Below are 55,285 nucleotides of genomic sequence, written 5' to 3'. Positions count from 1 at the left end.
TTGAACTTTTGTCGCCTTTTCCCCTTGTCCTGTCATGGATCTTTCTGGAGGCAAAACCAAAGCTGCTGACGCGTCCGGCTGCGGACGCTTTGTAACGGTGCTGCTATTGCGTGAAGACTGTGATTTCTAGCGGTTTTCCGCTGACGGTTGACTGAGAATCGAAGCGCGGCCTACAGGATGGCCATGCGGCTGTTGACCAGGTCGGTGACCAGCATGTGCCCGGGCGCGTGGGTGATGCAGAAATCGGGGCGCACGGCGGCCACCACCGATTGCGGCGTCACGCCGCAGGCCCAGAACACCGGCATCTCGCCGGCGCGGATCTCCACCGCGTCACCATAGTCCGGCCGATCGATATCGGCAATCCCGATCAATGCCGGGTCGCCGATGTGCACCGGCGCGCCGTGCACCGAGGGAAAACGCGATGTCACCTGGATGGCGCGGATGGCATCGGCGGCCTTCAGGGGCCGCATCGACACCACCAGCGGGCCGCCGAAGACACCGGCGGCGTGGGTCGGGATATTGGTGCGGTACATCGGCACGTTGCAGCCCTGCTCGATGTGGCGCACCGGCAGGCCGTTGTCCAGCATCGCTTCCTCGAACGAGAACGAGCAGCCGATCAGGAACGACACCAGGTCGTCGCGCCACAGGTCGCGCACGTCGGTGGGCTCGGCCACGAGCTCGCCGTTGTGCCAGACGCGGTAGCGCGGAATGTCGCTGCGGATGTCGATGTCCTGGCCCAGGTCGGGCAAGGACGGATCGCCCGGCTCGGACATGGCCAGCAACGGGCACGGCTTGGGATTGCGTTGGCAGAAATGCAGGAAATCCGCCGCCAGCGCGCGCGGCAGGATCGCCAGGTTGGCCTGCACGTGCCCCGGCGCCAGGTTGGCCGTGGGGCCGGTCAGTTTGCCGCTGCGGGCGTCGAGCCTTGCGCGACGCGCCAGTTCCACGCTGTTGCGGGCCGCCGAATCCAATGCCATGTCCATTCCCCTGAAGCCAGTGTTGGTATGGAGACATTGCACAGGAACTCGGGGCCCGCGTCTAATCACATGTTGCGATAGACCCCGATCAGAATTCCTTATCAGGGTTTTGCCGGATGGCGCAGCGCTTCTTCTCGCGCAATGTGCTGGGCGGCCTCGGCCACGGTGCGCGGCACCTGGCTGTCGGGGCCCTGCATCCAGCAAGCGGTGTAGTGCAGCGGCGGCAGCGCTGGCGCCTTGACGTCCAGTATCCGCAGTTCGCCCTGGGTCAGTTCCTTGCGCAGGATGACCGGCGCGATCACGGCGGTGCCGATGCCGTCGAGCGCCATGCGCACGATCACGCTCAGCGCCGAGCTGCCGTACATGCGCGGCGCGTCCACGCCGGCCTGCTGCAGCAGCTGGCGCACCGCGCGGTGCGGATCGGTGGTGGACGAATAGGTGATGACCGGCCATTCCCCCAGCCGCTTCAGGCTGATGGGCTGGCGCCCCACCTTCAGCTTGGGGCTCGCAACCCAGCTGAGCGGGTAATTGCACAGGTACAGGTTCTCGATGCGCGGCTCTTCCATCGGCCCCAGGAGGAACGCCAGGTCGATCTGGCGCGAGGCGAGCTGGGTCTTGAGTACCGTGGTGGTGTCCACCTGGATCTCGACCATCAGCGCCGGATAGGTGTCGTGCAGGTATTCCATCAGCGTCGGCAGCCAGGTGTGCACGATGGTCTCGGACACGCCCAGCCTGAGGGTGCCGCTCATCACGCTCTTGGCGCGCGCCGCTTCCTGCATGTCGCGACGCAGTTGCAGCATGCGCTCGGCGTGCGACAGCAGTTCCTGGCCCTTGCCGGTGAGCTTGATGCCGCGCACGTCGCGGTCGAACAGGCGGATGCCCAGGTCCGACTCCAGCGACGCGATGCGCTGGGAAATCGCCGGCTGGGTGGCGTTGAGCTTTTCGGCCGCGGCGCGAAAGCCGCCCAGCGTGGCCACCCAGAAAAACGTCTCGATATTGCGCAGATCTATCATGGCGCCCGAATCCTGCCCCGTTGCGCGGCATGTCCAGCCCCGATGGTAGCGTCAGGGGGACGGTTCCGATATGGCGGAAAACACCGCCCTGCCCGCCTGCGCGGCGCCAAAACGGTCGCCCCTTGCCGGCCGCAGGCCGACGCGGGCCGCGACGGAGCGCGGCCCCGGCGCGGGCTCAGCCCGCCAGCATTTCCTCAACCGCCAGGCCGATGGCCAGGATGCGGCGGTCGGCGCCGTTGCTGCCGGCGATCATCAGGCCGACCGGCGCGCTGCCGGCGGCGTGGCAAGGCAGCGACAGCGCGCAGCCATCGAGGAAGTTGATCAGCGTGGGATTGCGCAGGATCAGGCCGTTGGCGGCGTAGTAGGCTTCATCCGAGGCCGTCAGGTCGGCCACGGCCGGCGCCACGATCGGCGTGGTCGGCAGGATCAGCGCGTCGTAGCCGGCGATGCGGCGGTCGACGGAGGCGACCCAGGCTTCGCGCGCGTCCAGCAGGTCCAGGTAATCGGCGGCGCCCATGTCCTTGCCGCGCATGATGCGCGACACCACGCGCGGATCGTAGCGCTTGCCGGCGCGGGCGATCAGGTCGCGGTGCCAGGCCCAGGCCTCGGCGGCGGTGAAGCCGCCCTTGGCGTTGATGCCGGCCAGTTCAGCGAATTCGGGGATGGCGATCTCGTCGACCAGGGCGCCAGCCGCGACCAGCCGCGCCACGGTGCGCGCGAACGTGTCGGACACGTGCTTGTCCATGGCGTCCAGCGCCAACGTCTTGGGCACCGCCAGGCGCAGGCCGCGCAGCGGCAGCGCGTCCGGCACCGGACCGCCCTCGCCCGACAGGATGGCGTCCAGCTCGGCGCAGCAGCGCACGCTGGCGGCGATCGGGCCGATGGAGTCCAGGTTGGCCGACAGCGGCAGCACGCCTTCCATCGACACGCGCCAGGCGCTGGGCTTGAAGCCGGTCAAGCCGCACAGCGCGGCCGGGATGCGCACCGAGCCGCCGGTGTCCGAGCCGATGGCGGCCACCGCCATGCCGTCGCTCACCGAGACCGCGGCGCCCGACGACGAACCGCCGGGGATGCGGCCGGTGGCGCGGTCCCACGGGTTCAGCGGGGTGCCGTAATGGGGGTTGATGCCCAGGCCCGAATAGGCGAATTCGGTCATGTTGGTGCGGCCGATGATAACCGCGCCGGCGGCGATCAGGCGCTGCACCACTTCGGCGTTGGCGTCGGCGGCGGGCTCGCCCTCGCGCGCCACCGAACCGGCCATGGTGGTCTCGCCCTCGATGTCGAACAGGTCCTTGATGCTGATCGGCAGGCCCTCGATGGCCGAACGCACGATGCCGGCGGCGCGCAGCATGTCCGAGGCGCGCGCCTGGGCCAGCGCCGATTCGGCGTACAGGCGGGTGAAGGCGCGGGCGCCCTCGCCGGCCGGATCCGCGGCGCGCGCCAGGGCGGCCTCGGTCAGTTCAACGGAAGTGGTGCGGCCGTCGTTCAGGGCGGCGGTCAGGTCGTTCAGGGTCGAAAGCATACGGTTCCAGGGGGCCGCGTGGCGGCATGAGAAAGTGTTGGACCGGCGCGCCCCGCCCGGGGCGCGTCATGGCAATCAGGGCGCCTGCCGGGCGTCAGGCCACCACCGGCAGGATCTCGACATGATACCGGTGGCGCAGGCTGCGTTGGCGGCGCGGATCGAACAGTTCCATGGTGAATTCGGCCGACGGGCGGATGCCGCCGATGGCGCCGACGGTGCCGCAGGTCATGCCCGCGCCTTCGGGCAGCGTCGCGGCGCCGCCGGTGTAGCCGGCGATCAGGTCCTGCGGCGTGCGCAGCGAAGCCAGCGGGCCCTCCTGGTACAGCACCTCGGCGCCGTTCTCCACGATGTACGAACGGATCACCAGTTCATCCCAGTAGTCGGCCACGTCGGCCAGGCGCCAGGCGCGCGTCGCCACCGGCTTGACGCAGACCTGCTTGGACATGGCCACGCTGACCGTCTCCAGCTTGCGGTCGGTGTGGTCCGAGGCGATGCTGACGTACATCTCGCCATCCGCCGAAAACACGAAGGTCTCGACCTCGCCCGACGAATCGCCGCCCACGGCCTGCACCCGTTCGGCCTGGGTCAGCTGGTTGTCGGCGATGCGGTAGTACAGCGGCACGCTGGTGGGACGCGGCACGCCGATGGCGGCCAGTTCCTCGATGTGGTGCTCGATGGCGGCGATGTCGCGGCCGGCCCAGCCCGCCACGATGAGGGTGTTGAAGTCCACCTCGACCTGGCGGGGGGAATCGGCTTCGATCTGGAATACGGCTTTCATGAAAAGTCCTGCGGAGGAAAACGGGGAAAAATGGGCGCGGCCGTCAGCCGCGCCCGCAACGGTTGCGGGACCGGCGCGCTAGCCGAACACCCGCGGCAGCCACAAGGCCAGGTCGGGCCACCACGCCAGCAGCGCCAGCATCACGAACATCGCCAGCACGAACGGCAGGCTGCCGGTGATCACGGCGCTCATCGAGCCGCTCTTGCGCAGGCTCTGCACCACGAACAGGTTCAGCCCCACCGGCGGCGTGATCAACGCGGCCTCGACCAGGATGATGATGATGATGCCGAGCCAGATCGGGTCGTAGCCCAGCGCGATCATGATGGGCGCGACGATGGGGATGGTCGTGATCATCATCGACAGCGTCTCCATGAAGCAGCCCAGCACCAGGTAGAACACGATCACGATCAGCAGCATCCAGCCCGGCGACAGGCCCAGCCCGGTGATGGACTGGGTCAGCGCGTCGGTCAGGCCGGTGGCCGACATGACGAAGTTCAGGAAGCTGGCGGCCACCACGATCAGCATGATCATCGCGGTCGAGCGCATGGTGCCTTCCATCGCCTCGCGCAGCATGGTCCAGGTCAGCCGGCGGAACCAGGCGGCCAGGATCAGGGCGCCCAGCACGCCCAGCGCGGCGGCCTCGGTCGGCGTGGCCAGGCCGGCGTAGATCGAGCCCACCACCAGCAGGAAGATGGCCATCGGCGGCGCCAGGTGCACCAGGCTGGCGAAGCGCTGGCCCCAGGTCGCCTGGATCTTCTTGCCGCCCCACGACGGCTTGGCCACGCAGGCGATCACCACCGTCAGCATGAACAGCGCCGCCATGGCGAAGCCCGGGATGATGCCGGCCAGGTACAGCTTGGGCACCGACGAGTTGGTCAGCACGCCGTAGATCACCAGGTTGATCGACGGCGGGATCAGGATGCCGAGCGTGCCGCCGGCGGCCAGGCTGCCCAGGAACAGCGGCTCGTTGTAGCCATACTTGCGGATCTGCGGAATCGCCACCGTGCCCACGGTCGCGGCGGTGGCCACGCTGGAGCCGGAAGTGGCCGAGAACAGCGTCGAAGCGCCGATGTTGGCGTGCATCAGGCCGCCCGGCAGCCACGACAGCCACAGGCTCATGGCGCCATACATGCGCTCGGCGAAGCCGGCCCGCAGCAGCACCTCGCCCAGCATGATGAACAGCGGGATGGCGACCAGCAGGAATTCGTTGTTGGTGCTCCAGGAGATTTCGCCGATCGCGCGCGACAGCGGCAGCATCGAGAACATCGGGTCCAGGATCAGGCCCAGCACCCCCAGGGCCGCGCCCACGGGGATCGACAGGCCGATCAGCACCAGCAGCAGAGTCAGGGCAGTGGCGATCATGCGGTGGCTCCCTTGACCATGCGCTCGCCGGCGGCGGCTTCTTCGTCGGCTTCTTCCTGCGCGGAACGGACGCCGCAGATTTCCTTGACCAGCTCGATGTCGCCCGTCACCAGCGCGGCCGAGGCGCGCGCCAGCATCAAGGCGACCGTGATGCACATCCAGGCCAGGCCCAGCAGCCACAAGCCTTGCGGAATCCACAGCGGCGTGGCCAGCGGCGTGTTGGCGGCCGACTTCTGCGCCCACGACATCTGCACCACTTCATAGGCGTAATAGGTCAGGAACACCATGAAGACCGCCAGGGCCACCATGGAAATCCAGTCCAGCACGGCCGACAGGCGCACCGGCAGCTTCTGGTAGAGCACGTCCACCCGCACGTTGGCGCGTTGCAGGGTGGCGAAGGCCAGCGCCCACGAGGTGCTGATGGCGAAGGCGTAGCTGGACAGTTCGTCCGCGCCGCCAGTGTTGAAGCCCAGGAACTTGCGGGCCAGCACGTCGAAGGAAATGAGCAGCACGCTGGCGATGGTCAGCGCGCCGCCCGCCCACACCGCGACGCGCGAGAATGTCTCGGCGCGACGCAGCAGCCCGCCCAGCAGGCGGAAGTGTTCGGTTCGGGTCATGGGAAAACCTCTGCGGCCGGATGCGGCCTCGATGATGAATCGCGGGCGCGCCGCCGCCAGCGGCGGCGCGCCGTCCTGCTTACTTGCTGGCGGTCACGCCCAGCGTCTTGCCGACGGTGGCGTTGAAGTCCTTGACGCACTGCGCCGAGCAACGCGCGGCCCACTTGGGCAGCACGGCTTCCTGCGTCACCTTCTTGAGCAGTTCGCGGTCGGCGTCCGACGGCTGCACCAGCACCATCTTGCCCTTGACCGGGAACGGGCACGCGGCCGCGCCGGTGTTGCAGTCATAGCCTTCCTGGGTCTGGCGCGCCGCGGCGTCCCAGATGTTGTCGACCAGCGTCTTGACGTTGGCCTGCAGGAAGGTGCGCACGTTCGGATCGAGCTTGTCCCAGGCCTTCTGGTTGACGGCGTGGATCTGCTGGTTCCAGTTGATCGGCAGCGCCACCAGGTGGGTCGAGACTTCGTACCACTTGGCCGAGTAGCCCGACAGCGAACCGGTGATGGCGCAATCGACCACCTTGTTCTGCAGCGCCGGCACCACTTCGCCGAACGCCATGGTGACGCTGGAGCCGCCCAGCGCTTCCACGAACTCGGCCGTGGTGCGGCTGCTGGTGCGGACCTTCTTGCCCTTGATGTCGGCCAGGCCCTTGATCTCGGCGTTGCAGAACAGCACCTGCGCCGGATAGGTCGAGATGCCCAGCAGCTTGACGTTGCTGCCCTCGCCGTAGAGGCGCGCATAGACCGGCTCGAAGGCGTTGGTCACCTCGCGCGCCGTCTTCACGTCCGGCGCCAGGCCGGCCAGGTCGATGGCTTCGTTGATCGGGTTGTCGCTGGCGAAGTACGACAGCGTGGCGGTGCCGAACTCGACCACGCCGGTCGACATCAGGCGCAGCAGCTCCGGGCCCTTCAGGCCCATTTCGTTGAAGCCCTTGATGTCCGCCGTGACCTGGCCCTTGGACAGTTCCGGGATGGTCTTGGTCCAGAACGGCTTTTCGTAATCGTTGTAGGCGGTCAGGTTGGACAGGCCGCCCACCACCTTGAGGTGGGTCTTGGGCAGGTCTTGCGCCTGGGCGGCGCCGGCCAACAGGCTGGCGGCGACGGCGGCGAGAGCGAGCGACTTCTTCATGGACGAAACTCCTGGCTGGCGGGATGGTCTGGCGCGCGCGGGTCCCCGTTACCTTGAGCGCGCGGGTAAGAATCGGTACGTCAGAGGAGCAAACGATTTCCCCCGGGGCCTGTCGAGGCAGGCGATCTTCTTGATGTGCCGCCATTGCAGCGTCAGGGGCGTCCAGCGTCCAATCGTAAGTTGCGATGTGGGGGTATAAATATTTCTTGGGTCTGCCTGCGCTCAACCGGCCGGTCGGCCGCAAAGCCAGCAACCATGCGGCCTGGCGCGATATTGGCAGGCTTGCGCAGAGGGCCTGCGGCGCAGGCCCGGGCCGCCGCGCGCGGCATCTGCTGGGGAAAACACCTAGGTGGCGGGGTGCGCCCGCCGCGTCCCCGGAACGCGCCGCAGGCGTCTTCGCGCCGACCGTCGAGCTAGGCTGGCGCGCCGTCGCCGGCCTGCGCCGCGACCTTCTGCGCCATCTGCGCGATCACGCGCACGGCATGGCTGTCCGGGCCCTGCACCCACGTCGCCGTGAAGCTCAGTTCGGGCAGCGGATCCGCGTCGACCTGCAGGATGCGCAGTTCGCCGCGCGCCAGTTCCTTGCCCAGGAACACCGGCGCGATGACGCTGGTGCCGATGCAGTCCTGCGTCATCCGCACCACCATCGACATCGAGGCGCTGCCGTACATGCGCGGCGAGACCACGCCGGCGCGCGTCAGCATGTCGCGCACCACGCGGTACGGCGCGCTGTTGGACGGATAGGTCACGATCGGCAGCCGCGCGATGCGCTCCAGCGTCAGGGGTTCGGGCCCCAGGTCCAGCAAGGGACTGGCGACCCAGGCCAGCGGATAGGTGCACAGCGGCAGGTTCTCGACCCGCGCCTCCAGCACCGGCCCCATCAGGAAGGCCAGGTCGATCTGCCGCGCCATCAGGTGCGAGCGCAGCACGTGCGTGGTGTCGACCTCGATCTCCAGCACCAGCGCCGGATACGAGGCGTGCACCAGCTCGATCAGCGTCGGCAGCCAGGTCTGCACGATGGTCTCGGCCACGCCGATGCGCACCGTGCCCGTCATCACGTTCTGCTCGCGCGCGGCCTCGAACATGTCGCGCCGCACCTGCAGCATGCGCTCGGCGTGCGACAGCAGTTCATGGCCCTTGCCGGTGAGCTTGACGCCGCGCGCGTCGCGCTCGAACAGGCGCACGCCCAGGTCGGCCTCGAGCGAGGCGATGCGTTGCGAGACCGCCGGCTGCGTGGTGTTGAGTTTGTCGGACGCGGCGCGAAAGCTGCCCAGCGTGGCGACCCAGAAAAACGTTTCTATATTGCGTAGTTCGATCATGAACCTTTCCCCCTGCCGCGATGAGCGTATCATGTCAGCCGCCCCGTGGCCCCGCCCACGGCCCCCTAGCGCACAAGGAGCCTGTCCATGTCCCCGGCCGATACCGGTCGCCCGCGTCCCGCCGCCAGCGGCCCGCTCGTCGGGATCCTGTTGCTGGTGCTGTCGATGTGGACGCTGTCCTGCCTGGACGCCAGCGGCAAATGGGTCATGAACGCGGGGGTGCCGCTGCTGGTGCTGTCGTGGTTCCGCTACGCCGTGCACCTGGTGCTGGTGCTGGCCCTGGTGCTGCCGACGCGCGGCATCGGCATCCTGCGCAGCAACAAGCCGCGCGAACAGCTCCTGCGCGGCGGCTCGATGTTCCTGGCCACGCTGATGTTCTTCACCACGCTCAGCTACATCCCCCAGGCCGAGGCCACCGCCATCAACTTCCTGGCGCCGCTGCTGGTGCTGTCGCTGGCGCCGTGGATCCTGAAGGAACCGGCGCGCATGTCGCGCTTCGTCGCCGCCGGCATCGCCTTCATCGGCGTCATCATCGTCATCCGGCCGGGCGGCGGCCTGCATCCGGTCGGCACCATTTTCGGCCTGCTGACGGCCTGTTGCTTCGCCGCCCAGTTCATCGCCACGCGCCGCGTGGCCGGCGACGACCCGTTCACCTCGCTGATCTGGAGCGGCGCGGTCGGCACCGGCTGCCTGACGCTGGCCCTGCCCTTCATCCTGCCGCCCGCCCTGCCGGTGCTGCAGGCGCTGACGCCGCTGGACTGGACCCTGTTGATCTCCACCGGCGTCACCGGCGGCCTGGGCCACCTGTTCCAGATCGCCGCCTACCGCCGCGCGCCGGCCTCGACGCTGGCGCCCTTCATCTACCTGCAGATCATCAGCGCCACCACGGTCGGCTGGCTGGTGTGGGACCACTTCCCCGATCCCCTGACCTGGCTCGGCATCGCCATCATCTGCGCCAGCGGCATCGGCATCGGCCTGGTGGAATGGCGCCGCGGCCGCGCCCGGGCCGCCGCCGCGGCCTGATCCGCGTCACGGAAAGGCTGCTCCGGCCGGCGGCCGGCGCGCGGGCTCCCGTACAATGCCGGGCGTCTCCCGCCTGCGCGCGGCACCCTCCCGGCTTTTCCAGAACGAGGTCTCCATGATCATCAAACCCCGCGTGCGCGGCTTCATCTGCGTCACCACCCATCCCGTCGGCTGCGAAGCCAACGTCAGGCAGCAGATCGACTACGTCCGCGCCCAGGGCCCGATCGCCGGGGGACCGAAGCGCGTGCTGGTGATCGGCGCGTCCACCGGCTACGGCCTGGCCGCCCGCATCAGCGCCGCCTTCGGCTGTGGCGCCCAGACCCTGGGCGTGTTCTTCGAGCGCCCCGGCGACGCCGCCAAGGCCGGCACCCCGGGCTGGTACAACAGCGCCGCCTTCGACAAGTTCGCCAGCGCCGAGGGCCTGTACGCCAAAAGCATCAACGGCGACGCTTTCTCCGACGCCATCAAGGCCCAGACCATCGCCGCCATCAAGCAGGACCTGGGCCAGGTCGACCAGGTGATCTACAGCCTGGCCGCGCCGCGCCGCACCCATCCGGTCAGCGGCACGGTGTTCAACTCGACCCTCAAGCCGGTCGGCCAGGCGGTCACGCTGCGCGGCCTGGACACCGACAAGGAAGTCATCAAGGAATCGGTGCTGGAACCGGCCACCCAGGAAGAGATCGACGCCACGGTGGCGGTGATGGGCGGCGAGGACTGGCAGATGTGGATCGACGCCCTGCTCGAGGCCGGCGTGCTGGCCGAGGGCGCCACCACCACCGCCTTCACCTACCTGGGCGAGAAGATCACCCACGACATCTACTGGAACGGTTCGATCGGCGCGGCCAAGAAGGACCTGGACCAGAAGGTGCTGGACATCCGCGCCAGGCTGGCCGCGCGCGGCGGCGACGCCCGCGTGTCGGTGCTGAAGGCGGTCGTGACGCAGGCCAGCTCGGCGATCCCGATGATGCCGCTGTACCTGTCGCTGCTGTTCAAGGTCATGAAGCAACACGGCACGCACGAAGGCTGTATCGAGCAGGTCTACGGCCTGTACCGCGACAGCCTGTGCGGCGCGGCGCCGATCCTGGACGACGAAGGCCGCCTGCGCGCCGACTACCCGGAACTGGACCCGGCCGTGCAGGCCGAAGTGCAGGCGCTATGGCCGCGGGTCACCCAGGCCAATCTCTACGAACTGACCGACTTCGCCGGCTACAAGCGCGATTTCCTGCGCCTGTTCGGGTTCGAGATCGACGGCGTCGACTACGAGGCCGACGTCGATCCGGACGTGAAGATCCCGGGCCTGATCAGCGCCTGAGGCCAGGGCGCGGCGGCTCGCCTGGCGCCGCCGCCCGGACGGTTCAGGTCGGCGCGCCGGCCCCGAACAGTTTCAACAGCTGGTCCAGCCCGCCCTGGTCGATCGCCACCCTGGCCTCGCGCCGCACCGCCGGCTTGGCGTGATACGCCACCGACAGCCCGGCCGTGCGCAGCATCGGCAGGTCGTTGGCGCCGTCGCCCACCGCGATGGCGCGCTCCGGCCCCACGCCCAGCGCCGCGCACACTTCCAGCAGCTTGCGGCGCTTTTCCTCGCCGTCGCACAGGTCGCCCCAGGCTTGCGGCAACAGGCGGCCGGTCAGCCGCCCATCGACGATCTCCAGCACGTTGGCGCGCACGTCGTCCAGCCCCAGGCGCACCCGCAGCCGGTCGGTGAAGCAGGTGAAGCCGCCCGTCACCAGCAGGCAGAACAGCCCGGCGGCCTTGCAGGCGGCGATCAGCGTCTCCACGCCCGGGTTGAGCGCCAGGCGCCGGTCGTAGACCTCGTCCAGCGCTTCGGCCGGCATGCCGGCCAGCAGCGCCACGCGCTGCCGCAGGCTCTGCTTGTAGTCGACGATCTCGCCGCGCATGGCGGCTTCCGTCAGCGCGGCCACCTCGGCCTTTTTCCCCATCAAATCGGCCATCTCGTCCAGCGTCTCGATGGCGATCAGGGTCGAGTCCATGTCGAAGGCGATGACCTTGTAGTCCGACAGCGCCAGCGGCGGCTCGATACCGCGCCAGTGCAGGCCGGCGTCGCTCTGGAAATCTTGCATGGGCAATCCTTCTATTGCTCGGGTAGCGGATGGCCGGCCTCGCGGCCCAGCCAGTCGATGAAATGGCGCGCCGCGGCCGCCGCCGGCGCGTCCGGGCGGAACAGCGCATGGACGCCGGCGTTGGGCAGGCGCGGCTGCAGGAACAGCGGCCACAGCCGGTCCGCGCGCAGGTCGTCCTGCAGCAGGCACCACGGCGCCAGGGCGATGCCCAGGTCGTTCATGGCGGCCTGCATGCACAGGAATTGATGATCGAACACCGGGCCGGGCAGCTGCGCCGGCACGTCCACCTTGGCCAGCGCGAACCAGCGCGGCCAGTGGTCCATGCCACCGGCCACTTTCAGCAAGGGATGCCCCAGGCAGTCGGCCGGCGTGGCCAGGCGGTTGCGCTCGATGAAGCGCGGCGAGGCTACCGGCACGTGGAAGTCGTCCAGGCAGTGCACGCAGCTCATCTCGGCGTGCGCCACGAAGCCATGGCGGATCAGCACGTCGCTGCCGGCCTCGTCGCCGCGGTCCAGGAACGAACGCCCCTGGGTGGTGAGCTGCACGTCAATGCCCGGATGCAGCGCCTGGAAGGCCGACAGCCGCGGAATCAGCCATTTCATCGTCAGCGACGGCGTGGCGCTGACGCGCAGCACGCCGCCATAGCCCGGCGAGCGCAGCTTGGCGGTGGCCGCCGCGATGCGCTCCAGGCTAGCCTGGACCTCGGGAAAATACGCTTGCGCGCACGGCAGCAGCGTGACGCCGCGGGCCTCGCGCGCGAACAGCGGCTGGCCGACGTAGTCCTCCAGGATGCGGATCTGCTGGCTGACCGCGCTGTGCGTGATGCTCAGCTCGTCGGCCGCCGCGGTGAAACTGCGCAGGCGCGCCGCGGCCTCGAATACCCGCAAGGCTTTCAGCGGCGGCAGGCTCGGGCCCGCCATCTCAGGCGACGCCCGCCCGTGCGCCATCCTGGCGCAAGGCATTGCTGCGTGTTCCCACGATTTCCCTTGTCATCTGTTTTTGCCGGCGCCGCGCGGGGCGTCGCCGTTGCTATGAGCCGCATTCTAGGGGATTGCGGCGCCGCCGACCTCTTAGAAAATCTAACGCCAGCCCTTAAAAAACACCGCTGGTCGCGGCGCGGCGCCGTTCCTATGATGCGCTCAATCCCAGGCAGGAACCATTCATGGCATCGATCACCGTAGACGGCATCATCAAGACATTCGGCGGCCAGCAGGTGCTGCGCGACCTGTCGCTGCACATCCCCGACGGCGCGTTCTACACGCTGCTGGGACCCAGCGGCTGCGGCAAGACCACCCTGCTGCGCTGCATCGCCGGCTTCTACGCGCCCGACGGCGGCCGCCTGCTGTTCGACCAGGACGACGTCACGCACGTGTCCGCGCACCGCCGCGACATCGGCATGGTGTTCCAGGACTACGCGCTGTTTCCCGACAAGACCGCGTTCGACAACGTCGCCTACGGCCTGCGCGCCCGCGGCGTGGCGCGCGTCGAGATCAAGCGGCGCGTCGACGAGGCGCTCGACAAGGTCGGCCTGGCGGCGCTGGCCGACCGCTACCCGGCGCAGATGAGCGGCGGCCAACGCCAGCGCGTGGCCCTGGCCCGCGCCCTGGTGATCCGGCCGCGCGTGCTGCTGATGGACGAGCCGCTGTCGAACCTGGACGCCAAGATGCGCCTGCAGATGCGCGACGTCATCCTCGACCTGGTGCGCGAAGCCGGCATCACTACCGTGTTCGTCACCCATGACCAGGAAGAAGCCCTGGCCATGTCCGACCGCATCGCCATCATGGACCATGGCAGCATCGCCCAGTTGGGCACGCCGGAAGACCTGTACGGCACCCCGGTCAACGCCTATGTGGCCGACTTCATCGGCTCGGCCAACGTGATCCCCGTGCCGGCGCGCGGCGGCCTGGCCGGCGCGCCCGCCGGCCACGTGCGCTACGAACTGTGCGGACTGGGCTTCGACGGCACTCTCGGCAGCGCCGCGCTGGCCGACCGCTCGGTGCTGATCGCGCGCCCCGAGGAACTGGCCCTGATGGCGCCCGCGCCCTACGTGCCCAACACCCTGCCCGGCAAGGTGCTGCGGCGCCAGTACCTGGGCTTCAAGACCGCCTACCGCATCGCGCTGCAGGACGGCTCGGAGATCCGCGTGGAACTGCACGCGGGCAACATGGTGGCGCAGTTCCAGCCCGGCGAGGCCGTGCAGGTGCTGATTCCCGCCGACAGCCGCGTCGTCAACGCCTGAGGACCGCCACGCCATGAAGATCAAATGGTGGCCCTGGGGCATCCTGACGGCAATCAGCCTGGCGCTGTTGCTGTTCTTCGTGCTGTATCCGCTGGCGGTGCTGTTCAGCAATAGCGTCACCGGCCAGGACGGCGGCTTCTCGCTGGAAGGCTTCCGCGCGCTGCTGGCCGACTCGCAATACCTGGAGGCCTTCGGCAACACGCTGGTGCTGGGGCTGGTGGTGACCACCTGCACCATCCTGGTGGGCGTGCCGTTCGCCTACATGGTGGCGCGCTACGACTTCCCGCTCAAGAACCTGGTGGCGATCCTGCCGGTGCTGACCATCGTCATTCCCGAGATCATCGTCGGCCAGTCGTGGCTGCTGGTGCTGGGCAACAACGGCATCCTGACCAACCTGCTGGGCGACGCGGGCATCTCGCTGCCGTCGTTCTACGGCTGGACCGGCATGGTGTTCTCGATGACGCTGGTCTACTACACCTACATCTACCTGGGCGTGCTGGCCGCGTTGCGCGGCTTCGACGGCCAGCTGGAGGAGGCCGGCCTGAGCCTGGGAACGCCGCCGCTGATGACGCAGCTGCGGGTGCTGGTGCCGGTGCTGCTGCCCGCGGTGCTGGTGAACGCGCTGGTGGTGTTCACGCTGGTGGTCGGCAACTTCGCGCTGGCGATGCTGCTGGGCAGCCGCGTGCCGCTGCTGTCGGTGATGACCTACAACACATTCGTCAGCGAAATGGGCGGCAGCCCGACGCTGCAGAGCGCCATGTCGGTGGTGTCGATCGCCATCGTCGCCATCGTGCTGTTCGTGCAGAAGCGCGTGGTCGAGCGCAAGGTCTACACCATGACCCAGGGCCGCGCGCCGGCGGCGCGCCGGGTGCGTTCCTGGCAGGCGATGCTGTACACCGGCGGCGTCGGCCTGGTGATCCTGCTGTCGCTGCTGCCGCTGATCGTGGTGTTCATCGCCGCCTTCACCAAGACCAGCGGGCCGGTGATGCACTGGGGCTCGTGGTCGCTGGCCAGCATGCAGCGCGCCCTGCACGGCGCGCCCGAGCCGATCCTGAATTCGCTCAAGTTCGCCTCGCTGGCCACCGTCACGGGCGTCGCCTTCGCGGTGCTGGTGAGCTACCTGACCATCAAGAAGCGCAGCGCCTTCACCCAGGTGCTGGACTACATCGTGGTGCTGCCGCTGACCATCTCGGGCACGGTGCTGGGCATCGCGCTGGTGCAGACCTTCAACACCGGCTGGCTGGTGCTGGCCGGCACCTCCGGCATCATGGTGCTGTGCTATGCGGTGCGGCGCCTGCCGTTCGCGGTGCGCAACGCCTCGTCGGTGCTGTTCAACATTCCCGACTCGATCGAGGAAGCCTCGATCAGCCTGGGCGTGTCGCCGCTGATGACCTTCTTCAAGGTGATCCTGCCGGCCATGAAGGCCTCGATCATCTCGGCCGCCATCCTGATGTGGCTGACCACGATTTCCGAGCTGTCGGCCTCGATCGTGGCCTATAGCGGCGGCCTCGAAACCATGCCGATCGCCATCTTCCGCCAGGTCGACGGCGGCCGCCTGGGCATGGCCTCGGCCTATGGCGCGGCGCTGGTCACGGTGATCGTGCTGCCCATCATCGTGTCGGTCAAGGCATTCCGCATCAAGCTGTTCTCCGGCAAATAACCCGCATCCACAAAGGCTCCCCATGCACCTCAAACACCTCCTGCAAACCGGCCTGCTGGCCGCCACCCTGGCCTCGGGCGCCGTGCACGCGCAGAACGTGGTCCTGTACTCGTCCAACAACACCGAGACGATCGAGACCGCGCTCGACGCCGTCAAGAAGAAGTCGCCCAAGCTGAACGTGCAGCCGGTCACCGGCGGCACCGGCACCATGATGAAGCGCATCGAGGCCGAGGCCCAGAACCCGCGCGGCGACTTGTTCTGGAGCGGCGGCTTCGGCACCCTGGGCGCCTACCGCCAGCACCTGCAGCCCTACCGCCCGGCCGACCTCGACAAGATCCCCACCGAGTTCCGCGGCCCGGACGACCTGTGGGTCGGCACCAACGTGCACATCATGGTGTTGATGGTCAACGAGCGCCAGTTGAAGGGCCTGGCGGCGCCGGCCACCTGGTCCGACCTGATGCAACCGCAATGGAAAGGCAAGTTCGCCATCACCGATCCGTCCAAGAGCGGCACCGCCTACATGCTGGTCTACGGCCTGTACAAGCAGTTCGGCCAGGAAGGCCTGGACAAGATCGCCGCCAACGCCGTGGTCACGGCCTCGTCGGGCACCACCTACAAGGGCGTGGCGGCCGGCGAATACGCGGTCGGCATGACGCTGGAATACGCCGCCCAGGAATACGTGGCCGGCGGCCAGAAGGAGATCAAGCTGGTCTACCCGACCGAAGGCAGCTACCTGGCGCCCGAAGGCATGTTCATCATCAAGGGCGCCAAGAACCTGGACGCCGCCAAGGCGCTGTACGACGGCCTGCTCAGCAAGGAATCGCAGGAAGCGCAACTGGTCAAGAACTTCCGCCGTCCGACCCGCAGCGACATCGCGGTGGCCAGCCTGACCACCCTGCCCGACTTCAGCAGCATCAAGATCTTCCCGGTCAGCCAGGACGCCGCCGCCAAGGAATACGAGGCCGTCGTCACCGCCTGGAACCAGGCCGTGGCCAAGGCCAAGTAAGGCCCGCGCCAAACAAGAACGCCACCTTCGGGTGGCGTTTTCGTTTCAGGCTTGTGTCCCGGGCTGGCGGCATTGGCCGCGCCCGGATGCCGCGTCAGGCCGCCATGCGGCCCGCCGCCAGCACCACCTGGCGGCCGCAACGCGCCGCCAGCTGCGGGTCGTGCGTCACCAGCACCAGGGTGGTGCCGTGCTCGCGGTGCAGGTCGAACATCAGGTCGATGACCGTCACCCCGGTGGCGGCGTCCAGGCTGCCGGTGGGTTCGTCGGCGAACAGCAGGTCGGGCTGCACCACGAAGGCGCGCGCCAGCGACACGCGCTGCTGCTCGCCGCCGGACAGGGTGCGCGGATAGTGATGCAGGCGCGCCCCCAGGCCGACGCGCTCGAGCATGGCCTGGGCCGCCTCGCGCGCCGGCTGGCCCGCCAGTTCCAGCGGCAGCATCACGTTTTCCAGCGCCGTCAGGTTCGGCAACAGCTGGAACGACTGGAACACGAACCCCACGTGATTGGCCCGCAGGCGCGCGCGGCCGTCCTCGTCCAGGGCGAACAGGTCCTGCCCGGCCAGGCGCACGCTGCCCTGGCTGGGAACATCCAGCCCGGCCAGCAGTCCCAGCAAAGTGGACTTGCCCGACCCGGAGCTGCCGGTGATGGCCACGGCGCTGCCCGCCGCCACCGTAAAATCGATGTCTTCCAGGATAGACAGCGTCCCGCCGGCATCGGCCACCCGCTTGCCCAGCCCTTTCACCTCGATCGAATTCTTGCTATCCATGCGCCTGATTCCCCTGATTCGCCGTTCACTACTGATATCCACGCTTGCCGCCGCCACCCTGGTGGCGCCCGCCCACGCTCAGACCGCCGCGGCGGCCCAGGGTTCCGCGCAGCGCACCGTGCTGGTGGTGGGCGACAGCCTGGCCGCCGAATACGGCATCAAGCGCGGCACCGGCTGGGTGCCGCTGCTGTCCGCGCGGCTTTCCGAACAATACCCGAAGTACAAGGTGGTGAACGCCAGCATCAGCGGCGACACCACCAGCGGCGGCGTCGCGCGCCTGCCGGCCCTGCTGCGCCAGCACGAGCCGGCGGTGGTGGTGCTGGAGCTGGGCTCGAACGACGCCCTGCGCGGGCTGCCGCTGAACATGACGGAGCAGAACCTGCGCACCATGGCGCAGGCCGCGCGCAAGGCCGAGGCCGACGTGGTCATCGTCGGCATGCAGATCCCGCCCAACTACGGCCGTGACTACACCCAGCGTTTCGCCCAGGTGTTCCCCACGGTCGCCAAAGACGAAAACGCCCGGCTCGTGCCCTTCCTGATGGAAGGTATCGCAACGAACCGGGCGATGTTCCAGGCCGACGGCATCCATCCGAACGAGGATGCGCAGGCCCAGTTACTGGACAATGTCTGGCCGGCATTGCGGCCCTTGCTGCAGTGACGCGGGCCTGAACGGCCCGCGACCCGCGGCGCGGCGGATCAGCCCGCCGCCTGCTGCGAGGCGTCGCCGCCGCGGATGGCGTCCGCGGCCGCCGGCAGCACCTGCACCTTGTATTCTTCGCGCAGCATGCGCACCAGCGCCTCGTTCTCGGCCTGGCCCCAGGCGCCGGCCAATTGCTGCGCCAAGCGTTCCTTGTCGGCGGCCTCGACCGTGCCGGCCTCGACCTTCTCCAGGCGCACCAGCGTGTAATCGGCGCCCGACTGCACGCCGGTGTAGGCCGGCAGCTTGGCGGCCGGCAGGCGCATCACGGCGTCCAGCACCTGGCGCGGCAGATTCTTGGGATCCTGGCGCGACACCACCAGCGGACCGCCGAAGCCTTCCGGCGCCGCGGCCGGGTTGGCCTGGTCGGCCGCCAGCGCGGCTTCGCCGGCCTTCTTGGCGGCTTCGGCCGAGCGCTCGTCCAGCAGCTTGGCGCGGATCGAATCGCTGACCTTGTCCAGCGCCGGCACGTGGGCCGGTTCGACCGCGGCCACGCGCACCGCCAGCATGGTGTCGGGCGACAGCTCGATCACGCCGGAATTCTGCTTTTCACGCAGCACGTCGGGCGAGAACAGCACCTGGCGCACGCGCGGGTTGTCCAGCAGCGCGGCGTCCGGGCTGTCGACCGCGGAACCCGGACCGGCCTGGTCGGCGGGCAGCAGGCCTTCGCGCGTCACACCCGAGGCGGTGCGCAGCTTCAGGCCGACCGCGTCGGCGGCGGGCTGCAGGCTGTCGCGCTGGTCGTAGACCTGCTTGTTCAGCTGGCTGGCCATTTCCGAGAAACGCACGGCGGCCAGTTGCTTGCGCACTTCGGCGGTGATCTGGTCCTTGACCTCGGCCAGCGGCTTGATCGCGGCGGGCTGGATCTCGGTGACCTTGATGACGTGGAAGCCCGACGGGCTTTCGACCACGCCCGACACCTGGTCCTTGGATTGGCTGAAGATCGCCTTTTCCAGCGGGCCGGACAGCATGCCCGGCGCCAGCCAGCCCAGGTCGCCGCCATTGGCGGCCGAACCGGCGTCCTGCGAATTCTTGCGGGCCAGCTCGGCGAACTGCGCCGGGTCGGCGGCGGCCTGCTTGGCCAGGTCCTCGGCCTTGGCGCGGGCGGCCTTGCGCGCATCTTCCGAGGCGCCGGCGGGCACTTCGATCATGATGTGGCTGGCGCGGCGACGCTCGGGCTGGCCGAAGCGGTTCTTGTTCTGCTCGTAGTACGAAGCCAGGTCCTCGTCCTTGACCTGCACGCCTTCGGTGGCGGCGGCCTCGTTCAGCACCAGGTATTGCACCTGGACCTGCTCGGGAATCTGCAGTTGCTGCTTGTTGGCGTCGTACCAGGCCTGGATGTCGGCCGGGGTGACGCTCACTTGCGAGCGGAAATCGGCGGCGGCGAAGCGGCGCAGCTGCACCGTGCGCTGCTGCGTCAGGGCGGTTTCGAGCGACGCCACCACTTCCGAGGGCGCGCTGGCCGACTGGCCGACCGGCTCGAGCACGCGGGCCACGGCCAGGTCACGGCGCAGGCCGGCTTCGAACGACGTCGGCGACATGCCCTGGGCCGCCAGCACCTGGCGGTAGCGCTCGGGCGAGAAGCGGCCGTTGTCCTGCACTTCCGGGATCGCGGCGATGGTGTTGCGCAGCGTTTCGTCGGACACCGAGAAACGGTTATCGACGGCGACGTTCGCCAGCAGGCGCTGGTTGATCAGCTGATTCAGCAGCGCTTCGCGCAGTTGCGGGGTGTCGATCACCGCCGGGTCGAACTGCGCGCCCAGGCGCTGGCGATACTGTTCAAGCTGGTTGCGGTGCGCCTGGTCGAACTCCGCGCGGGAAATGGGCTGGCCGGCGACGGTCGCCAGTTCAGGCTCCTTGCGCATGAAGCTCTCATAGCCCTGAATCCCGACGAGGAAGAAGGAAGGCACAATCAGAAGCAGCAGGATGAACTGCATCCAGCGCCGGTGGCTGCGAATAAATTCGAACATGGAATCCCTGTTGCCGCACTCGGGGGGAGACTTCCGCCCGGGCCGCACGAAAACGCATAAAAAAAGGCGAATCTCATTCGCCCTATTCCCATACCGGTCAAACCGGGTCAGCGGGCGGATTTTAGCATTTCTCATTCTTCCCGCAGCGTCTGCTTACATCGGCCCGTCCGGCGCCCTTGCCGCCCTCGCGCCACGGGCTTTCCACCCCCATGGAAGCCGGCCCCGGTCAACCCGGGAAACCCCGGTTTTCGCCTTCCGTCCCCACTCGTATCGTGACCCTCGGGCCGCCACGCCGTGGCCGGCGCCTTCCTTCCCTTTTTTCTTGCAGAGGTGACTTTCGATGCCGTTCCCGTCCTCACGTCCGCTCGTCCTTCGCACCCTCCTCGCCCTGGCCTGCCTCGGCGCTCCAGCCGCCGTCCTGGCCGCCCCCGTGGCCGCCGTGCACGACGCCGCCAAGGGCCAGCAGCAGGCCATGCTCGACACCATGCGCGACCTGGTCAACATCGAATCGGGCAGCAAGGACGTGGAAGGCGTGGAACGCATCGCCGCCCTGATCGGCGAACGGCTCAAGGCGCTGGGCGGCAAGGTCGAGATCCTGCAGCCCGCCGACATCTTCCGCCTGGACGACACGCCCGAGCGCGTCGGCCCCATGGTGCACGCCGAGTTCAAGGGCAGCGGCCAGAAGAAGATCATGCTGATCGCGCACATGGACACCGTCTACCGCAACGGCATGCTCAAGGACCAGCCCTTCCGCATCGACGGCGACCGCGCCTACGGCCTGGGCATCGCCGACGACAAGCACGGCGTGGCCACCATCCTGCACACCGTGGCCCTGCTGCAGAAGCTGGACTTCAAGGACTACGGCACGCTCACCGTGCTGATCAACGGCGACGAGGAAATCAGTTCCCCCGGCGCCCGCGCCACCATCACCCGCCTGGGCGCCGACCAGGACGCGGTGTTCTCCTTCGAGGGCGGCGGCGCCGAGGCCCGCCTGACCCTGGCCACCAGCGGCATCGGCGCCGCCTACCTGACCGTGCAGGGCAAGACCTCGCACGCCGGCGCCCGCCCCGAGGGCGGCGTCAACGCCCTGACCGAGCTGTCGCACCAGATCCTGCAGCTCAAGGACCTGTCCAAGCCCGAGGAAGGCCTGAAACTGAACTGGACCGTGGCCCAGGCCGGCACCAACCGCAACGTCATCCCCGGCCAGGCCACCGCCCAGGCCGACGCCCGCGCCCTCAAGGTCGCCGACTTCGACGCCCTCGAACGCACCCTGCAGGAACGCATCCAGAAGAAACTGCTGCCCGAGGCCAAGGTCAGCGTCAAATTCGAAGTGCGCCGCCCGCCGCTGGAAGCCACCCCCGCCTCGCGCGCCCTCGCCAACCACGGCGTCGCCATCTACCAGGAGATCGGCCTGCCCATGAAAGTCATCGACCGCGCCAGCGGCGGCGGCACCGACGCCGCCTTCGCCGCCCTCAAGGCCCGCGGCCCCGTCATCGAAGGCATGGGCCTGAGCGGCTTCGGCGCCCACTCCAACGACGCCGAATACATCCAGATCAACTCCATCGTCCCCCGCCTCTACCTGGCCACCCGCATGATCATGGACGTCTCCCAGGGCAAGGCCCCGATGAAGTAGCGCCACGCGCCCCTGGCGTCTCTCCAGGCCGCATCCCGCTCCCATAAACAGACTCGCCGTCCGCAAATCCTACCTCCCACCCAAGGATGCGCCCCCGCGAGCAACCACCACGTATGTCCGACAAGGCCGCGCAGGGCGGCCTTGTCGGACGGGCGCCAGTAGATCTTTCAAGCGCCCCCCGCACCTACCCACGAAGCCCAAGCACGCCCCTCCACCCCAGCGGCGTCCCAAGCCTTCACCACCGCGAGCGGCGGCGGGGCCGTGGCGCGGGGCCGGGGCGTGTAGAGGCGCGCGCGACGGAATCCGAAGGAGCCGCAGGCGACGAGGATGAGGAAGCGCTGTCCGGCGCGCACGCGCCGGACAAGCCTCGTAGCCCCGACCCCGCGCCACGGCCCCGCCGCCGCGCCCAGAAGAAAGAAAGCCCCCAACGTCCCGCAAAACACCCCCCAGGCCAAGAAAGCAACCCCCAGAACAGAGTATCCTTGCACCCTACCCCAAAGAACCCCAAACGCATCAAAAGAAATGACCGCACCCCTCCCCACCTGGCCCTATTCCCGCCACATCGCCCACCGCGGCGGCGGCCGCCTGGCCCCGGAGAACACCCTCGCCGCCATGCGCGTCGGCGCCGAACACGGCTTCACCATGTTCGAGTACGACGTCAAGCTCAGCCGCGACAACGTCCTGGTCCTGATGCACGACGACGACGTCGACCGCACCTCCAACGGCCACGGTCCCGCCGCCGCCAAGACCTTCAGCGAACTGGCGCAGCTGGACTTCGGCAGCTGGCACTCGGCCGCCTACGCCGGCGAACCGCTGCCCACCTTCGCCGCCGTGGCCCGCTACACCGTCGCCAACGGCATCGCCAGCAACGTCGAGATCAAGCCCTGCCCCGGCCGCGAAGCCGAGACCGGCGCCGCCGTCGCCCTGGCCGCCCGCGAACTCTGGAAAGGCGCCGCCGTGGCCCCGCTGCTGTCTTCCTTCGCCGAGGAAGCCCTGCAGGCCGCCAAGGACGCCGCGCCCGAACTGCCGCGCGCCCTGCTGGTCGAGAAAGTGCCGGCCGACTGGCTCGACCGCCTGGTCAAGTACGACTGCGTCGCCCTGAACATCAACCAGAAGGACGCCACGCGCGAACTGATCGACGCCGTGCACGCCGCCGGCTATCGCATCGCCGCCTGGACCGTCAACGACCCCGAGCGCGCGCGCCTGCTGCTCGACTGGGGCATCGACGGCATCTTCACCGACGAACTGGCCGCCATCCGGCCGGCCGCCTGAGGCCCCCGCCCCGTGTTCAGCTATCGCCACGCCTTCCACGCCGGCAACCACGCCGACGTGCTCAAGCACGCCATCCTGGTCCACACCCTGGACTACTTCAACCGCAAGGACGCGCCCTACTGGGTCATCGACACCCACGCCGGCGCCGGCCTCTACAGCCTGGACAGCGACTGGGCCGCCAAGACCTCGGAATTCGCCGACGGCATCGGCCGCCTGTGGGAACGCGACGACCTGCCGCCCCTGCTGGCCGACTACATGGCCCGCATCCGCGCCTTCAACACCAACGGCCGCCTCAAGCGCTACCCCGGCTCGCCCTGGCTGACGCTGGACGCGCTGCGCCCGTCCGACCGCCTGCGCCTGTTCGAAATGCACCCGACCGAGATCGACACCCTGGTCGGCAACCTCGAACACATGGACCGCACCGCGCAGCGCCAGACCACGATCTACGGCGACGATGGCTTCGAGGGCGTCAAGGCCCTGCTGCCGCCGCCCACGCGCCGCGGCATGGTGCTGATCGACCCGTCCTATGAAGACAAGAACGACTACCGCCGCACGCTGATCACCGTCAAGGAATGCGTCAAGCGCTTCGCCACCGGCACCATCGCCGTCTGGTATCCGCTGGTGCAGCGGCGCGAGGCCAGCGAAATGGCGCGCCACTTCGAGAACCTCAAGGTCAAGAGCTGGCTGCACGCCACCCTCACCGTCAAGAAGGCCACCATCGACGGCTACGGCCTGCACGGTAGCGGCATGTTCCTGATCAACCCGCCCTGGACGCTGCACGACGCCCTCAAGCAGACCATGCCCTACCTGGCGCGCGAACTCGGCCAGGACGAACGCGCGAGCTTCACGCTGCAGTACCGCGAGAACCCGTTCCCCGTGCCGAAGAAGCAGTCGGACGACTGATCGCCGACCAGCACCGCACTTAAAAAAGCCCGGCCCCGTGTCGCGAAACACGGGGCCGGGCTTTTTCATGGTGGACGCAAGCGCCGCGCTCAGGGCTCGCCCACGACGGTCATGCGCCATATCGCCAGGCCGCGCACCAGGATCTCGCCGGCATCCTCGATGTGCGCCTCGAGCAGCCGGCAGGCCCGCTCGACCTCGCCCTGGCGCACCGCGTCGAGCAATTCCAGGTGCTCGCGCTGCGAGCCCGGGTCCCACGCCACGCACGATGCCGTCACGTGCATGTAACGGGTGCGCGACTCGTGCAGCATGTCGATCGTCGCCAGCAACCGTGGCATCGCGCACGGCCGGTACAGCGCCTCGTGGAAGGCGCGGTTGGCCGCCTCCCAGTCGCGCATGTCACGCGACTTGTCGCCCGCCTCGATCGCGGCCTGCGCCCGCGCCAGATCGCCGGCGCTCATCGCCGCCATCGCGTGGCGCAGGGCCAGCGATTCAAGCGCGCCGCGCATGCGCGTGATTTCCACGATCGAGGCCTCGTCCAGCGAACTCACCCGCACGCCCTTGCGCGGCTCGCTCACCAGCAGCCCGCGCGCTTCGACCCGGCGGAACGCCTCGCGCACCGGCACGTGGCTGGCGCCGAATTCGGCCGCCAGCGCGTCCTGGCCGACCCGCTCGCCAGGGCGCAGCTGGCCCGTGATGATGCGTTCGACCAGCGTGCGCGCGATGCGCCCGGGCAAGGTGTCGTCATCGTCGCGCGACGCGCCGTGGGCCAAGGTCATGCGGCCTCCCGCGCCTGCCACAGCGGGCCGCAGGCGGACTGCGTGGCGGCGGTGAGGCTGCCGTCCGCGACCCGCGCGCGCAACTGCGCGATGTCGTCATGGACCCAGCGGTCATCGCCGAGCATGGCCGGCACCGTCGCCCGCACCGCCGACCACGCCGCGGCCGTGCCCACGCCCACCGGATAGGCGGCCAGGTCGGGCTCGGCCAGGTCCAGGGCCTGCGCGGCCAGCAGTAGCTCGACGGCCACCACCGCCTGGGTGTTCTCCACCACGGTGCGGGTGCGGCGCGCCGCGAAACACGAATTGCTGATGTGGTCTTCGGTGTTGCCCTTTGCGGGCAAGCTGGTGGCGCTGGCCGGGCCACACAGGCCCATGTTCTCCAGCACCAGCCCGGTCCCCATGCTCTGCACCACCGAAAAACCGGTGTTGATGCCAGGGCGCTGCGCGATCAGGTTGGCCGGCAGGCCGAAATTGCAGGCCGGATCGACCAGCCGCGCGCTGCGGCGGTCGCAGATCGCCGACAGGTCGGCCACCGCCAGCGCCAGCAGGTCCATGGCCTGGGCGATGTACTGCCCATGGAAGTGTCCGCCCGAAACGATGGCGTAGCCCGCGTCTTCCGGGAAGATCAGCGGATTGTCGGTGGCGCTGTTCATTTCGGTGGCGAGGATGCCGTCGACGTAGTCCAGCGCGTCCAGCACCGGCCCGTAGACCTGCGGCACGCAGCGCAGCGAATAGACGTCCTGGATGCGCGGCGCCAGGGGCGGCGTGTGCGGCGTGCCGGCCTGTGCCGGATCCAGCCCCGGCGTGCCGCGCAGGCGCAGTTGCCGGGCCGGCTCGGTGCAGCGCTGGCTGCCCGCCACCAGCTGGCGGATCGCCGCGGCCACCCGCCGCTGGCCGCGGTGCGGGCGCGCCAGCATGACGCGGTCCTCGAAACACGAGAGCTCGCCGCGCAGCGCCTCCAGCGTCATGGCCATCGACAGGGTCGCGCTGCCCAGCAGCTCGCGCGCGTCGTGCGCGGCCAGCACGGCATAGGCGAGCGAGGCGGTCGCGCCATTGATCAACGCCGTCGCGTCCTTGGCCTGCACGTCCATCGTGGGCGCCATGCCGGCCTGCTCGAAGGCGCGCGCGGCGGGCATCACCTCGCCACGATAAGTGACGCGCGATTCCGGCAAGCCCATCAGGGCGCCGCTCATCAGGGCCAGCGGCGCCAGGTCGCCGCTGGCGCCGACGCTGCCCTTGGACGGCACCAGCGGCGTAATGCCGTGGTTGAGCATGGCGATGAGCCGGTCGATGATCGCCACCCGCACGCCGGAATGATTGCTGGCGAAGGCATTGACGCGCAGCGCCATCATGGCGCGCACCACCTCGTCCGGCATCGGCTCGCCCGTGCCCGCCGAATGCGAACGCACCAGGCTGGCCTGGAACGTGGATATCTCCGCCGGCGCGATGCGCTGGCTCTTGAGCGCCCCCACGCCGGTGTTGAAGGCATACATCAGCGGCGCGACGTCGTTGAGCCAGTGCGATTCGATGTAGCCGCGCGTGGCGTCCAGGGCCTGGCGGGCGGCGTCGGCCAGGGCGACGGTGGCGCCGCCGCGCGCGATGGCGACGACGTCCTCGGCGCGCAGATGCGCGCCGTCCAGCGTGATGACGGAAGTGTTCATGGGCGGGGGCCTGATCAAGTTTTATAGATTATCTATAAAATTCCCGGACGTGACAAGAAATCCTGGATCCGCGCGATTCCGCCTTCACCTCCGGCCCCCGCCCCGGTCAGCCCGACCGCACGCTTCCCGGCACCCGCCCAGGACGCAAAAAAGGCTGCCCCAGGGGACAGCCTTTTCCACGCATCAAAACCCTCAGGCCGCGGCGTCTTCCGCTTCCACCTGACGCAGCGCTTCCTGTGCCCGCGCCAGCTTGGCGGCGGCATCACGCAGTGCGGTGCGCAGGCCTTCCTCGATGACCGGGTGGTAGAACGGCATTTCCAGCATGCGCGCCACGGTCAGTTCCTGCTGCACGGCCCAGGCCAGCAGATGGCCAATGTGCTCGGCGCTGGGGCCGACCATTTCCGCGCCCAGGAAGCGGCCGGTGGCGATGTCGGCATATACGTGCAGCAGGCCGCGGTTCTTCAGCATCACCCGCGAACGGCCCTGGTCGCCGAAATCGACCTCGCCCGTCACGAAGGTGCCCGGCGTCAGGCGGGCGTGGCCCTGCCCCGCCAACGCAATCTGCGGGTCCGAGAACACCACCGCCAGCGGCGCGCGGCGCAGCCCCTGGCGCACCTCGGGATAGCGGGCCGCGTTCTCGCCGGCGATGCGGCCTTCGTCGGCGGCTTCGTGCAGCAGCGGCGCGTCGGCATTGGCGTCGCCGGCGATGAAGATAGCCGACTCGCCCGCCTGCATGGTGTCGCGGTCGAACAGCGGCACGCCCTGCGCGTTCAGCTGCAGCGAGGTGTTCTCCAGGCCCAGGCCGTCCACATTGGGGCGGCGGCCGGTGGCCACCAGCGCATAGTCGAAGCGCTCGGTGCGTTCGCTGTTGTCCAGCGTCACGTAGCGCACCTCGACTTCGTCGCCGACGCGCTGGGTTTCCAGCACGCGCGCATCCGGGTCCAGGTAGAACTCCTGCTGGAAGATCTTGCGGGCGCTGTGGCGCACCTGCGGATCGCTGATGCCGCCCAGGCTGCCGCTGACGCCGAACACCCGCACCTCGACGCCCAGCCGCGCCAGCGCCTGGCCCAGTTCCAGTCCGATCACGCCGGGGCCGAACACCGCCACGCGGCGCGGCAGGTCGTCCCAGGCGAACACGTCGTCATTGAGCACCAGGCGATCGCCCAGCGCCCGGAACGGCGGCGGCACCGACGGCCGCGAGCCGGTCGCGATCACCACGTGGGACGCGTGGATCTCGGTGTGGTCGTCGACCCGCAGCACCGTGTCCGATTCAAAGCGGGCGTAGCCGCGGATCTTGTCTTCCGCCGGGATGTTCTCCACGCCCTCGAGCACGAAGCCGACGAAACGGTCGCGCTCGCGCTTGACGCGGTCCATCACCTCTTCGCCATTGACCGTGACCTCGCCCTCGACGTGCACCCCGAACGGCGCCGTGTGCGCCGCCTGGTGGGCGGCCTCGGCGGCCGCGATCAGCAGCTTGGACGGCATGCAGCCGACCCGGGCGCAGGTGGTGCCATAGGGACCGCCTTCGATCAGCAGCGCGCGCTTGCCCGCGGCCTTGGCGGCGCGATAGGCGGCCAGGCCGGCGGTGCCGGCGCCGAGGATGGCGATATCGGTGTGCAGAGTCTTCATGAGTGGGATCCCCCGGTGTAGCGTGGAGCAAACGTTGTCAAAGGCGGATTCCGCCTTGTTGCGCACCCTCGGGACGAACGCCGTCCCGCGGCGCCCGGTCGGGGCCGCGCGAAGATGCGGAAAAAGGGAAACCGGCGCGCCGGGCCGCCAGCGGCGACTCGGCGCGGGAAGGAGCGCGGCGCGCCCCTTCCCTGCCAGCATCAGGCGAAGTGCGCCTTCAGGTCGTCCAGGCCGCCGATCAGCGAACCATTGATGAACACCTGCGGAGCGGTGCCCTTGCCGGACACGGCGCCGATCACGCGGCCGCGCACCTTGTTCTCCAGCGGGATCTCGATCGGGGCGTAGCCCTTGTCTTCGAGCAGCGCCTTGGCTTCCACGCAGAACGGGCAGCCGGGCTTGGAGAACACCACCACCTGGTCGGGCTTCTTGGCCGTCGGGGCGAAGTGGGCCAGCATGGTGTCGGCGTCCGACACTTCAAACGGGTCGCCTTCCTTTTCGGGCTCGATGAACATCTTCTGCACCACGCCGTCCTTGACCAGCATGGAATAGCGCCAGCTGCGCTTGCCGAAGCCCAGGTCGCTCTTGTCGACCAGCATGCCCATGCCGGCGGTGAATTCACCGTTACCGTCGGGCAGCAGCGTGATGTTGGCCGATTCCTGGTCCTTGGCCCATTCGTTCATGACGAAGGTGTCGTTGACCGACACGCAGACGATGCTGTCGACGCCGGCGGCGGCGAAGGCCGGGGCCAGTTCGTTGTAGCGCGGCAGGTGGGTCGACGAGCAGGTCGGCGTGAAAGCGCCGGGAAGCGAAAAGACCACGACCGTCTTGTTCTTGAACAGGTCGTCGGTCGTGACCTTTTTCCAGGTGTTGCCCTCGCGGACGGGGAACGTTACGTTGGGAACACGTTGGCCTTCACGGTTTTGCAGCATTCAATCTCTCCTTGGGTAGCGGGGTTGTTTAACCACCATGGAAAGAATGATAAATCCCAGCTATCAATTTATCAAATTTAATTAACTTAATTGATTGATAGCTTTTGGCAATAACAACATTGCCGCCGCCAGACGTTGTCTATCATACGCCCGGCGGCGGCCGGCCGTCACACGCGTTGCGGCTCGTAGCCGGCGTCGCGGATCGCGGCCTCGACCTTGTCGGCCTGGTCGGTGCCGCTGATGGTGACGCGATGCGTGGGCAGGTCCACCGCCACGCTGGCGCCCGGCGCCGCCGCCGTCACCGCGCCGGTGATGGTCTTGACGCAGTGGCCGCAGGTCATGTCGAGGACTTGGAATTCGATGCTCATGGTGTTCTCCGTGGGAGTCAGGGGGATTGCCGCACCGCTTCCGGTGCCAGCTCAACCCCAGCTTAGACCTTCCCATTATAGGAAGGTCAAGCGTAGAATAATCCTTGACCTTCCCACAATGGGAAGGATGAAACTGGGGTCTTCCTACCTCAACCGAGACTGCCATGAGCGTTGCCAACCCTTCCGTCGAGCTTGAACTTGCCATCGAAGGCATGACCTGCGCGTCCTGCGTGAAGCGCGTGGAAAAGGCCCTGACCCGCGTCCCGGGCGTGGCCCAGGCGCAGGTCAACCTGGCCACCGAACGCGCCCTGGTGGCCTACGACCCGGCCGCGGCCCAGCCCGACGCGCTGGTCGAGGCCGTCGTCAAGATGGGCTACGAGGCCCGCCCCATCGCCGCCCAGGACGACCACGCCGAGCGCCAGTCCGAAGCGCGCGACGCCGAGGCGCAGCGCCTGCGCCAGGCCTTCATCGCCGCGCTCGTGCTGACGCTGCCGGTGTTCGCGCTGGAAATGGGCTCGCACCTGATTCCCGCCATGCACCACTGGGTCATGGCGACCATCGGCCAGCAGAACAGCTGGCTGCTGCAGTTCGTGCTGACCACCGCGGTGCTGGCCTGGCCGGGCCGCCACTTCTTCAGCAAGGGCCTGACCGCCCTGTGGCGCCGCGCGCCGGAGATGAACTCGCTGGTGGCGCTGGGCGCCGGCGCCGCCTGGGGCTACTCGGTGGTGGCGACCTTCGCGCCCGAGTGGCTGCCGGAAGCGGCCCGCAACGTCTATTACGAAGCGGCGGCGGTAATCGTCACGCTGATTCTGCTGGGCCGCACGCTGGAAGCGCGCGCCAAGGGCAAGACCGGCGCGGCCATCAAACGCCTGATCGGCCTGCAGCCGCGCACCGCGCGCGTGCTGCGCGACGGCCAGCCGCAGGACATCGCCATCGAACAAGTGCGCAAGGGCGACATCGTGATGGTGCGCCCCGGCGAAAAGATCCCGCTGGACGGCGAGATCATCGAAGGCGGCTCGTACGTCGACGAATCGATGCTGACCGGCGAACCGGTGCCGGTCGAGAAACAGCCCGGCATGCAGGCCACCGGCGGCACGCTCAACACCTCGGGCAGCTTCACGCTGCGCGTCACCCACACCGGCGCCGACACCATGCTGGCCCGCATCATCCGCATGGTCGAGGCCGCCCAGGGCGCGCGCCTGCCGATCCAGGCCCTGGTCGACCAGGTCACCGCCTGGTTCGTGCCGGCCGTGATGGGCATGGCCCTCTTGACCTTCCTGGCCTGGTTCTTCCTTGGCCCGACGCCGGCGCTGTCGCATGCGCTGGTCAACGCCGTGGCCGTGCTGATCATCGCCTGCCCGTGCGCCATGGGCCTGGCCACGCCGACCTCGATCATGGTCGGCACCGGCCGCGCCGCCGACATGGGCGTGCTGTTCCGCCAGGGCGACGCGCTGCAGACGCTGCGCGACGTGCAGGTGGTGGCGTTCGACAAGACCGGCACGCTGACGCTGGGCAAGCCGACCCTGACCGAACTGGAGCCGGCCGCCGGCTTCCGTGACGCGGACGTGCTGCAATGGGTCGCCTCGGTGCAGGCGCGCTCCGAGCATCCGATCGCGCTGGCGATCGTGGCGGCCGCGGCCGAACGCAAGATCGAGCTGCTGCCGGCGGAAGGCTTCGCCGCCATCACCGGCGCCGGGGTCGAGGCCAGCGTGGCCGGCAAGCGCGTGCTGGCCGGCGCCGACCGCCTGATGGCCGAGCGCGGCGTGGACGTCAGCGCCTTCGGCCGACGCGCCGAGCAATGGGGCAACGACGGCAAGACGCCGATCTACGTCGCCATCGACGGCCAGGCCGCCGCCATGATCGCGGTGACCGATCCGGTCAAGCCCTCGGCCGTGGACGCGATCGCGGCGCTGCACGCGCAGGGCCTGAAGACCGCCATGATCACCGGCGACAACCGCCACACGGCGCAGGCCGTTGCGCGCCAGCTGGGCATCGACGAAGTGCGCGCCGAGGTGCTGCCCGACGGCAAGGTCGAGGCCATCACCGCGCTGCGCGCCGGCGGCCGCAAGCTGGCCTTTGTCGGCGACGGCATCAACGACGCGCCGGCGCTGGCCGCGGCCGACACCGGCATCGCCATCGGCACCGGCACCGACGTCGCCATCGAGGCCGCCTCGGTGGTGCTGATGGCCGACGACCTGCACGGCGTGCCCAACGCCATCGCGCTCAGCCGCGCCACGCTGGCCAACATCCGCCAGAACCTGTTCTGGGCCTTCGCCTACAACGCCGCGCTGATCCCGCTGGCGGCGGGCGCGCTGTACCCGGCCTACGGGCTGTCGCTGTCGCCGATCTTCGCGGCCGGCGCCATGGCGCTGTCCAGCGTGTTCGTGCTGGGCAACGCGCTGCGCCTGAAGACCTTCCGCCCGCGCGCCGCCCACTGACGCGCCGGCCAACCAGGAGAACCGACATGAACATCGGACAAGCGGCACAGGAATCCGGCATCTCGGCCAAGATGATCCGTTACTACGAGAGCATCGGCCTGATCGGCCCGGCGCTGCGCAAGGACTCGGGCTACCGCGTCTACAGCGAGCACGACCTGCACACGCTGCGCTTCGTGCGGCGCGCGCGCGACCTGGGCTTTTCGGTGGAGCAGATGAACGAGCTGCTGGCGCTGTGGCGCGATCGCAGCCGCGCCAGCGCCGACGTCAAGCGCATCGCGCTCGAACACGTGGCCGAACTGGAGCGCAAGGCCTGCGCCCTGCGCGACATGGCGGCCACGCTCAAGCACCTGGCGCACAACTGCCACGGCGACGACCGGCCCGACTGCCCCATCCTGGAAAACCTGGGGCGGACCCAGTAAGAAAAAGGGCAAGCCAGACGGCTTGCCCTTTTTTTCGCGTCAGGCCTGGTCCTGCGACGCCGCCTCGGCTTCCGCCGCCACCCGCGCATGATAGGCATCGGTCGCCGCCTGCTTGGCCGCGGCCTTCTCGGCCGCCGCCGCCGCTTTCTCCGCTTGCGCGGCCGCGACATCGGCGGCCTGCTGCAGCGCGCGCTGGCGGGCATTTTCCTGCACTTCCAGCACGCCGGCGGCGTCCAGCGATTCGAACACCGCGATCGATTCCACGTGCCCTGTGTGCGGGAACATGTTGATCACGCCCGCGCTCTTGAGCAGATACCCGCCCTCGTGCACCAGGATGGATGCGTCGCGCGCCAGCGTGGCCGGATTACAGGACACGTAGACGATGCGGCGCGGCCGTTCCTCGGGCATCAATTGCGATAGCGCCTGCGAGACGGCGTGGGCGCCTTCGCGCGGCGGGTCGATCAGCATGCGATCGAAGAAGCCCAGGCCGCGCAGCCAATCGACGTCCACCTCGAACAGGTTGAGCGTGGCAAAGCTGGTGCGGTCGCCCAGCCCGTGGCGCGCGGCGGCCTCGTAGGCCCGGTCGGTCAGCGCCTTGCTGCCCTCCACGCCCACGGCCTCGCGGCCCTGCGTGGCCAGCGGCAGCGTGAAGTTGCCCAGGCCACAGAACAGGTCGGCCACGCGGTCGGTCGGCTGCACTTCCAGCAACTTGAGCGCGCGCGACACCATGGCGCGGTTGATGGCGTGGTTGACCTGGGTGAAATCGGTCGGCCGGTACGGCATGCGCAGGCCGAACTCGGGCATGGTGTAGGTCAGCGCGTCGCGATGCTCGGGCACCAGCGGATGGACCGTGTCCGGGCCCTTGGGCTGCAGCCACCATTGCACGTCGTGCTTGGCGGCGAAGGCGCGCAGGATGGCGATGTCGTTGTCGGTCAGCGGCAGCAGGTGGCGCAGCACCAGCGCGGTCACGCCGTCGCCCAGCGACACTTCCACCTGCGGCAGGCGGTCGGGCGCGGACATCGACGCGATCATGGCGCGCAGCGGCATCAGCAGGTCGCTGACGTGGCGCGGCAGCACATGGCACTCGCGCATGTCGGCCACGTAGCTGCTCTTGCGCTCGTGAAAGCCCACCAGCACGCCGCCCTTCTTGGGCACCACGCGCACCGACAGGCGGGCGCGGTAGCGGTAGCCCCAGGTCGGGCCGTGCAGCGGCGCCAGGATGCGGGCCGGACGCAGCTTGCCGACGTGCCAGAAGGTGTCTTCGAGCGAACGCTGCTTGATCGCCACCTGGGTGCTGGGCTCCAGGTGCTGCATGGCACAGCCGCCACAGACGCCGAAATGGGGGCAACGCGGCTCGACGCGCTGCGACGACGGACGCAGCACCGTTTCGACCCGCGCGATTTCGTAGGACGGCTTGCGGCGCACGGTCGTGGCGGTGACCCGCTCGCCCGGCAAGGCCCCTTCCACGAACACGACCTTGCCGTCGCGGCGGGCGATGCCCCGGGCTTCCAGGTCCAGGGATTCGATACTCAAAACGTCAGACATCTCACGCAATCCAGAAAATTCACGCAACCCGGCATTGTATGAGGATTCTGCGGCCGCCCGCCCGCGGCCTGGAAAAGGCTCAGAACGAACGCGACACCGAGAACACCGCCCCCAGGCGGCCCGACGGATGGCCGTACTTGGTCGGCAGCCAGTTGTCCTTGGTGGCGCCCACCGCCGCCAGGCCCAGCACCCAGCCCTTCAGGTCCTTGGTCACGCCGACCTTGTAGTCGACGTAGTGGCCGATGGAATCGCCGTCCATGTTGACCTGGTTCTTGAGCTTCTGGTAGCCGAGGTGGCCCACCAGGCCCCAGCCGTCGCCCAGGTCGAAGTTGGCGGTGCCGTCCAGGTACCAGGTGCCCTTGCTGTCGGGCGTGCTGAAGAAGTCGCTGGGCGTGTAGGAGTACTTGAGGGTGTAGTTGCCGTAGGTCGCGGCCAGGTACAGGTCGGTGTTGTTGTAGTTGCCGCCCTTGGGCGAGCTGGAGCCGGGATAGTAGTAGTGCAGCACGCCGGCATCGAGCGTGAAGCCGCCGCCCACGTCGCCCTTCCAGCCGCCGTAGAAGTCCATTTCCAGGTTGCCGTCGGTGAAGACGAAATTGGATACGTTGGAGTTCCAGTTGCCCAGGTAGAAACCGGAGCTGTGGGTCAGGTCGATGCCCAGTTGGGCCGCCGGCCGGAAATCGGTCTGCGAGTAGCCGCGGAAGCGGTAGTCGCTCGCGATGGTGGCATTGCCGCTGAGCGAGAAACCGCCGCCCAGGTCGGTCGGTTCGGCCTGGGCCGTTGCGATGAAACAAGCGGCGAGCACAACGGGCAAGGCTAGCAACGTCTTCTTCATGGTGCGATGTCCTGATCGGATTTGACGAGGAGGAAGGCGCGAAGGCGCATCCATCGGGCCGGTCCTGCAACGGCGGATGCCGGCTCCCTCCCCATCAAGCAAGGTCCGTGCCAGGTTTCAATTGCGTCTCAGCGGGCTGGCGCGGCGCTGAATGGGCATGCCGGGCGCACCAAGGCGGTGCGCCACGCCGCGCGCGCAGGCGGCGGCGCATCAAAATGGGGCTGGCGCCCCGTGATGGATCCGAAGACAAAAGAAACCCCGGCCCGCGCGAAGCGGGTCGGGGTCGGTCGGGTCCGCCCGCAACGGGCGGGCGGTCCGGCGGCGGACGGCGTGGCCGTCCGCCAGGCGCGTCAGTTGGCGGCGGGCGCGGCCGGCGGCGGCGGAGGCACGGCGCCCGGGGCATTGGCCGGGCCCTTGCCGTGGCGGCCTTCCATGCGGGCGTGACGTTCCTGCATCTTGGCCTGGCGGTCCTTGAGCATCTGGGTCACCTGGGTGCGCTGGGCATCGTTCAGGCTGTCCCACACGGCCAGCCACTGGTCACGGACCTGCTTGGCCTGCGTGCTGAACTGGTCACGCGACTTGTCGGATTGATCGAGCAGCGCGCGCGGGTCCAGCTTGCCGCTGTCCAGTTGCGCCTTGAGCAGGTCGTGGCGCTGGCCGCCGGACGCGCGCATGGCCTCGTGCAGGCTGCGTTGGCCGTCCTGCGCGGTCTTGACCAGGGCCTGCTGCTTGTCATCCAGCTTGAGCTGGTCGAGCTGCGCCTTGGATACGGGGCCCAGGCCCGGGATCCACAGGCCGTCGCGCATGCCCTTGTGGAAGCCGCCACGGGGGCCTTCGTGCATCGCGGCGGGACCACCGTCGGCGGGCGCAGCCGCCATGACGGGACCAGCCAGCAAGCCGCCGGTGGCGGCGACCATGGCCAGGGCAGCCAGGTTGGAGCGGAGTGCGAATCGGGACATGTAGGTCTCCTGAAAGTGAAGAAAGCGAGGCCATTGTGCGATCCGCCCGGTTTCATCCGGGTTTCGTCCCCGCAAGCTATGTTTCAGTCGATTGCGCCTGTCCCGGACGTGAAAACGGGGCCTCGCGGGCCCCGTCCGTCAAGCAGGTCGCGCGCGGCACGCGCGATGCTCAGCTGGCGTCCCAGGCCGCCAGGTATTCCTTCCAGTGCGCCGCGTCGCTGGCCGCCAGCGTGTCGCGCACCAGCGCGATTTCGGCGTCATAGGCGGTGCGGTCGATTTCGCCGCGCAGGAAGCGGAAGCGGCAGTACACCAGCCAGGTGTTGACCACGTCGGTTTCGCAATAGGCGCGGACCTCGTCGGCGCGGCCCTGGCTCCAGGCCTCCCAGACCTTGCTGCCGTCCATGCCGAGCTTGCCCGGAAAGCCGCACAGCTTGGCCAGTTCGTCCAGCGGCGCGTTGGCGCGGCCGTTGTACTTGGCCAGCAGGTCCATCAGGTCGGTGTGGCGGGAGTGATAGCGCGAGATGTAGTTGTTGAACTTGAAGTCGCGGTCTTCCTCGCCCATGTCCCAGTAGCGCGGCGCGGGCACGCCCTGGATCAGGCTGCGGTAATGCAGCACCGGCAGGTCGAAGCCCGACCCGTTCCAGCTGACCAGCTTGGGCGTGTAGCGCTCGATGGTCTTGAAGAAGCCGGCCAGCAAGGCGGCCTCGGGATCGTCGGGCTGGCCCAGCGTCTTGACGCGAAAGCCCTGGTCGTCGCGGAACACGCAGCCCACCACCGCGACCTTGTGCAGGTGCAGCGGCAGGAAGTCGTGGCCCACGGCCTCGCGGCGCGCGGTCAGCGCGCGCTCGACCACCTCGGCGTCGGGGACGTCGGCGCTCCAGCCGTTGAGCTTGCGCAGGCCGTCCGCGTCGGGAATGGTCTCGAGGTCGAATACCAGGGTGGGCGTCATTTGGCGGGCAGGTACTGCATCGGATCCACGGGGGTGCCCTGGCGACGGATCTCGAAATGCAGGCGCGGCGAAGTGGTGTCGCTCTGGCCGATCTCGGCGATCTTGGCGCCGCGCTTGACGTCCTGGCCGGTCTTCACGAGCAGCGTGCGGTTGTGCGCATACGCCGTGATGAAGCCGTTCTGGTGGTTGACGATGATCAGGTTGCCCAGGCCGCGCACACCGTTGCCGCTGTACATGACCTTGCCATCCGCCGCGGCGTTGACCGGGTCGCCCAGCGCGCCGGCGATGTCGATGCCCTTGCTGTTGTTGTTGAAGCCCTGCATGATCTGGCCGCCAGCCGGCCAGGCCCAGTTGATCACGCCGGCATCGGCCGCGCGCGTGACGGGCTTGTTCTCGGCCGGCGTCGGCGTGGGCGGCGGCAGCGATGCCGTGGCGGTGGCCGACGTGTCGTTGGGCTGGTCCAGCGGACGCGGCTGCGACTTGCTGCTGGCGATGGGCGCGGGTTGCGCCGCGCCGCCCGACGAACCGGACATCTTCAACACCTGCCCGACCGAGATCTGGTTGGGATCGCTGAGGTTGTTCCAGCGCTTGACGTTCTCGACATCGACGTTGTTGGCGCGAGCGATCTTGTAGAGCGTGTCACCTGGCTTGACGACGTAGCTGCCGCCCGGCTGGGCGGTGGCGGCCGGTTGCCCGCCGGCCAGGTCGACGACCGGCGCGCGCGTGCCTTTGGATGCGCAGCCGGCCAGGATGGCCAGGCTGAGGACGCCAGCCACGAAAAGCGGGCGGCGCAGGCGCGTCATGGACACGCCGAGGGTCATATCGGTCAGTTGCAACTGCCCGTTGAGCATACGTTTCTCCTGTTTGCTCAAGATTGTATTCCGGCACGCAGCGGCACAAAGCGCACGGCCTCTAATTCAGTTCGTTTCCAGCTGGCCGCGCCCGTGCGTTCGATCAGCACCAGGCGCTGGTTCGAGCCCCCTTCGGGAGCGATCAGGCGTCCACCCGGCGCCAGCTGCTGGAGCAGCGCTTGCGGGATGGTCAGGCCGGCGGCAGCCACAACGATAGCATCGAACGGCGCCACGCCGGGCAGGCCCAGCATGCCGTCGCCGTAGATCAAGCGGATCCGCGTGGTCAGCCGCAAAGCGCGCAGATGCTCGCGCGCCAGCTCGTAGAGGCCACGGATGCGCTCGATGGAATGGACCTCGCGCACGAACTGCGCCAGCACCGCGGCCTGGTAGCCGCAACCGGCGCCCACTTCCAGCACGCGCGTCGGCGTGCGGTCTTCGCAGATGGCGGCGATCATGCGCGCCACCACCCACGGTTGCGAGATGGTCTGGGAATGGCCGATGGGCAGCGCCGCGTCTTCATAGGCGCGGCTGGCCAGCGCCTCGTCGACGAACAGGTGGCGCGGCACCACGGCCATGGCGTTGAGCACGCGCTCGTCGCTGACGCCCTGCCCGCGCAGGCGCTGCACCATGGCCTGGCGCAGGCGATCGGAATTGAGCCCCAGGTTGCCGCCGGCCGCCGGCGTCGGCGCCTTGGCCTGGCTTTGCAGGGTGGCGGCCGAAATGCGGGTGTTGCTGTTGGCCGGCGTGACGCCGGGGCTGAGCCGGCCGGAGTCGTAGCGCACCGGACTGGGCCGTCCGGGCACGGCCTGGGAGACGTCCGGCTGGCTTATGCGTCGGCGCATAGCGGCTCCGCCCAGGTCCGGATTTCCTCGAGCTGCCCGTGCTGGGTCAGGTCCAGTCGCAGCGGCGTGACCGACACCATGCCCTGCGCCACCGCGTGGAAGTCCGTGCCCGGCGTGGCGTCGGCGGCCTGCCCCACCGGCCCGATCCAGTAGACCGTGTCGCCGTAGGGCGTGGTGGTACGCACCACCGGCTGCGACGGATGGCGCTTGCCCAGGCGCGTGACCTGGAAGCCATGCATGTCGTCGAAGCGGCGGCTGGGAATGTTGACGTTCAGCAGGACCGGCGCGGCCAGCGGCTGCGCCAGGTGGCGTTCGACCACCAGGCGCGCGGCGCGGGCGGCCGAATCGATGTGCTCCCAGCCCTTCTCGGCCAGCGAGAAGGCGATGGCCGGGATGCCGAACAGGTAGCCCTCGCTGGCGGCGGCCACGGTGCCCGAATAGAGCGTGTCGTCGCCCATGTTGGCGCCGTTGTTGATGCCGGACACCACCAGGTCGGGACGCGTGTCCATCAGGCCGGTCAGGGCGACGTGGACGCAGTCGGAGGGCGTGCCGTTGACGGCGATGAAGCCGTTGGAGGCGGTGCGCACCGACAGCGGGCGGTTCAGCGTCAGGGAGTTGGATGCGCCGCTGTGGTTGGTCTCGGGCGCGACGACGGTCAGATCGCCCAGGCCTTCCAGCGCCTTGACCAGCGCCTCCAGGCCAGGGGCCGAATAACCATCATCGTTCGAAACCAGAATTCGCATTGTGCATCCGAAAGAAAATAAAACGCGGGTGGACCGGCTGGATTGTACCGTCCGCGGAAGGCGCCGGCATGTCCGTCGCCACCCGTCCCTCATCGCCCACTGGCTAACCCGTACCCGGGCCGGCCGGCGACCGGGGTAGAATCCGCAGCCATCGAGACAATTGCAAGATAACAACGGACCCCCTTAGAACATGGCGATCACCGAACCGTCCCTGGCGTTCACCGCGGCGCTCATCCTGCTGGCCTACCTGATCGGCTCCGTGCCGTTCGCCGTGGTGGTCAGCAAACTCATGGGGCTGCAGGACCCCCGCAGCTACGGCTCGAAGAACCCCGGCGCCACCAACGTGCTGCGCACCGGCAACAAGACCGCCGCCGCCCTGACCCTGCTGGGCGACGCCGCCAAGGGCTGGTTCGCGGTCTGGCTGGCGGTCAAGCTGGCCCCCGGCATTCCCCCCGGCCCGCTGGCCGCGGTGGCCGTGGCGGCCTTCCTGGGCCACCTGTATCCGATTTTCCTGGGTTTCAAGGGCGGCAAGGGCGTGGCCACCGCGCTCGGCGTGCTGGTCGCCATCCAGCCCTGGCTGGCGGTCGCCACGGCGGCCACCTGGCTCATCATCGCGGTGTTCTTCCGCTATTCGTCGCTGGCCTCGCTGGTGGCGGCGTTCTTCGCCCCGGTCTACTACGTGTTCGGCTCGGGCCTGGCCTGGTACGCCCAGCCGGCCATGGGCGTCGCCCTGGCCATCATCGGCGTGCTGCTGTTCTACCGCCATCGCGCCAACATCGCGCGCCTGGTGCAGGGCACCGAAAGCCGCATCGGCGGCAAGAAAAAATGATCGGCGCACCGCGGGCCCGCGTGGGCGCCGCGACGCAGGATGAAAAAAGGGGCCACGGCCCCTTTTTCATTGCCCGTTTCAGGCGATATCGGCCAGGTCCCAGCGCGGCCGCACGGTGAAGCCGTGCGCGTCCGGGTCCAGCGTCACCAGCCCAGCCTTGACCCGCTCGGCGGCCGCGAAGGCGATCATGGCGCCGTTGTCCGTGCACAACGACAGCGGCGGGAAATAAGCCTGGGCCTTGAGTGGCTTGAGCGCGGTCGCCAGCTTGGTCCGCAATAGCTGATTGGCCCCCACCCCGCCGGCCACCACCAGGCGGCGCAGGCCGGTCTGCTTGAGGGCGCGGATCGACTTGGCGGCCAGCACCTCGACGATCGCGGCCTGGGTCGCCGCCGCCAGGTCGGCGCGGGTCTGTTCATCCAGGCCGCCGTCCTGCTCGGCCGCCTTGACGCGGGTCAGCACGGCCGTCTTCAGGCCGCTGAAGCTGAAATCCAGGTCGCCGCTGTGCAGCATCGGGCGCGGCAGCTCGAAACGCGTGGCATCGCCCTGCTCCGCCAGGCGCGCCAGCGCCGGGCCGCCCGGGTAGCCCAGCCCCATCAATTTGGCGGACTTGTCGAACGCTTCGCCGGCGGCGTCATCCAGGGTCTCGCCCAGCAGTTCGTAGCACCCTACCCCGTCGACCCGCATCAACTGCGTGTGGCCGCCGGACACCAGCAGCGCCACGAACGGAAAGTCGGGCCGCGGATCGGCCAGCATGGGCGACAGCAGGTGGCCTTCCAGGTGATGGATGGCAATGGCGGGCAGATGGCGCGACCAGGCGAACGACTGCGCCACGCTGGCGCCCACCAGCAGCGCGCCGGCCAGGCCGGGGCCGGCCGTGTAGGCCACCGCGCCGATGTCCGACATTTCCAGGCCGGCTTCCTGCAGCACCTGGCGGGTCAGCGGCACCACGCGCCGGATATGGTCGCGCGAGGCGAGTTCGGGCACCACGCCCCCATATTCCTGGTGCATGGCGATCTGGGTATGCAGGGCGTGCGCGAGCAGGCCGCGTTCCGTACAGACGGCTGCGACACCCGTTTCGTCGCAGGAGCTTTCAAAGCCGAGAATAATCATGGCGGCAGAGTTTACAACTGATGCGAAAATACGCCCGTTTACAAAATGACCGAGGGCGGCCAAGCCCCCTCCCGACAAACCGAGCCTGCAAGCACCCTGGGGATAAGAATGCTGGAGAAGCTATTCAACCTGCGTGAACACGGCACGACCGCGAGAACCGAGATCGTGGCCGGCCTGACGACATTCCTGACCATGTCGTACATCATCTTCGTGAACCCGGACATCCTGTCGTCCACCGGCATGGACCGCAACGCCGTGTTCGTCGCCACCTGCCTGGCCGCCGCGCTGGGCTCGCTGGTGATGGCGCTGATCGCCAACTGGCCGATCGGCATGGCGCCGGGCATGGGGCTGAACGCCTTCTTCGCCTTCACCGTGGTCAAGACCATGGGCTACTCCTGGGAACAGGCGCTGGGCGCCGTGTTCATCTCGGGCGTGATCTTCCTGATCCTGACCATCTCGGGCATCCGCGTCTGGCTGGTCAAGGGCATCCCGCATTCGCTGCGCAGCGCCATCGCCGCCGGTATCGGCCTGTTCCTGGCCATTATCGCGCTGTCCAGCGCCGGCATCGTGGTGGCGCATCCGGCCACCAAGGTCACGCTGGGCAACCTGACCGCGCCGGGGCCGCTGTTCGCCATCCTGGGCTTCTTCATCATCGCCTCGCTGGACGCGCTGCGCGTGCGCGGCGCCATCCTGATCGGCATCCTGGTGGTCACGGTGCTGTCGATGGCCCTGGGCTACAACGAATTCAAGGGCGTGTTCGCGGCCCCGCCGAGCCTGGCGCCGACGCTGTTCAAGATGGACATCCTGGGCGCGCTGCACACCGGCTTCGTGCACGTCATCCTGGTGTTCGTGCTGGTCGAGGTGTTCGACGCCACCGGCACGCTGGTGGGCGTGGCCAAGCGCGCCGGCCTGATGCCGGAGAACCGCCCCAACCGCCTGGGCCGCGCCCTGTTCGCCGACAGCACCGCGATCGTGGCCGGCTCGATGCTGGGCACCAGCAGCACCACCGCCTACGTCGAAAGCGCCTCGGGCGTGCAGGCCGGCGGCCGCACCGGCCTGACCGCGCTGGTCGTGGCCCTGCTGTTCCTGGCCGCGCTGTTCATTTCGCCGCTGGCCGGCGCCGTGCCCGCCTACGCCACCGCGCCCGCCCTGCTCTACGTGGCCGGCCTGATGATGCGCGAGCTGATCGACATCGACTGGAACGATGTCTGCGAAGCCACCCCGGCCGCGCTGACCGCGCTGGTGATGCCGTTCACCTACTCCATCGCCAACGGCATCGCCTTCGGCTTCATCAGCTACGTGGTGCTCAAGACCGCCACGGGCCGCGTGCGCGACGTGCATCCGGCCACCTGGCTGGTGGCGATCCTGTTCGTGATCCGCTACGCGTTCTTCCCGGAATAACGCCAAAAGGCGCGCATTCCCGCGAAACCGCCGCGCTTCCAGTCCGGAAGGCGGCGGTTTTTTTTCATCGCCGGGCCGCCCCCGGGATGAAAACGCCCCCCTGGGGGGAGCAAGCCGGCGGCGCGGCATGGGGCCTGCTTTCATCGCCGCGCCGTCAGGCCGCGGCGGTCCAGACTGCCAGTTCGTAGCCATCCAGGTCGGTGAAGTGGAAGCGGCGGCCGCCGGGAAAATCGAAGGCCTCGCGGCTGATGCGGCCGCCCGCCGCGATCACGCGGCGCTGGGCGTCGGCCAGGTCGTCGGCGTACAGGATCACCAGCGGCCCGCCCGGGCGCACCGGCTCGCCGGTGGTGAAGCCGCCCTTGAGGCGGCCATCGGTGAATTCGGTGTAGGTCGGCCCGTAGTCGGTGAACGACCAGCCGAATGCGTCGCCATAGAAGCGCTTGCTGCGCGCGATGTCGGCGACGTTGAACTCGATGTTGTCGATCTGGTGGTTGTTGCCGGTGGCGCCCATGCGTGTCTCCCGCGGATATCGAAGAAAACCGCATCATCCCCGATTCGCGTGGCCGCGTCTTGAACGAAACGGCCAAACGCGGCGCGCCGCTAGCCGCGCGCCCGGCGTACAGGAAATACGGGTGCAGCAGCGCCACGGGCGAGGCTGGAATGATCACTATACCGGTACGGCTGCCAGGGGTTCGCGGGCCGTCCTGCCAATCGCCGCCATTGAGGTCCGCTATCAACCCGCCGGCCCTCATGGTTGCTGTCGGAGACGGTTGAATTCGCCGATACACTCCCCATGTATATAAGACTATGGAGCCGACCTTGTCTCGCCACACCCCGCATTCCTCCTGTCCCCGCCGTCCCGTCGAGCGCCGCGCATGAGCACCCTCGCCCGCATCCCCTTCTCGGTGCTGGACCTGGCGCCGATCGTGCAAGGCCGCGACGCCGCCGACGCCTTCCGCAACAGCGTGGCCGTGGCGCAGCATGTCGAGCGCCTGGGCTACAAGCGCTTCTGGCTGGCCGAGCACCACAACATCAACGGCGTGGCCAGCAGCGCCACGGCGGTGCTGATCGGCCACATCGCCGGGCACACCTCGACGCTGCGCGTCGGCTCGGGCGGCGTGATGCTGCCCAACCACGCGCCGCTGATCATCGCCGAGCAGTTCGGCACGCTCGAGACCCTGTACCCTGGCCGCATCGACCTGGGCCTGGGCCGCGCGCCCGGCAGCGACGGCGCCACCCAGCATGCGCTGCGCCGCGGTCCGCGCAGCGGCCTCGAATTCCCGGCGCTGGTCGAGGAACTGCGCGGCTTTCTCGCGCCCTCGCGTCCCGGCCAGCCTGTGCGCGCGATTCCCGGCGAAGGCCTGGACATCCCTATCTGGCTGCTGGGCTCGAGCGACTTCAGCGCGCGGCTGGCGGCCGAACTGGGCCTGCCGTTCTCGTTCGCCGGCCACTTCTCGCCCGAGGGCATGGCGGCGATGCGCCTGTACCGCCATCTGTTCAAGCCGTCCGAGACGCTGGCCCGCCCCTACGCCATGATCGGCGTGCCGGTGATCGCCGCCGCGACCGACGAGCAAGCCCGCCGCCAGGCCACCACGCAGCAGCTCAAGTTCCTGTCGCTGGTGCGCGGCAACCGCCTGCAATTGCAGCCGCCGGTCGACAGCATGGACGGGCTCTGGAACGAGTGGGAACGCGAGGCCGTGAACCAGCGCCTGGGCGCGGCCATCGTGGGCGGCCCCGAGACCGTCAAGCGCCGCCTGGAGGCCCTGGTGGCCGAGACGGAAGCCGACGAAGTCATGATCGTGTCCGATTTCTTCGATATCGCCGATCGCCTGCGTTCCTTCGAGATCGTCGCCGCGCTCAAGCAGGGCGACGGCGTGCCCACAACAACCGCGGCGTGAGGCCGGCGGCCCCGCCGCCAGCCTCGCAAGCCCCGCAGACTGCGCTCGCCACAGCGCCAACCATTGCGACGTGGCCGGTCCCCGCTCTACTATGGACTGGCAGGACCGGCCCTACCGCGTCGCCTCACCCGGCGCGGGGCATGTCTCCCCCGCGCCGCTGATTCCGACTTTTTGCGCCGCGCCAGCGGCAAGGATCCAAAATGAGTATTGTTGAACTGACCAAAGACACTTTCCAGGAAGCCATCACGCCGGACGGCACCTTGATCGTGGACTTCTGGGCGCCCTGGTGTGGCCCGTGCCGTGGTTTCGCCCCGGTCTTCGAGCAGGCCGCCACCGAGCATCCGGACGTCACGTTCGCCAAGGTCAACACCGACGTCGAACAGGAACTTGCCGGCGCGCTGGGCATCCGCTCGATTCCCACGCTGATGGTGTTCCGCGAAAAGGTCCTGCTGTTCTCGCAACCGGGCGCCTTGTCGGGCGGCCAGCTCAATGAGCTGCTCGCCAAGATCAAGGAAGTGGACATGGAAAAAGTCCACCAGGAAATCGCCGCGGCCCAGGACAGCCAGGACGCGTAATGAACAAGGGCCCCGCGGGGCCCTTGTCGCATGTCACGCCAATTGTTCCCAGGCCGAGCGGCCGCGCGTGATGTTGGCCGCCGTCATCTCCAGGTCGGCCACGGCGCCGCGCGGCACCGTGAAGCGCAAGGCCACGCCGTCGGCGCCGAAATCCTCCTGCACGATCACCGCCCCGGCCTGCGCCAGCCGCGACTTCAATAGCGGCAGTTCGGCGAAGCCGCAGGCGCACGCCACCGTGGCCAGGTCCACGATCTCGGTGCGCGGGCCATTGCGCAGGCAGTTGGCGGCGCAGCCGCCATAGGCCCGCACCAGCCCGCCGGCGCCCAGCTTGACGCCCCCGAACCAGCGCACCACCAGCACCGCCACGCGGTCCATGCCCTGCCCTTCGATCGCCTGCAGGATCGGGCGTCCGGCCGTGCCGCCGGGCTCGCCATCGTCATTGAAACGATATTCCTGGCCAATGCGGTAGGCCCAGCAGTTGTGGGTGGCCTCGGGGTCGCTGTGCGCCGCGAAGAACGCCATGGCCTCGTCAATGCTGGCGACGGGCGCGGCGTACGCGGCGAAACGGCTTTTCTTGATGTCTTCCTCGTGCGAGCAGACGGCGGTCAAGGTGGTGGTCATAGCCCGGCATTGTAAGGGCCGGACCGCGCCTTGCCGGCCCGCGCGGCCAATGCGGACGGATCTTGCGCCGCGCCCCTCAGCCGTGGCAGTCGGCGACTTCCTGGTCCAGGTAGACGTCGAAGGCCACGTCGCGCGCCCACTTGGCCGGCAGGGCCTTCCAGGCCCCGGCCCGCGCCCATTCGCGCATGCGCGCATCGAGCCAGGCCTGCGTGGCCGTGTCGGCCGCCGGCAGCAGCCACACCCGTTCCTGGCGGGCGCCGTCGGCGCCCAGCGTGGCCGAGAACTTCTTCCATTCGGGAAAGCGCATCAGCGGTTCCCACACCACGTCATCGACCAGGCCGATGTCGCAGCTGCCTTCGCGCACCGCCACCAGCGCGTCCGATGGCACGCGGTAGGTGCGCACCACCGCCCCCCAGCTGCGGGCCAGCGCCTGCGCGCCGACGGCCGCCTCGGCCATGCAGACGCTGTGGCCGCGGGCATCGCTGCCCTGGCGCATGCGGGTATCGCTGCGGATCACGGCCTTGGGACGCGCGGCGTAGCCGGTGGCCACCGCCGCCAGATCGCCGGGCAGCGCCTGTGCCGGCGACGCGCGGTCGGCCAGCACCACGTCGACCTCGCCCGCGGCCAACAGCCGGGCCGCGTCGGCCGCCGCCACCTGCCGCAGGCTGAACGGCAGGCCCAGGTCCTGCGCCAGCTTTTCGGCCATGGCGAGGTCCAGCCCTTCCGGGGTGCGGATCTTGGCGCCGGCCGCCGGCGCGGGCGCCAGGTACGGCACGCCCACCACCAGCTCGCCGCGCTGGCGCGCGGCCGCCAGGCCGTCGGCCGGCGCCGCGCCGCTTGCCGCGGACAGCAGCACCGCCGTGCAGGCCAGGAGACGAAGTCCGCGCCGCATCATGGGCCTCACACGTACTGGTAGCGCAGCAGCCGGTGCTTGAGGTTCTCGAGCACGAACTGGTCGATCAGCGCGGCCAGCACCGCGATGACCAGGATGTTGGTCATGACGCCGGTCATGTCGGCGATCTCGCCCGAATAGGCCAGCGAACGGCCCAGGCCCTTGCCGAAGCCGATCAGCATCTCGGCCGAGATCAGCGCGCGCCAGGCATTGCCGAACGCCAGCTGGGCGCCGGTGATCAGCTCGGGCATGACGGCCGGCAGGTACACGCGCTTGACCAGGCCCCAGGGCGTGGCGCCCATCACGCGGGCCGCCGACACATGCACGCGCTGCACCGACTCGGTGGCGTTCATCACGCTCAGCGCGGCCGGGAAGAACGCCGACAGCGCCACCACCACGATGATCGGCGTGCTGCCGAAACCCATCACGATCAGGAACAGCGGCACCCAGGCGATCGACGGGATCGACTGCAGGATGACGATCGCGCTGCGCAGCACTTCGCGGAAGAAGAACAGCACGGCCGCCACCAGCCCGAAGCCGATGCCCGCCACCAGCGCCAGGCCGTAGCCCGCGCCCAGGCGGCCCAGCGTGCCCATCAGGCTCTGGTGGAACGACTGCTTGCCCAGGTCCTCGAACAGGCGCTCGAGCACGGCGGGCACGCCCGGCATCAGGAAGTCGGGCAAGGCGAACGCCGCCGCCTGCCACAGCGCCAGGATGAACAGGACGCCCAGCACGCCCGCCAGATGCTTGCGGGCGCCGGTCACACGGGTCGACGCGCTCAAAGCTTGCGAGCCTCTTGCCAGGACAGGTCGACGATGCTGGAGACGTCATACGGCTTGCCGTCGCGCGTCTTGAGCGAACCCTGGGCCTGCAGGATGTCGGCGATCTCCTGCATGCGCTTGGTGTCCTTCTCGGTCAGCTTGGGCGTGAACACCTGCGTCTTGATGGCTTCGGCGATGACGGTCTCGCGCGGCAGTTCGCCGCGGTTCAGGGTCTTGAGCGTGGGCTCGGCGATGAAGTACGAGGCGATCAGCTTGGAGGCCTGGGCCGGCTCCTTCTGCAGCAGCGCGATGGCCTGGTTCTGCGCGTCCAGCGCCTTCCAGACGTCGTCCTTGCGCTTGGCCAGCGTCTCGCCCGAGGTGATCACCACCATGCACGGGAACGGCCAGGCCTGGCCCACTTCGTAGATCTGCTTGACCGGCGCCACCAGCTGGGCGATGCGGTCATAGGGTTCGAACAGGAAGGCCGCGTCCACGCGCTTGCCCACCAGCGACTGCACCGCCACCGCCGGGCTCACGCCCATCACGTTGACGTCGTCGGCGGCCAGGTTGCCCTGCTTGAGCACCACGCCCTTGAGCACCACGTCGGCGGTGCTGCCTTCGGCCTGCGAGGCCAGCGTCTTGCCCTTCAGGCCGGCGATGTCCTTGATGCCCGAATCATCGCGCACGATCAGCGAGTGGTAGCCCTGCTGCGCGCCGCCCACCACCTTCAGGTCCGCGCCCTTGGAGGCCCAGGCCACGGCGTTGGTGAAGCCCAGCACGCCGATATCCAGCTGGCCGCCGACGATGGCCTTGATCAGGTCGGTGCCCGACTTGAATTCGATCAGCTCGGAATCCAGGCCAGCGTTCTTGTAGAAGCCGCCTTCCTGCGCCACGATGGCCTGCGCATCGTCCATCACGCGCAGGTAGCCGACGCGGAATTTCTCGGCGGCCATGGCGGGCGCCGCGGCCAGGAGCGCCGCGGCCAGCGGCAGGGACAGCCATTGCTTGAATTTCATGGGGAAAGCTCCAGGGAATCGAGGATGGCCGGCGCCGGCGGCACCGTCCGTAAACCGGGAAATCGAAGAATCAGGCCGCCAGCGCCAGGTCGGCGTGGGCCGGCGAACCGTCGACGGCGATGCCCAGCAAGCGCAGGATCTCGCGCTTCTCGGCGGCCAGGTCGGACAGGTCGTGGCTCTTGGCGCGGTGCGCCAGGTTGAATTCGCGCAGCACCCGCGCCGGGCGCGGGCTGAACACCACGATGCGGTCGGCCAGGAACAGCGCCTCGTCGACGTCATGGGTCACCAGCAGCACGGTGGGCTTTTCCTGCGCGATCAGCTGGCGCAGCACGTCCTGCAGCGCCAGGCGCGTCAGCGCGTCGAGCGCGCCGAACGGTTCGTCCATCAGCATGGTCTGCGGCTGCGCGATGAAGGCGCGGGCCAATGCCGCGCGCTGGCGCATGCCGCCGGACACCTGGTGCGGGTAATAGTGTTCGAAGCCGGCCAGGCTGACGCGCGCCAGCCACTGGCGCGCCGCCTCGCGGGCGCGCTTCTTCGGGGTCTTCTGGAATTCCAGCGCCAGCGCCACGTTGTCTTCCAGTGTCAGCCAGGGATACAGCGCGTGTTCCTGGAACACCAGCGTGCGACTGGGATGCGGGCCGGCCACGGCCTTGCCGTCGGCCAGCACCTGCCCCTGCGTCGGCTTTTCCAGGCCGGCGGCCAGGTGCAGCAGGGTCGACTTGCCGCAGCCCGACGGGCCGACCAGCGCGACCAGCTCGCCGGTCTTGAATTCGCTGGTGAAGCCGTCGACGACCGGCAGGTCGCCGAAGTGCTTGTGGACGTGGTCGAAGGTCAGGTTCATGGAACGAATCGTGGGCGCGCGTGGGGAACGGGCCTAATCTAACAATTCGTTATATGAATCCAAACGATCAATATCGAATGTTCTTAAGACTTGTGGTTATAAACAAAGCGCGTCAGGCCGCGGCCTGCGCGCGGCTGGCGTGCCGTTGCAGGCCCATCGCGATCAGGAAACCGAGCAGCACCGCCACCGCCGCCGCCAGGAAGATCGCCGGATAGCCGAAGCCGCCCGAGATATAGCCCGCCACCGGGCCGGTCGCGCCCAGCGCCAGGTCCAGGAAGGCCGAATACGCCCCCAGCGCGGCGCCGCGGCTGCCGGCCGGCACGCGCGCCACGGCTTCCACGCCGATGGCCGGGAACACCAGGGCGAAGCCGCAGCCGGTCAGGGCCGCGCCCACCAGCGCCGCGGTGGGATTGGGCGCCAGCCACAGCAGCGCCAGGCCGGCCGCCTCCACCAGGAACGACACCTGCGCCACCTTGAAGCCGCCAAAGCGCGTGATGGTGCCGGCGAACAGCAGCCGCACGCCAATGAAGGCGCAGCCGAACGCGCTGAGCGCATGCGCCGCGCCCTCCCACGAAAAGCTGGCGTAATACAGCGCCACGAAGGCCGCCAGCGTGCCGAAGCCGACCGAGCCCAGCCCCAGCGCCATGCCGTGCGGAAACACCCGCAGCACCACGCTCTTGAAGGCCATGCGATGGCCGCCGACGATGGCCACTGCCGCCCGCGCCAGCGCCAGGCCCAGGCCGGCCAGGCCCAGCAGCAGCACCGCGCCGCCCAGCGCGCCCATGCTCCATTCGGTTTCCAGGTAGACGCCCAGCGGCGCGCCCAGCGCCAGGCCGCCGTAGGTGCAGATGCCGTTCCAGGAGATCACCCGCGCCGTGTGCAGCGGGCCGACCCGGGCGATGGCCCAGGTGGCCGAGCCGGTGCCGACCCAGCTTTCGCCGAAGCCCAGCGCCAGCCGGCTGACGATGATGGCGCCCAGGCTGAGCCAGGCGCTGCGCTCGAAGGCATAGGCCAGCAGCAGGAACACGCCGCTGGCGGCGCAGGCGGCCATGCCGATCACCACGGTCTGCTTCGGCCCGACGGTATCGGCCATGCGGCCGGCGTGCGAGCGGCTCAGCAGCGTCGCCACGTACTGCACGCTGATGGCCAGCCCCGCCAGCACCGAGCCGTAGCCGAGCTGGCCATGCACGTAGCCCGGCAGCACCGCCAGCGGCAGGCCGATGGCCAGGTAACAGATGAAGGTGAAAAACGCGATCGCGACGATGCGCGAGGTCAACGCGAACGTCCCGATGGGCTGGCCATCGGGCGTGGTATGAGGAGTGGGAGGCATGGCTGACTGGGTGGAACCTGGCGCAACGGGCCAGGGTTTACCCGGATGATAGCCCAGCAGGATTGCGGCTGGCTGAACGGCTGGCTGAACGTGGTCCAGCCAGCCGCCTGGGCGCGGGGCCCGGGCCCCGGGGTATCAGGCCTCGATGCCGCGCGAGGACAGGTAGTCTTCGTAGCCGCCGCGGTAGTCGACGATCTCGCCCGAGGGCAGGATCTCGATCACGCGGGTGGCCAGGCCGGAGACGAATTCGCGGTCGTGCGAGACGAACACCAGCGTGCCTTCGTACTTTTCCAGCGCGAACTGCAGCGATTCGATCGATTCCATGTCCAGGTGGTTGGTCGGCTCGTCGAGCAGCATGACGTTGTGCCGGCCCAGCATCAGGCGGCCGAAGGTCATGCGGTTCTTTTCGCCGCCGGACAGCACCTTGGGCGCCTTGGGCAGGTCGTCGGCCGAGAACAGCAGGCGGCCCAGCACCGAACGGATCGACTGGTCGTCGTCGCCCGGCTGGCGATGGTCGCCCATCCAGTCGAGCAGGTTGATGTCGGTCTGCAGGAACTGTTCCGACACGTCCTGGGCCATGTAGCCCAGGTCGGCGTTTTCCGACCACTTGACGCTGCCGGCGTCCGGCGCCAGGTCGGTGGCCAGGAGGCGCAGCAAGGTGGTCTTGCCGACGCCGTTGGCGCCGATGATGGCGATCTTCTCGCCGGCATCGACCATGGCCGAGAAATTGCGGATCACGGGCGCGTCGTAGGACTTGGACAGGTTCTCGACCGTGACCGCCAGGCGGTGCATGACCTTGTTCTGCTCGAAGCGGATGTACGGGTTCTGGCGCGACGACGGCTTGACCACGACCTGCTCGGCCTTGATGCGGTCGATCTGCTTGAGGCGCGAGGTGGCCTGGCGCGACTTGGACTTGTTGGCGGCGAAGCGGCGCACGAAGTCCTGCAGCTCGGTGACGCGTTCCTTGGCCTTGGCGTTGTTGGCCACCAGGCGCTCGCGGGCCTGGGTCGAGGCCAGCATGTAGTCGTCGTAGTTGCCCGGGTAGATGCGGATCTCGCCATAGTCCAGGTCGGCCATGTGGGTGCAGACCTGGTTCAGGAAGTGACGATCGTGGCTGATGATGATCATCGTGCTCTGGTAGCTGTTGAGCACGCTTTCCAGCCAGCGGATGGTGTTGATGTCCAGGTTGTTGGTCGGTTCGTCCAGCAGCAGCACGTCCGGGTTCGAGAACAGCGCCTGCGCCAGCAGCACGCGCAGCTTCCAGCCCGGCGCCACTTCGCGCATCGGCAGGTTGTGCTGGTCGACGGCGATTTCCAGGCCCAGCAGCAGCTCGCCGGCGCGGGCTTCGGCGGTGTAGCCGTCATATTCGGCGAACTTGGCCTCCAGGTCGGCCGCGCGCATGTAGTCGTCTTCGGTCGCTTCCGGGTTGGCGTAGATCGCGTCGCGCTCGGACATCGCGGCCCACATCTCGGTGTGGCCCATCATCACCACGTCCAGCACGCGCAGGTCCTCGAAGGCGAACTGGTCCTGGCGCAGCTTGCCCAGGCGCACGCCCGGCTCCAGCGAGACGTTGCCGGCCGACGACTCCAGGTCGCCGCCGATGATCTTCATGAACGTCGACTTGCCGGACCCGTTGGCCCCGATCAGCCCGTAGCGGTTGCCTTCCCCGAACTTGACGCTGACGTTCTCGAAAAGGGGCTTGGGACCGAACTGGATGGTGAGATTGGCGGTGGATATCACAGTGTTTTAGCAGCGGGAAAAAGGATGTGGCGCCAGGATGGCGCGACAACGCCGGCATCCGGCGAAACCTGATAGTGTACCAAGCCGGGATGGCATACCGCCCGGCACGGGCCGGGCAGTCGGAAAAACCAGGCGGGCGAAGCCCTCAATGATGGTGTTCGTCCAGCACCAGATGGGCCAGGCCCTTCTCGGTGGCGATGCCGACCTTCTGGCCGATCGGCAGCGTCGCCTTGGTGGCCACGTGGCCGTACGGCAGGCCGGTCACCACCGGCACCTTGACCGTCTTGCGCAGCCAGGCCACCACTTCGTGCAGGTCGTAGCCCTTGTCGTGCGGCGCCAGCTTGTAGTCGGAGAAGCGGCCCAGCACGATGGCCTTCTGCTTGCCCAGGATGCCCGCCTGCCACAGCTGGATCAGCATGCGCTCGATGCGGTAGGGATGCTCGGCCACGTCTTCCAGGAACAGGATGCCGCCGCGCACCTTGGGCATGTAGGGGGTGCCGATCAGCGAGGCCAGCATGGCCAGGTTGCCGCCCCACAGGATGCCGCGGCAATCGACCGGGTCGGCGTCCTGGGTCTCGAAGCTGAGGATTTCCAGCTCGCCGCGCATCACTTCGCCGAACAGCGCTTCGGTCAGGTCGTCGACCTTCTTGCCGCCGAAGTCGTAGATGGCGGTGGCGCCGGTGTAGCTGACCGCGCCGGTCTGCGCCAGCAGCGCCAGGTTGAAGGCAGTGAAATCGCTCATGCCGACGAAGCGCTTGCCGCTGTCGGCCATGGCCTTCCAGTCGATCGCGTGCAAGAGGCGGCCCATGCCGTAGCCGCCGCGCGTCACCATGACGATCGGCAGCTTCTGCTTGGCCGCGCGCGTCAGGCTGGCCAGGCGCTGGGCGTCGGTGCCGGCGAAGCGCTGGTGCTCGGCCAGCGCGGTGCGGTCCAGCGCGGTCTTGAAGCCCTGCGCGGCCAGGCGCTCGCGCGCCAGCTCGACGGTCTGCGGGTCGCGCACCGCCGACGACGGCGAGATCAGGTAGATGCCGCGCGCGTCCGGAAAGCTGTGGACGTGGCCCGCTTCGTGGTCGTGGCTGTGGTCGTGGCCGCAGGCCTCGCCGCATTCGTGGTCGTGATCGTGCGGATGGCTGGCGTGTTCATGGGCCGGGGCGGCGGCCGCTTTGGCGCCGCGCGCCTTGGCGCCTCGGGTGTTGCTCATGCGATGGATTCCTTGGCGCGGCGTTCGCGGAAGAACCGGCGCAGCAGGTCGCCGCAGGGTTCCGCCAGCACGCCGCCGGTGACTGAAGTGTGATGATTGAGTTTGGGCACCGAGCCCACGTCCAGCACGCTGCCGCAGGCGCCGGTCTTGGGGTCGTAGGCGCCGAACACCACCCGCGCCAGCCGTGCATGCAGCATGGCGCCGATGCACATGACGCAGGGTTCCAGCGTGACGTACACGGTGATGCCCGGCAGGCGGTAGTTTTCCAGCGCGCGGGCGGCGCCGCGCAGCGCGACGATCTCGGCGTGCGCGGTGGGGTCGTGGTCGATGATGGTGCGGTTGTAGCCGCGCCCCAGGATGTCGCCCTGGGACGAAACCACCAGCGCGCCCACCGGCACCTCGCCGATGTCATAGGCCGCCTGCGCCTGTTCCAGCGCCAGCGTCATGAAATCGGCATCCTGCGCGGTCCAGGGCGGCACGGCCGCCATGGCGAGCGGCTCAACCACGGTACACCCGCGACTTGAGCGCGATGCGGCCCGCCAGGCTGGTCACGGCCTCTTCGAGCCATTGGTAGAGCTCGGCGTTCTCGTCGTAGCGGGCCTGGTTCAGGTTCGACACCCGGCCTTCCTCGATGAAGCCCCAGGCGCGGCTGCGCTTGTCGCGGTGTTTCGGGTCCCACACGCCGAAGGCGTAGCCGCCGGCGCGCCGGATCAGCGAGAAGCACGGGATGTCGGTGTAGCCGTCGCCGACGAACACCATCTGGTCGAACGGCACCCGCAGGCGGTCCTCGGGCACCTTGCGGTTGACCTCGAACGGCTTGTTGCGGAAATCGCGGCCGATGATGCCCTTCTGGATGTGGAACAGGTAGCGCGTCTTGTCCGTGAAGCTGACGATGCGGCGTGGAAACTCGATGCCGCCGTCGGCCCCGTAGGTGAATTCGGAGGCCCAGATCTCGGTGAACTCGTGGGCAATGGGCGTGGAACGGACCACGTCGCCGATGCCGCTGGAGATCAGGTAGAACTCCAGCTGCACCTGCGGCTGCGCTGCCCGCACCGCGGCGCGCAGGCGCTGGAACAGCGTGACCACGCCATCGTGCAGTTCGAGGCGCGCGCCCCAGTCGCGCAGCCGCTGCTGCGTGACGAGGCCATGCTTGCCCTCGCGCGAGAGCTGGATCATCTGGTAGAGATAGGCCGGGACCGGGTCCCAGTCCTGGTGGGACAACAGCGGGTCGACCTGGTCTTTCCAGAAGGACGCCGTGTCCACCCCGATGCTGTCCAGGAAACCGGACGTGCTGTCCGAGGCCAGCGTGTCGTCGAAGTCGAAAATCAGGGCGATGACGTCGGACATGGATATGCGTGAGTAAGGGCGACAGCCGCCATTTTGCCTGATTGTGGCGGCGGCCGCGCCCCCGGCGCACGGGGCAAGGGCGCGCGACGCCCGCCCCTGGCCCGTCGAGCGCCGTTACTGGCGCATCGGCGCGGGCGGCGGCGGCGCCATGCCCGGGGCCGGCGCCATGCCGGGCGCGGCGCCCGGCGGCGGAGGCGGCGGCACCGTGCCGGCGGTGCCGGCCGGCACCTGGATCACGGTTTCACGCAGCACGCCACCGCCCTGCACGCTGCCGCGCACCTGGGTGGGCGACGTCATCTGCGTCATGCAGTCCTGGCGCGAATCAGCCGGCAGGCGGTTGCAGCGGTCCAGCATGTTCTGCTGGTGCTGCTCGGTGGTGCCGTCGCTCAGGCGCTGGCGGTTGGCTTCCTGGCGGGCGGCGCCCGCCTCGCGCATGCAGGCGGTGCGCTCCTGGCCGGTGCTGCCGTTCTTGCAAGCCGCCACATCTTGTTCGTATTGCGCCTGGATGCCGGCGCGGCCGATCGGGTCGGCCGCCTGGGCCGCTCCCGCGGCCAGCATCAGGCCAGCCGCGCAAAGGGATGCCGCAAGGCGTTTGGTGTGCATGGGACGTACATTCATGGCCAGCTCCTTGGAGAAAGAGGATTGAACCCGAACGGCGCGGGCCTGGCTGGGCCGGCACCGTCTGCTTGATACAACTATCCCACGATGACACGACGGGGACATGTCGAGCAACGTGCAATCGTAAGCTGAAGTTTCCAATGCTGCGGCGCAATCTTCATTGCGCCAGCGCAACCCGTCCCTGGAATGCCCGCTGTTCC

At 68.7% G+C, this 55,285-nt stretch carries 52 protein-coding genes; 15 read left to right on the top strand and 37 right to left on the bottom strand.

What is annotated here, in order from left to right; all coding sequences use genetic code 11:
• Positions 1–170 precede the first annotated feature (170 nt).
• The 8 genes from AC1HFW_RS07070 to AC1HFW_RS07035 form a co-directional block, all read right to left on the bottom strand.
• The gene (locus AC1HFW_RS07070) at positions 171–977 is read right to left on the bottom strand and encodes a putative hydro-lyase (protein ID WP_061074340.1); all 807 of its coding nucleotides are present in this window, start codon (positions 975–977) and stop codon (positions 171–173) included.
• Positions 978–1,078: 101 nt separating this feature from the next.
• A complete protein-coding gene (locus AC1HFW_RS07065; RefSeq protein WP_061071383.1) occupies positions 1,079–1,990 on the bottom strand; it encodes a LysR family transcriptional regulator in 912 nt (303 codons plus the stop codon).
• A 175-nt stretch (positions 1,991–2,165) separates the two neighbouring features.
• A complete protein-coding gene (locus AC1HFW_RS07060; protein ID WP_479282427.1) occupies positions 2,166–3,512 on the bottom strand; it encodes an amidase in 1,347 nt (448 codons plus the stop codon).
• 94 nt (positions 3,513–3,606) lie between these two features.
• Positions 3,607–4,290 carry a DUF2848 domain-containing protein gene (locus AC1HFW_RS07055; protein WP_116521534.1) on the bottom strand — a complete coding sequence of 228 codons (684 nt, stop codon included), beginning with the start codon at positions 4,288–4,290 and terminating at the stop codon, positions 3,607–3,609.
• Positions 4,291–4,368: 78 nt separating this feature from the next.
• A complete protein-coding gene (locus AC1HFW_RS07050) occupies positions 4,369–5,652 on the bottom strand; it encodes a TRAP transporter large permease (protein ID WP_241073941.1) in 1,284 nt (427 codons plus the stop codon).
• Entirely contained in the window at positions 5,649–6,269 is a 621-nt protein-coding gene (locus tag AC1HFW_RS07045; RefSeq protein WP_006394734.1) for a TRAP transporter small permease subunit, read from the bottom strand. Before AC1HFW_RS07045 ends, AC1HFW_RS07050 begins: the two co-directional genes overlap by 4 nt.
• Before the next feature lie 79 nt (positions 6,270–6,348).
• On the bottom strand, positions 6,349–7,395 hold the full coding sequence (locus AC1HFW_RS07040) for a TRAP transporter substrate-binding protein (protein WP_006394733.1): 1,047 nt from the start codon (positions 7,393–7,395) through the stop codon (positions 6,349–6,351).
• A gap of 413 nt (positions 7,396–7,808) precedes the next feature.
• The gene (locus AC1HFW_RS07035; RefSeq protein ID WP_006394732.1) at positions 7,809–8,714 is read right to left on the bottom strand and encodes a LysR family transcriptional regulator; all 906 of its coding nucleotides are present in this window, start codon (positions 8,712–8,714) and stop codon (positions 7,809–7,811) included.
• 87 nt (positions 8,715–8,801) lie between these two features.
• Between AC1HFW_RS07035 and AC1HFW_RS07030 the strand changes: the two genes are divergently transcribed.
• Together AC1HFW_RS07030 and fabV are read left to right on the top strand one after the other, a co-directional pair.
• Positions 8,802–9,737, top strand: a complete 936-nt coding sequence (locus AC1HFW_RS07030) for a DMT family transporter (RefSeq protein ID WP_006394731.1) — start codon at positions 8,802–8,804, stop codon at positions 9,735–9,737.
• Between the two features lie 115 nt (positions 9,738–9,852).
• Positions 9,853–11,049, top strand: coding sequence for an enoyl-ACP reductase FabV (fabV, locus tag AC1HFW_RS07025; RefSeq protein WP_479282426.1), 1,197 nt, complete (start codon positions 9,853–9,855; stop codon positions 11,047–11,049).
• Between the two features lie 43 nt (positions 11,050–11,092).
• Here the strand turns inward: fabV and serB are convergent, their stop codons facing one another.
• Positions 11,093–11,818: a phosphoserine phosphatase SerB gene (gene serB / locus AC1HFW_RS07020; protein WP_006394729.1), complete on the bottom strand. Its 726-nt coding sequence runs from the start codon at positions 11,816–11,818 to the stop codon at positions 11,093–11,095.
• Positions 11,819–11,829: 11 nt separating this feature from the next.
• The gene (locus AC1HFW_RS07015) at positions 11,830–12,738 is read right to left on the bottom strand and encodes a LysR substrate-binding domain-containing protein (RefSeq protein WP_479282424.1); all 909 of its coding nucleotides are present in this window, start codon (positions 12,736–12,738) and stop codon (positions 11,830–11,832) included.
• A gap of 242 nt (positions 12,739–12,980) precedes the next feature.
• On the opposite strand from AC1HFW_RS07015, the gene AC1HFW_RS07010 reads away from it, so the two are divergent.
• From AC1HFW_RS07010 to AC1HFW_RS07000, 3 genes are read left to right on the top strand one after another with little or no spacing between them, the layout of a single operon-like run.
• On the top strand, positions 12,981–14,057 hold the full coding sequence (locus AC1HFW_RS07010; RefSeq protein ID WP_479282423.1) for an ABC transporter ATP-binding protein: 1,077 nt from the start codon (positions 12,981–12,983) through the stop codon (positions 14,055–14,057).
• A 13-nt stretch (positions 14,058–14,070) separates the two neighbouring features.
• Positions 14,071–15,717, top strand: coding sequence for an ABC transporter permease (locus AC1HFW_RS07005; RefSeq protein WP_006388177.1), 1,647 nt, complete (start codon positions 14,071–14,073; stop codon positions 15,715–15,717).
• A gap of 22 nt (positions 15,718–15,739) precedes the next feature.
• On the top strand, positions 15,740–16,723 hold the full coding sequence (locus AC1HFW_RS07000) for an ABC transporter substrate-binding protein (RefSeq protein WP_479282421.1): 984 nt from the start codon (positions 15,740–15,742) through the stop codon (positions 16,721–16,723).
• A 94-nt stretch (positions 16,724–16,817) separates the two neighbouring features.
• Here the strand turns inward: AC1HFW_RS07000 and AC1HFW_RS06995 are convergent, their stop codons facing one another.
• Positions 16,818–17,489 (bottom strand): ABC transporter ATP-binding protein, encoded by a 672-nt coding sequence (locus AC1HFW_RS06995; protein WP_006394723.1) that lies wholly within the window; start codon positions 17,487–17,489, stop codon positions 16,818–16,820.
• Here AC1HFW_RS06995 and AC1HFW_RS06990 point away from each other — a divergent pair.
• Entirely contained in the window at positions 17,488–18,147 is a 660-nt protein-coding gene (locus tag AC1HFW_RS06990) for an arylesterase (protein WP_006394722.1), read from the top strand. The two genes, AC1HFW_RS06995 and AC1HFW_RS06990, sit on opposite strands and share 2 nt — an antisense overlap.
• Positions 18,148–18,185: 38 nt before the next feature.
• Here the strand turns inward: AC1HFW_RS06990 and AC1HFW_RS06985 are convergent, their stop codons facing one another.
• Positions 18,186–20,156: a SurA N-terminal domain-containing protein gene (locus tag AC1HFW_RS06985; protein WP_061071390.1), complete on the bottom strand. Its 1,971-nt coding sequence runs from the start codon at positions 20,154–20,156 to the stop codon at positions 18,186–18,188.
• A 340-nt stretch (positions 20,157–20,496) separates the two neighbouring features.
• Here AC1HFW_RS06985 and AC1HFW_RS06980 point away from each other — a divergent pair, with 340 nt between their 5' ends.
• The 3 genes from AC1HFW_RS06980 to AC1HFW_RS06970 all read left to right on the top strand — a co-directional run bounded on the left by AC1HFW_RS06980 (position 20,497) and on the right by AC1HFW_RS06970 (position 23,964).
• Positions 20,497–21,789: a M20/M25/M40 family metallo-hydrolase gene (locus AC1HFW_RS06980; RefSeq protein WP_479282419.1), complete on the top strand. Its 1,293-nt coding sequence runs from the start codon at positions 20,497–20,499 to the stop codon at positions 21,787–21,789.
• A gap of 522 nt (positions 21,790–22,311) precedes the next feature.
• Positions 22,312–23,061, top strand: a complete 750-nt coding sequence (gene ugpQ / locus AC1HFW_RS06975) for a glycerophosphodiester phosphodiesterase (RefSeq protein WP_479282417.1) — start codon at positions 22,312–22,314, stop codon at positions 23,059–23,061.
• Between the two features lie 12 nt (positions 23,062–23,073).
• Positions 23,074–23,964, top strand: coding sequence for a 23S rRNA (adenine(2030)-N(6))-methyltransferase RlmJ (locus AC1HFW_RS06970; RefSeq protein WP_006394718.1), 891 nt, complete (start codon positions 23,074–23,076; stop codon positions 23,962–23,964).
• 89 nt (positions 23,965–24,053) lie between these two features.
• Here the strand turns inward: AC1HFW_RS06970 and AC1HFW_RS06965 are convergent, their stop codons facing one another.
• The 5 genes from AC1HFW_RS06965 to AC1HFW_RS06945 form a co-directional block, all read right to left on the bottom strand.
• Complete coding sequence (locus tag AC1HFW_RS06965; protein ID WP_479282415.1) at positions 24,054–24,740, bottom strand: GntR family transcriptional regulator; 687 nt, start codon at positions 24,738–24,740, stop codon at positions 24,054–24,056.
• The gene (locus AC1HFW_RS06960; protein ID WP_479282414.1) at positions 24,737–26,401 is read right to left on the bottom strand and encodes an HAL/PAL/TAL family ammonia-lyase; all 1,665 of its coding nucleotides are present in this window, start codon (positions 26,399–26,401) and stop codon (positions 24,737–24,739) included. The genes AC1HFW_RS06965 and AC1HFW_RS06960 overlap by 4 nt, the downstream gene beginning before the upstream one ends.
• Before the next feature lie 192 nt (positions 26,402–26,593).
• Positions 26,594–28,030, bottom strand: a complete 1,437-nt coding sequence (locus AC1HFW_RS06955; protein ID WP_479282413.1) for a dihydrolipoyl dehydrogenase — start codon at positions 28,028–28,030, stop codon at positions 26,594–26,596.
• A 200-nt stretch (positions 28,031–28,230) separates the two neighbouring features.
• Positions 28,231–28,959 carry a glutathione peroxidase gene (locus tag AC1HFW_RS06950; protein ID WP_006394714.1) on the bottom strand — a complete coding sequence of 243 codons (729 nt, stop codon included), beginning with the start codon at positions 28,957–28,959 and terminating at the stop codon, positions 28,231–28,233.
• 167 nt (positions 28,960–29,126) lie between these two features.
• A complete protein-coding gene (locus AC1HFW_RS06945) occupies positions 29,127–29,327 on the bottom strand; it encodes a heavy-metal-associated domain-containing protein (RefSeq protein WP_006394713.1) in 201 nt (66 codons plus the stop codon).
• Positions 29,328–29,491: 164 nt separating this feature from the next.
• On the opposite strand from AC1HFW_RS06945, the gene AC1HFW_RS06940 reads away from it, so the two are divergent.
• Complete coding sequence (locus tag AC1HFW_RS06940; protein WP_479282411.1) at positions 29,492–31,765, top strand: heavy metal translocating P-type ATPase; 2,274 nt, start codon at positions 29,492–29,494, stop codon at positions 31,763–31,765.
• 26 nt (positions 31,766–31,791) lie between these two features.
• On the top strand, positions 31,792–32,184 hold the full coding sequence (gene cueR / locus AC1HFW_RS06935; RefSeq protein ID WP_006394711.1) for a Cu(I)-responsive transcriptional regulator: 393 nt from the start codon (positions 31,792–31,794) through the stop codon (positions 32,182–32,184).
• Positions 32,185–32,223: 39 nt separating this feature from the next.
• Here cueR and rlmD read toward each other — a convergent pair whose 3' ends face one another.
• The 7 genes from rlmD to surE form a co-directional block, all read right to left on the bottom strand.
• Positions 32,224–33,729: a 23S rRNA (uracil(1939)-C(5))-methyltransferase RlmD gene (rlmD, locus tag AC1HFW_RS06930; protein WP_479282409.1), complete on the bottom strand. Its 1,506-nt coding sequence runs from the start codon at positions 33,727–33,729 to the stop codon at positions 32,224–32,226.
• A 79-nt stretch (positions 33,730–33,808) separates the two neighbouring features.
• Positions 33,809–34,561, bottom strand: coding sequence for a TorF family putative porin (locus AC1HFW_RS06925; protein ID WP_061071396.1), 753 nt, complete (start codon positions 34,559–34,561; stop codon positions 33,809–33,811).
• A gap of 350 nt (positions 34,562–34,911) precedes the next feature.
• A complete protein-coding gene (locus AC1HFW_RS06920) occupies positions 34,912–35,520 on the bottom strand; it encodes a hypothetical protein (RefSeq protein ID WP_061071397.1) in 609 nt (202 codons plus the stop codon).
• A 169-nt stretch (positions 35,521–35,689) separates the two neighbouring features.
• On the bottom strand, positions 35,690–36,469 hold the full coding sequence (locus AC1HFW_RS06915) for a 3'-5' exonuclease (protein ID WP_006394707.1): 780 nt from the start codon (positions 36,467–36,469) through the stop codon (positions 35,690–35,692).
• Positions 36,466–37,320 (bottom strand): peptidoglycan DD-metalloendopeptidase family protein, encoded by an 855-nt coding sequence (locus tag AC1HFW_RS06910; protein WP_006394706.1) that lies wholly within the window; start codon positions 37,318–37,320, stop codon positions 36,466–36,468. Before AC1HFW_RS06910 ends, AC1HFW_RS06915 begins: the two co-directional genes overlap by 4 nt.
• Positions 37,321–37,337: 17 nt before the next feature.
• Positions 37,338–38,162, bottom strand: coding sequence for a protein-L-isoaspartate(D-aspartate) O-methyltransferase (locus AC1HFW_RS06905; RefSeq protein WP_050813158.1), 825 nt, complete (start codon positions 38,160–38,162; stop codon positions 37,338–37,340).
• Entirely contained in the window at positions 38,147–38,905 is a 759-nt protein-coding gene (surE, locus tag AC1HFW_RS06900; RefSeq protein WP_241075125.1) for a 5'/3'-nucleotidase SurE, read from the bottom strand. The genes AC1HFW_RS06905 and surE overlap by 16 nt, the downstream gene beginning before the upstream one ends.
• A 190-nt stretch (positions 38,906–39,095) precedes the next feature.
• On the opposite strand from surE, the gene plsY reads away from it, so the two are divergent.
• Entirely contained in the window at positions 39,096–39,734 is a 639-nt protein-coding gene (gene plsY, locus AC1HFW_RS06895; RefSeq protein ID WP_116522134.1) for a glycerol-3-phosphate 1-O-acyltransferase PlsY, read from the top strand.
• 78 nt (positions 39,735–39,812) lie between these two features.
• Here plsY and tsaD read toward each other — a convergent pair whose 3' ends face one another.
• Positions 39,813–40,844 carry a tRNA (adenosine(37)-N6)-threonylcarbamoyltransferase complex transferase subunit TsaD gene (gene tsaD / locus AC1HFW_RS06890; RefSeq protein WP_479282407.1) on the bottom strand — a complete coding sequence of 344 codons (1,032 nt, stop codon included), beginning with the start codon at positions 40,842–40,844 and terminating at the stop codon, positions 39,813–39,815.
• 108 nt (positions 40,845–40,952) lie between these two features.
• On the opposite strand from tsaD, the gene AC1HFW_RS06885 reads away from it, so the two are divergent.
• Positions 40,953–42,245: an NCS2 family permease gene (locus tag AC1HFW_RS06885; RefSeq protein ID WP_006394701.1), complete on the top strand. Its 1,293-nt coding sequence runs from the start codon at positions 40,953–40,955 to the stop codon at positions 42,243–42,245.
• A 154-nt stretch (positions 42,246–42,399) separates the two neighbouring features.
• Here the strand turns inward: AC1HFW_RS06885 and AC1HFW_RS06880 are convergent, their stop codons facing one another.
• Positions 42,400–42,756: a VOC family protein gene (locus tag AC1HFW_RS06880; RefSeq protein WP_116522130.1), complete on the bottom strand. Its 357-nt coding sequence runs from the start codon at positions 42,754–42,756 to the stop codon at positions 42,400–42,402.
• Positions 42,757–43,120: 364 nt separating this feature from the next.
• On the opposite strand from AC1HFW_RS06880, the gene AC1HFW_RS06875 reads away from it, so the two are divergent.
• Together AC1HFW_RS06875 and AC1HFW_RS06870 are read left to right on the top strand one after the other, a co-directional pair.
• Entirely contained in the window at positions 43,121–44,143 is a 1,023-nt protein-coding gene (locus AC1HFW_RS06875; RefSeq protein ID WP_006394698.1) for an LLM class flavin-dependent oxidoreductase, read from the top strand.
• A 200-nt stretch (positions 44,144–44,343) separates the two neighbouring features.
• Positions 44,344–44,718 (top strand): thioredoxin family protein, encoded by a 375-nt coding sequence (locus AC1HFW_RS06870; RefSeq protein WP_006394697.1) that lies wholly within the window; start codon positions 44,344–44,346, stop codon positions 44,716–44,718.
• A 33-nt stretch (positions 44,719–44,751) separates the two neighbouring features.
• Here AC1HFW_RS06870 and AC1HFW_RS06865 read toward each other — a convergent pair whose 3' ends face one another.
• The 11 genes from AC1HFW_RS06865 to AC1HFW_RS06815 form a co-directional block, all read right to left on the bottom strand.
• Complete coding sequence (locus tag AC1HFW_RS06865; RefSeq protein WP_006394696.1) at positions 44,752–45,339, bottom strand: IMPACT family protein; 588 nt, start codon at positions 45,337–45,339, stop codon at positions 44,752–44,754.
• Positions 45,340–45,415: 76 nt separating this feature from the next.
• On the bottom strand, positions 45,416–46,231 hold the full coding sequence (locus AC1HFW_RS06860; RefSeq protein ID WP_479286469.1) for a transporter substrate-binding domain-containing protein: 816 nt from the start codon (positions 46,229–46,231) through the stop codon (positions 45,416–45,418).
• Between the two features lie 8 nt (positions 46,232–46,239).
• On the bottom strand, positions 46,240–47,013 hold the full coding sequence (locus AC1HFW_RS06855) for an ABC transporter permease (protein WP_061071402.1): 774 nt from the start codon (positions 47,011–47,013) through the stop codon (positions 46,240–46,242).
• Positions 47,010–48,008, bottom strand: a complete 999-nt coding sequence (locus AC1HFW_RS06850) for an ABC transporter substrate-binding protein (RefSeq protein ID WP_061071403.1) — start codon at positions 48,006–48,008, stop codon at positions 47,010–47,012. The genes AC1HFW_RS06855 and AC1HFW_RS06850 overlap by 4 nt, the downstream gene beginning before the upstream one ends.
• A 70-nt stretch (positions 48,009–48,078) precedes the next feature.
• Positions 48,079–48,849 (bottom strand): ABC transporter ATP-binding protein, encoded by a 771-nt coding sequence (locus AC1HFW_RS06845; RefSeq protein ID WP_006394693.1) that lies wholly within the window; start codon positions 48,847–48,849, stop codon positions 48,079–48,081.
• Positions 48,850–48,961: 112 nt separating this feature from the next.
• Complete coding sequence (locus AC1HFW_RS06840) at positions 48,962–50,179, bottom strand: MFS transporter (RefSeq protein WP_035360339.1); 1,218 nt, start codon at positions 50,177–50,179, stop codon at positions 48,962–48,964.
• 135 nt (positions 50,180–50,314) lie between these two features.
• Positions 50,315–51,919 (bottom strand): ABC-F family ATPase, encoded by a 1,605-nt coding sequence (locus AC1HFW_RS06835; RefSeq protein ID WP_479282401.1) that lies wholly within the window; start codon positions 51,917–51,919, stop codon positions 50,315–50,317.
• A gap of 145 nt (positions 51,920–52,064) precedes the next feature.
• Complete coding sequence (locus tag AC1HFW_RS06830) at positions 52,065–53,120, bottom strand: LD-carboxypeptidase (protein ID WP_061071405.1); 1,056 nt, start codon at positions 53,118–53,120, stop codon at positions 52,065–52,067.
• The gene (gene tadA, locus AC1HFW_RS06825; RefSeq protein ID WP_006394686.1) at positions 53,117–53,608 is read right to left on the bottom strand and encodes a tRNA adenosine(34) deaminase TadA; all 492 of its coding nucleotides are present in this window, start codon (positions 53,606–53,608) and stop codon (positions 53,117–53,119) included. The genes AC1HFW_RS06830 and tadA overlap by 4 nt, the downstream gene beginning before the upstream one ends.
• Before the next feature lie 10 nt (positions 53,609–53,618).
• Positions 53,619–54,467, bottom strand: coding sequence for an HAD family hydrolase (locus AC1HFW_RS06820; RefSeq protein WP_116522123.1), 849 nt, complete (start codon positions 54,465–54,467; stop codon positions 53,619–53,621).
• A gap of 114 nt (positions 54,468–54,581) precedes the next feature.
• The gene (locus AC1HFW_RS06815; RefSeq protein ID WP_420534860.1) at positions 54,582–55,085 is read right to left on the bottom strand and encodes a hypothetical protein; all 504 of its coding nucleotides are present in this window, start codon (positions 55,083–55,085) and stop codon (positions 54,582–54,584) included.
• Between the last annotated feature and the right edge of the window lie 200 nt (positions 55,086–55,285).

The sequence above is a fragment of the Achromobacter sp. ISS7 genome (assembly GCF_056523125.1).
Note: the sequence above shows the minus strand (reverse complement) of the source record. Positions and strands in the feature narration are given on the sequence as shown.

What these genes read in the sequence shown, in the direction of transcription:
- AC1HFW_RS07070 (WP_061074340.1), bottom strand. Translation starts at nt 977, where the DNA reads ATGGCATTGGATTCGGCGGCCCGCAACAGCGTGGAACTGGCGCGTCGC.
- AC1HFW_RS07065 (WP_061071383.1), bottom strand. Translation starts at nt 1,990, where the DNA reads ATGATAGATCTGCGCAATATCGAGACGTTTTTCTGGGTGGCCACGCTG.
- AC1HFW_RS07060 (WP_479282427.1), bottom strand. Translation starts at nt 3,512, where the DNA reads ATGCTTTCGACCCTGAACGACCTGACCGCCGCCCTGAACGACGGCCGC.
- AC1HFW_RS07055 (WP_116521534.1), bottom strand. Translation starts at nt 4,290, where the DNA reads ATGAAAGCCGTATTCCAGATCGAAGCCGATTCCCCCCGCCAGGTCGAG.
- AC1HFW_RS07050 (WP_241073941.1), bottom strand. Translation starts at nt 5,652, where the DNA reads ATGATCGCCACTGCCCTGACTCTGCTGCTGGTGCTGATCGGCCTGTCG.
- AC1HFW_RS07045 (WP_006394734.1), bottom strand. Translation starts at nt 6,269, where the DNA reads ATGACCCGAACCGAACACTTCCGCCTGCTGGGCGGGCTGCTGCGTCGC.
- AC1HFW_RS07040 (WP_006394733.1), bottom strand. Translation starts at nt 7,395, where the DNA reads ATGAAGAAGTCGCTCGCTCTCGCCGCCGTCGCCGCCAGCCTGTTGGCC.
- AC1HFW_RS07035 (WP_006394732.1), bottom strand. Translation starts at nt 8,714, where the DNA reads ATGATCGAACTACGCAATATAGAAACGTTTTTCTGGGTCGCCACGCTG.
- AC1HFW_RS07030 (WP_006394731.1), top strand. Translation starts at nt 8,802, where the DNA reads ATGTCCCCGGCCGATACCGGTCGCCCGCGTCCCGCCGCCAGCGGCCCG.
- fabV (WP_479282426.1), top strand. Translation starts at nt 9,853, where the DNA reads ATGATCATCAAACCCCGCGTGCGCGGCTTCATCTGCGTCACCACCCAT.
- serB (WP_006394729.1), bottom strand. Translation starts at nt 11,818, where the DNA reads ATGCAAGATTTCCAGAGCGACGCCGGCCTGCACTGGCGCGGTATCGAG.
- AC1HFW_RS07015 (WP_479282424.1), bottom strand. Translation starts at nt 12,738, where the DNA reads ATGGCGGGCCCGAGCCTGCCGCCGCTGAAAGCCTTGCGGGTATTCGAG.
- AC1HFW_RS07010 (WP_479282423.1), top strand. Translation starts at nt 12,981, where the DNA reads ATGGCATCGATCACCGTAGACGGCATCATCAAGACATTCGGCGGCCAG.
- AC1HFW_RS07005 (WP_006388177.1), top strand. Translation starts at nt 14,071, where the DNA reads ATGAAGATCAAATGGTGGCCCTGGGGCATCCTGACGGCAATCAGCCTG.
- AC1HFW_RS07000 (WP_479282421.1), top strand. Translation starts at nt 15,740, where the DNA reads ATGCACCTCAAACACCTCCTGCAAACCGGCCTGCTGGCCGCCACCCTG.
- AC1HFW_RS06990 (WP_006394722.1), top strand. Translation starts at nt 17,488, where the DNA reads ATGCGCCTGATTCCCCTGATTCGCCGTTCACTACTGATATCCACGCTT.
- AC1HFW_RS06995 (WP_006394723.1), bottom strand. Translation starts at nt 17,489, where the DNA reads ATGGATAGCAAGAATTCGATCGAGGTGAAAGGGCTGGGCAAGCGGGTG.
- AC1HFW_RS06985 (WP_061071390.1), bottom strand. Translation starts at nt 20,156, where the DNA reads ATGTTCGAATTTATTCGCAGCCACCGGCGCTGGATGCAGTTCATCCTG.
- AC1HFW_RS06980 (WP_479282419.1), top strand. Translation starts at nt 20,497, where the DNA reads ATGCCGTTCCCGTCCTCACGTCCGCTCGTCCTTCGCACCCTCCTCGCC.
- ugpQ (WP_479282417.1), top strand. Translation starts at nt 22,312, where the DNA reads ATGACCGCACCCCTCCCCACCTGGCCCTATTCCCGCCACATCGCCCAC.
- AC1HFW_RS06965 (WP_479282415.1), bottom strand. Translation starts at nt 24,740, where the DNA reads ATGACCTTGGCCCACGGCGCGTCGCGCGACGATGACGACACCTTGCCC.
- AC1HFW_RS06960 (WP_479282414.1), bottom strand. Translation starts at nt 26,401, where the DNA reads ATGAACACTTCCGTCATCACGCTGGACGGCGCGCATCTGCGCGCCGAG.
- AC1HFW_RS06955 (WP_479282413.1), bottom strand. Translation starts at nt 28,030, where the DNA reads ATGAAGACTCTGCACACCGATATCGCCATCCTCGGCGCCGGCACCGCC.
- AC1HFW_RS06950 (WP_006394714.1), bottom strand. Translation starts at nt 28,959, where the DNA reads ATGCTGCAAAACCGTGAAGGCCAACGTGTTCCCAACGTAACGTTCCCC.
- AC1HFW_RS06945 (WP_006394713.1), bottom strand. Translation starts at nt 29,327, where the DNA reads ATGAGCATCGAATTCCAAGTCCTCGACATGACCTGCGGCCACTGCGTC.
- AC1HFW_RS06940 (WP_479282411.1), top strand. Translation starts at nt 29,492, where the DNA reads ATGAGCGTTGCCAACCCTTCCGTCGAGCTTGAACTTGCCATCGAAGGC.
- cueR (WP_006394711.1), top strand. Translation starts at nt 31,792, where the DNA reads ATGAACATCGGACAAGCGGCACAGGAATCCGGCATCTCGGCCAAGATG.
- rlmD (WP_479282409.1), bottom strand. Translation starts at nt 33,729, where the DNA reads ATGTCTGACGTTTTGAGTATCGAATCCCTGGACCTGGAAGCCCGGGGC.
- AC1HFW_RS06925 (WP_061071396.1), bottom strand. Translation starts at nt 34,561, where the DNA reads ATGAAGAAGACGTTGCTAGCCTTGCCCGTTGTGCTCGCCGCTTGTTTC.
- AC1HFW_RS06920 (WP_061071397.1), bottom strand. Translation starts at nt 35,520, where the DNA reads ATGTCCCGATTCGCACTCCGCTCCAACCTGGCTGCCCTGGCCATGGTC.
- AC1HFW_RS06915 (WP_006394707.1), bottom strand. Translation starts at nt 36,469, where the DNA reads ATGACGCCCACCCTGGTATTCGACCTCGAGACCATTCCCGACGCGGAC.
- AC1HFW_RS06910 (WP_006394706.1), bottom strand. Translation starts at nt 37,320, where the DNA reads ATGCTCAACGGGCAGTTGCAACTGACCGATATGACCCTCGGCGTGTCC.
- AC1HFW_RS06905 (WP_050813158.1), bottom strand. Translation starts at nt 38,162, where the DNA reads ATGCGCCGACGCATAAGCCAGCCGGACGTCTCCCAGGCCGTGCCCGGA.
- surE (WP_241075125.1), bottom strand. Translation starts at nt 38,905, where the DNA reads ATGCGAATTCTGGTTTCGAACGATGATGGTTATTCGGCCCCTGGCCTG.
- plsY (WP_116522134.1), top strand. Translation starts at nt 39,096, where the DNA reads ATGGCGATCACCGAACCGTCCCTGGCGTTCACCGCGGCGCTCATCCTG.
- tsaD (WP_479282407.1), bottom strand. Translation starts at nt 40,844, where the DNA reads ATGATTATTCTCGGCTTTGAAAGCTCCTGCGACGAAACGGGTGTCGCA.
- AC1HFW_RS06885 (WP_006394701.1), top strand. Translation starts at nt 40,953, where the DNA reads ATGCTGGAGAAGCTATTCAACCTGCGTGAACACGGCACGACCGCGAGA.
- AC1HFW_RS06880 (WP_116522130.1), bottom strand. Translation starts at nt 42,756, where the DNA reads ATGGGCGCCACCGGCAACAACCACCAGATCGACAACATCGAGTTCAAC.
- AC1HFW_RS06875 (WP_006394698.1), top strand. Translation starts at nt 43,121, where the DNA reads ATGAGCACCCTCGCCCGCATCCCCTTCTCGGTGCTGGACCTGGCGCCG.
- AC1HFW_RS06870 (WP_006394697.1), top strand. Translation starts at nt 44,344, where the DNA reads ATGAGTATTGTTGAACTGACCAAAGACACTTTCCAGGAAGCCATCACG.
- AC1HFW_RS06865 (WP_006394696.1), bottom strand. Translation starts at nt 45,339, where the DNA reads ATGACCACCACCTTGACCGCCGTCTGCTCGCACGAGGAAGACATCAAG.
- AC1HFW_RS06860 (WP_479286469.1), bottom strand. Translation starts at nt 46,231, where the DNA reads ATGCGGCGCGGACTTCGTCTCCTGGCCTGCACGGCGGTGCTGCTGTCC.
- AC1HFW_RS06850 (WP_061071403.1), bottom strand. Translation starts at nt 48,008, where the DNA reads ATGAAATTCAAGCAATGGCTGTCCCTGCCGCTGGCCGCGGCGCTCCTG.
- AC1HFW_RS06845 (WP_006394693.1), bottom strand. Translation starts at nt 48,849, where the DNA reads ATGAACCTGACCTTCGACCACGTCCACAAGCACTTCGGCGACCTGCCG.
- AC1HFW_RS06840 (WP_035360339.1), bottom strand. Translation starts at nt 50,179, where the DNA reads ATGCCTCCCACTCCTCATACCACGCCCGATGGCCAGCCCATCGGGACG.
- AC1HFW_RS06830 (WP_061071405.1), bottom strand. Translation starts at nt 53,120, where the DNA reads ATGAGCAACACCCGAGGCGCCAAGGCGCGCGGCGCCAAAGCGGCCGCC.
- tadA (WP_006394686.1), bottom strand. Translation starts at nt 53,608, where the DNA reads ATGGCGGCCGTGCCGCCCTGGACCGCGCAGGATGCCGATTTCATGACG.
- AC1HFW_RS06820 (WP_116522123.1), bottom strand. Translation starts at nt 54,467, where the DNA reads ATGTCCGACGTCATCGCCCTGATTTTCGACTTCGACGACACGCTGGCC.
- AC1HFW_RS06815 (WP_420534860.1), bottom strand. Translation starts at nt 55,085, where the DNA reads ATGAATGTACGTCCCATGCACACCAAACGCCTTGCGGCATCCCTTTGC.